Origin of the sequence: Streptomyces sp. NPDC048623 (assembly GCF_040650755.1) — a bacterium.
Taxonomy (GTDB): Bacteria; Actinomycetota; Actinomycetes; order Streptomycetales; family Streptomycetaceae; genus Streptomyces.
The window spans coordinates 287,791-333,193 of record NZ_JBEZHV010000008.1 but is presented as its reverse complement, the minus strand read 5'-3'; the positions used below and the strand labels follow the sequence as shown (position 1 = coordinate 333,193).

Annotated in this window: 34 protein-coding genes and 2 pseudogenes (1 of these 36 cut by a window edge); 14 read left to right on the top strand and 22 right to left on the bottom strand. The window is 73.6% G+C overall.

The window, feature by feature from the left end:
- Nucleotides 1–94 (top strand): annotated as a pseudogene (locus AB0C73_RS15235) (aldehyde dehydrogenase family protein); the annotation flags it as partial.
- A gap of 31 nt (nucleotides 95–125) precedes the next feature.
- Here the strand turns inward: AB0C73_RS15235 and AB0C73_RS15230 are convergent.
- A complete protein-coding gene (locus AB0C73_RS15230) occupies nucleotides 126–554 on the bottom strand; it encodes an organic hydroperoxide resistance protein (RefSeq protein WP_362529350.1) in 429 nt (142 codons plus the stop codon).
- An 87-nt stretch (nucleotides 555–641) separates the two neighbouring features.
- On the opposite strand from AB0C73_RS15230, the gene AB0C73_RS15225 reads away from it, so the two are divergent.
- From AB0C73_RS15225 to AB0C73_RS15215, 3 genes are read left to right on the top strand one after another with little or no spacing between them, the layout of a single operon-like run.
- Nucleotides 642–1,625, top strand: coding sequence for an LLM class flavin-dependent oxidoreductase (locus AB0C73_RS15225; RefSeq protein ID WP_362529349.1), 984 nt, complete (start codon nucleotides 642–644; stop codon nucleotides 1,623–1,625).
- Nucleotides 1,622–2,314, top strand: a complete 693-nt coding sequence (locus tag AB0C73_RS15220) for an alpha/beta hydrolase family protein (protein ID WP_362529346.1) — start codon at nucleotides 1,622–1,624, stop codon at nucleotides 2,312–2,314. The genes AB0C73_RS15225 and AB0C73_RS15220 overlap by 4 nt, the downstream gene beginning before the upstream one ends.
- A gap of 16 nt (nucleotides 2,315–2,330) precedes the next feature.
- Nucleotides 2,331–3,017 carry a winged helix-turn-helix transcriptional regulator gene (locus AB0C73_RS15215; RefSeq protein WP_362529344.1) on the top strand — a complete coding sequence of 229 codons (687 nt, stop codon included), beginning with the start codon at nucleotides 2,331–2,333 and terminating at the stop codon, nucleotides 3,015–3,017.
- Nucleotides 3,018–3,024: 7 nt separating this feature from the next.
- Here AB0C73_RS15215 and AB0C73_RS15210 read toward each other — a convergent pair whose 3' ends face one another.
- The 7 genes from AB0C73_RS15210 to AB0C73_RS15180 all read right to left on the bottom strand — a co-directional run bounded on the left by AB0C73_RS15210 (nucleotide 3,025) and on the right by AB0C73_RS15180 (nucleotide 11,666).
- Nucleotides 3,025–5,055 carry an acetoacetate--CoA ligase gene (locus tag AB0C73_RS15210; protein WP_362529341.1) on the bottom strand — a complete coding sequence of 677 codons (2,031 nt, stop codon included), beginning with the start codon at nucleotides 5,053–5,055 and terminating at the stop codon, nucleotides 3,025–3,027.
- A complete protein-coding gene (locus tag AB0C73_RS15205; protein ID WP_362529338.1) occupies nucleotides 5,052–5,702 on the bottom strand; it encodes an alpha/beta hydrolase in 651 nt (216 codons plus the stop codon). Before AB0C73_RS15205 ends, AB0C73_RS15210 begins: the two co-directional genes overlap by 4 nt.
- Nucleotides 5,699–7,072, bottom strand: coding sequence for an MFS transporter (locus AB0C73_RS15200; protein WP_362529336.1), 1,374 nt, complete (start codon nucleotides 7,070–7,072; stop codon nucleotides 5,699–5,701). The genes AB0C73_RS15205 and AB0C73_RS15200 overlap by 4 nt, the downstream gene beginning before the upstream one ends.
- Before the next feature lie 128 nt (nucleotides 7,073–7,200).
- Nucleotides 7,201–8,118, bottom strand: coding sequence for a TauD/TfdA family dioxygenase (locus AB0C73_RS15195; protein ID WP_362529333.1), 918 nt, complete (start codon nucleotides 8,116–8,118; stop codon nucleotides 7,201–7,203).
- Between the two features lie 61 nt (nucleotides 8,119–8,179).
- Entirely contained in the window at nucleotides 8,180–9,154 is a 975-nt protein-coding gene (locus AB0C73_RS15190) for a quinone oxidoreductase (protein WP_362529330.1), read from the bottom strand.
- A gap of 90 nt (nucleotides 9,155–9,244) precedes the next feature.
- On the bottom strand, nucleotides 9,245–10,297 hold the full coding sequence (locus AB0C73_RS15185; protein WP_362529328.1) for a 3-keto-5-aminohexanoate cleavage protein: 1,053 nt from the start codon (nucleotides 10,295–10,297) through the stop codon (nucleotides 9,245–9,247).
- A 346-nt stretch (nucleotides 10,298–10,643) separates the two neighbouring features.
- A complete protein-coding gene (locus tag AB0C73_RS15180) occupies nucleotides 10,644–11,666 on the bottom strand; it encodes an AraC family transcriptional regulator (protein ID WP_362529325.1) in 1,023 nt (340 codons plus the stop codon).
- 203 nt (nucleotides 11,667–11,869) lie between these two features.
- Here AB0C73_RS15180 and AB0C73_RS15175 point away from each other — a divergent pair, with 203 nt between their 5' ends.
- Nucleotides 11,870–13,375 (top strand): long-chain fatty acid--CoA ligase, encoded by a 1,506-nt coding sequence (locus AB0C73_RS15175; protein ID WP_362529386.1) that lies wholly within the window; start codon nucleotides 11,870–11,872, stop codon nucleotides 13,373–13,375.
- 75 nt (nucleotides 13,376–13,450) lie between these two features.
- On the opposite strand, the gene AB0C73_RS15170 is transcribed toward AB0C73_RS15175, so the two are convergent.
- The 8 genes from AB0C73_RS15170 to AB0C73_RS15135 all read right to left on the bottom strand — a co-directional run bounded on the left by AB0C73_RS15170 (nucleotide 13,451) and on the right by AB0C73_RS15135 (nucleotide 25,673).
- The gene (locus AB0C73_RS15170; protein ID WP_362529322.1) at nucleotides 13,451–16,387 is read right to left on the bottom strand and encodes an FtsX-like permease family protein; all 2,937 of its coding nucleotides are present in this window, start codon (nucleotides 16,385–16,387) and stop codon (nucleotides 13,451–13,453) included.
- Between the two features lie 2 nt (nucleotides 16,388–16,389).
- Nucleotides 16,390–17,130, bottom strand: a complete 741-nt coding sequence (locus AB0C73_RS15165) for an ABC transporter ATP-binding protein (protein ID WP_362529320.1) — start codon at nucleotides 17,128–17,130, stop codon at nucleotides 16,390–16,392.
- 211 nt (nucleotides 17,131–17,341) lie between these two features.
- On the bottom strand, nucleotides 17,342–17,680 hold the full coding sequence (locus AB0C73_RS15160; protein ID WP_362529317.1) for a P-II family nitrogen regulator: 339 nt from the start codon (nucleotides 17,678–17,680) through the stop codon (nucleotides 17,342–17,344).
- On the bottom strand, nucleotides 17,677–19,011 hold the full coding sequence (locus tag AB0C73_RS15155) for an ammonium transporter (protein ID WP_362529315.1): 1,335 nt from the start codon (nucleotides 19,009–19,011) through the stop codon (nucleotides 17,677–17,679). The genes AB0C73_RS15160 and AB0C73_RS15155 overlap by 4 nt, the downstream gene beginning before the upstream one ends.
- A 117-nt stretch (nucleotides 19,012–19,128) precedes the next feature.
- A complete protein-coding gene (locus AB0C73_RS15150) occupies nucleotides 19,129–20,715 on the bottom strand; it encodes a hypothetical protein (RefSeq protein ID WP_362529312.1) in 1,587 nt (528 codons plus the stop codon).
- 35 nt (nucleotides 20,716–20,750) lie between these two features.
- Nucleotides 20,751–22,370: a serine/threonine-protein kinase gene (locus AB0C73_RS15145; protein ID WP_362529309.1), complete on the bottom strand. Its 1,620-nt coding sequence runs from the start codon at nucleotides 22,368–22,370 to the stop codon at nucleotides 20,751–20,753.
- On the bottom strand, nucleotides 22,367–24,130 hold the full coding sequence (locus tag AB0C73_RS15140) for an FHA domain-containing protein (protein ID WP_362529306.1): 1,764 nt from the start codon (nucleotides 24,128–24,130) through the stop codon (nucleotides 22,367–22,369). Before AB0C73_RS15140 ends, AB0C73_RS15145 begins: the two co-directional genes overlap by 4 nt.
- A 13-nt stretch (nucleotides 24,131–24,143) precedes the next feature.
- Entirely contained in the window at nucleotides 24,144–25,673 is a 1,530-nt protein-coding gene (locus tag AB0C73_RS15135) for a hypothetical protein (protein WP_362529303.1), read from the bottom strand.
- A 312-nt stretch (nucleotides 25,674–25,985) separates the two neighbouring features.
- Here AB0C73_RS15135 and AB0C73_RS15130 point away from each other — a divergent pair, with 312 nt between their 5' ends.
- The 9 genes and pseudogenes from AB0C73_RS15130 (at nucleotide 25,986) to AB0C73_RS15090 (ending at nucleotide 40,907) form a co-directional block, all read left to right on the top strand.
- A complete protein-coding gene (locus AB0C73_RS15130; protein ID WP_362529301.1) occupies nucleotides 25,986–26,537 on the top strand; it encodes a flavodoxin domain-containing protein in 552 nt (183 codons plus the stop codon).
- 168 nt (nucleotides 26,538–26,705) lie between these two features.
- Nucleotides 26,706–26,972 (top strand): SHOCT domain-containing protein, encoded by a 267-nt coding sequence (locus AB0C73_RS15125; protein ID WP_362529384.1) that lies wholly within the window; start codon nucleotides 26,706–26,708, stop codon nucleotides 26,970–26,972.
- A gap of 232 nt (nucleotides 26,973–27,204) precedes the next feature.
- Nucleotides 27,205–28,923 carry an NADH-ubiquinone oxidoreductase-F iron-sulfur binding region domain-containing protein gene (locus AB0C73_RS15120; protein ID WP_362529299.1) on the top strand — a complete coding sequence of 573 codons (1,719 nt, stop codon included), beginning with the start codon at nucleotides 27,205–27,207 and terminating at the stop codon, nucleotides 28,921–28,923.
- A complete protein-coding gene (fdhF, locus tag AB0C73_RS15115; protein WP_362529297.1) occupies nucleotides 28,920–31,625 on the top strand; it encodes a formate dehydrogenase subunit alpha in 2,706 nt (901 codons plus the stop codon). Before AB0C73_RS15120 ends, fdhF begins: the two co-directional genes overlap by 4 nt.
- Nucleotides 31,626–31,840: 215 nt before the next feature.
- A pseudogene (locus AB0C73_RS15110) lies at nucleotides 31,841–32,020 on the top strand (DUF1918 domain-containing protein); the annotation flags it as partial.
- Nucleotides 32,021–32,220: 200 nt separating this feature from the next.
- Complete coding sequence (gene ppsA, locus AB0C73_RS15105; RefSeq protein ID WP_362529294.1) at nucleotides 32,221–34,638, top strand: phosphoenolpyruvate synthase; 2,418 nt, start codon at nucleotides 32,221–32,223, stop codon at nucleotides 34,636–34,638.
- A 180-nt stretch (nucleotides 34,639–34,818) separates the two neighbouring features.
- Entirely contained in the window at nucleotides 34,819–35,262 is a 444-nt protein-coding gene (locus AB0C73_RS15100; RefSeq protein WP_362529292.1) for a pyridoxamine 5'-phosphate oxidase family protein, read from the top strand.
- 195 nt (nucleotides 35,263–35,457) lie between these two features.
- Nucleotides 35,458–37,827 (top strand): isoamylase, encoded by a 2,370-nt coding sequence (locus AB0C73_RS15095; RefSeq protein WP_362529289.1) that lies wholly within the window; start codon nucleotides 35,458–35,460, stop codon nucleotides 37,825–37,827.
- Between the two features lie 188 nt (nucleotides 37,828–38,015).
- Nucleotides 38,016–40,907, top strand: coding sequence for a carbohydrate binding domain-containing protein (locus AB0C73_RS15090; protein WP_362529382.1), 2,892 nt, complete (start codon nucleotides 38,016–38,018; stop codon nucleotides 40,905–40,907).
- A 48-nt stretch (nucleotides 40,908–40,955) separates the two neighbouring features.
- On the opposite strand, the gene AB0C73_RS15085 is transcribed toward AB0C73_RS15090, so the two are convergent.
- From AB0C73_RS15085 to AB0C73_RS15060, 6 genes are all read right to left on the bottom strand, one after another.
- Nucleotides 40,956–41,204, bottom strand: coding sequence for a ferredoxin (locus tag AB0C73_RS15085; RefSeq protein ID WP_362529287.1), 249 nt, complete (start codon nucleotides 41,202–41,204; stop codon nucleotides 40,956–40,958).
- Nucleotides 41,201–42,523: an NADH-ubiquinone oxidoreductase-F iron-sulfur binding region domain-containing protein gene (locus AB0C73_RS15080; protein WP_362529285.1), complete on the bottom strand. Its 1,323-nt coding sequence runs from the start codon at nucleotides 42,521–42,523 to the stop codon at nucleotides 41,201–41,203. Before AB0C73_RS15080 ends, AB0C73_RS15085 begins: the two co-directional genes overlap by 4 nt.
- Nucleotides 42,520–43,212, bottom strand: coding sequence for a ferric reductase-like transmembrane domain-containing protein (locus tag AB0C73_RS15075; protein WP_362529282.1), 693 nt, complete (start codon nucleotides 43,210–43,212; stop codon nucleotides 42,520–42,522). Before AB0C73_RS15075 ends, AB0C73_RS15080 begins: the two co-directional genes overlap by 4 nt.
- Nucleotides 43,209–44,228: an FAD:protein FMN transferase gene (locus AB0C73_RS15070; RefSeq protein WP_362529279.1), complete on the bottom strand. Its 1,020-nt coding sequence runs from the start codon at nucleotides 44,226–44,228 to the stop codon at nucleotides 43,209–43,211. The genes AB0C73_RS15075 and AB0C73_RS15070 overlap by 4 nt, the downstream gene beginning before the upstream one ends.
- The gene (locus tag AB0C73_RS15065) at nucleotides 44,225–44,710 is read right to left on the bottom strand and encodes a hypothetical protein (protein WP_362529277.1); all 486 of its coding nucleotides are present in this window, start codon (nucleotides 44,708–44,710) and stop codon (nucleotides 44,225–44,227) included. The genes AB0C73_RS15070 and AB0C73_RS15065 overlap by 4 nt, the downstream gene beginning before the upstream one ends.
- A gap of 124 nt (nucleotides 44,711–44,834) precedes the next feature.
- Nucleotides 44,835–45,403, bottom strand: the final stretch of a protein-coding gene (locus tag AB0C73_RS15060; RefSeq protein ID WP_362529274.1) for a HAMP domain-containing sensor histidine kinase. It continues 802 nt past the right edge of the window; only the last 569 of its 1,371 coding nucleotides appear in the window; the start codon falls outside the window, past its right edge; its stop codon occupies nucleotides 44,835–44,837.

The following is a 45,403-nucleotide window of genomic DNA, read 5'->3' as shown; positions in this document are numbered from 1 at the left end:
CCCGGTCGGCGTCATCGGCGTCATCTCGCCCTTCAACTTCCCCTTCCTGCTCTCCATCAAGTCCGTGGCCCCCGCCCTCGCCCTCGGCAACGCGGGCGCCGAGTGCGGTGAGCGGGATCTCCGGGTCAGAGCCGTGTCCCGTTGACCGTCAGGGCCACGTCGATGTTGTCGCGGGTGGCGTGGGAGTACGGGCACACCTGGTGAGCCGTCCTGACCAGCGTGGCGGCCTGCTCGTCGGTCACCGAGGGCAGCGTGACGCGCAGCTCGACGCCGAGCCGGAAGCGGCCGCCGTCGGCCGGGAGGAGCGAGACCGACGCGTCGATCTCCGCGTCGTCCGCGGTGAGCCCGCCACGCCGCGCCACGAGGTCGAGCGTCGTGCCGAAGCAGGCGCCGTACCCGATCGCGAACAGCTGCTCCGGGTTGGTGCCCTCGCCGTCCCCGCCCAGCTCCTCGGGCTGCCGCAGCCCCAGCTCCAGCCGCCCGTCGGCCGTGCGTCCGCTGCCGTTCCTGCCGCCGGTGACGTGTGCGTGCGCGGTGTACAGGGCCTTGGTCATGTCGGAACTCCCTTGGTGACGTGCGTCCGGTCTTCTGGCTACTGAACTTCTTGTCTTCGAACTTGACACTTCAAAAACAGGAAGTCAATGGGCTACGGTCTGGAAGTACCGGCCGACGGAAGGGAGAGAGAGATGGACATCGGCTACTTACTGCCGACGCGGGATCAAGTGGCTTCGGGATCAGGTGAGTTGGCGTCTCTGGTCGCTCAGGCCCGGCGGGCCGAACGGTTGGGGCTCGACTCGGTGTGGGCCGGTGACAGCCCCCTGACCAGGCCGCGGGCCGACCCGCTGCTGCTGCTCGCCGCGGTGGCCGAGGCCACCGAACGGGTCGCGCTCGGCACGGCGGTGCTGCTGCCGGCGCTGCGCCATCCGATCCTCCTCGCGCACCAACTCGCCACCCTGGACCGGCTGTCGGAGGGACGTCTGATCGCCGGCATGGGCGGCGGGTTCCCGAACGCCGGCACCCGGGCCCAGTTCGAGACGCTCGGCGTCAACTTCGACCGGCGCGTCAGCCGCCTGGAGGAGACCGTGCAGGTGATGCGGCGGCTCTGGACCGGCGAGACGGTGTCCCACGACGGCGAACACATCGCCTTCAGGGACGTACGCCTGGAGCCCGCACCGGCACGTCCGGGAGGGCCGCCGGTCTGGCTGGCCGGGGGCGGCGGGCCCGCGCTGCGGCGGGTGGCCCGGCTCGCCGACGGCTGGCTGCCCTATCCGCCCGAGGTGACGACGTACGCACGGGAGCGGGAGTTCATCGAGCGGTCGGCGGCTCCTCGCCCGGTGACTCCGGCCCTCTACGCGACGCTGTGCCTCGACGAGGACCCGGAGCGGGCGCGGCGACGCCTGCGGACGAGCATCGAGCGCTACTACGGCGTGCCGCTCGACCTTGTCGCCCCGGTCCAGGCCCTGTTCGCCGGGCCCGCCCGGCAGGCCGCCGACTGGCTGGCCTCCTACGCCGCGGCCGGCGCCCGCCATCTGGTCGTCCGCCTGGCGACCGACGACCACCCCGCAGGCCTGGAGGAGTTCGCCGACCGGGTGCTGCCCCTGCTGCGTACGGAGGAACGCCGATGACCACCTTCGTTCTCGTCCACGGCGCCTGGCACGGCCCCTGGGCCTGGGACCGGGTCGTACCGCTGCTGCACGCCGCCGGGGCGCGCACCCTCACCCCCGACCTGAACGGACCCGGGGACCGCGGCCTGCACGACGACGCCGGGGCGGTCGTCGCCGCCCTCGACGCCGCCGTCGGTGAGGAGGTGGTCCTGGTCGGGCACAGTTACGCCGGGCTCGTCGTACGGGAGGCGGCCGACGCGCGGCCCCACGCCGTCGGGCACATCGTCCTGGTGGACGGCTGGGCCGGGCCCGACGGCGCCGCCCTGGTGGACCTGGCCCCCGAGGCCTTCGTGAGCGCGGTCGAGTCGGCGGCACGCACCCGCGGGGACGGCCGGCGGATCCCGGCGCCGCCCCCGGCCGCCTTCGGCATCACGGACGCCGCGGCGGCGGACCGGCTGGCGGCCCGTCTGGTTCCCCAGCCGCTGCGGACGTTCACCGAACCCACCCGCCTGAGCGGCGCCGTCGACCGCGTTCCCGGCACGGCCGTCCACTGCCGGCCGCGGACCTACCCGTTCGACCGGTTCGGCCGGGACCTCGGGTACCGGACCCGGGCGCTGGACGGCCCGCACGACGTGATGCTCGTACGGCCCGATCCGCTCGCCCGGATGCTCCTGGAAGTCGGTGAGGAGCTTCAGGAAGGGGAAGCGTGAAGCCTAGAATGAAGAAGTGGAACAGCGGACCTACAACCAGTACTGCGCGACCGCGCGCACCCTCGACCTCGTCGGCGAGCGCTGGACGCTGCTGCTGATCCGTGAACTGCTGACCGGCCCCAAGCGATTCGGCGACCTCCAGGCCGGTCTGCGCGGCCTCGGCACCGGCCTCCTCTCGGCCCGCCTGAAGCACCTGGAGGCCGAGGGGCTCGCCCACAAGATCACCCTCCCGCCGCCCGCCCGGACGCCGGCGTACGCCCTGACCGAGGCGGGCGAGGAGCTCGGCCCCGCCGTCCTGGCCCTCGCCCGCTGGGGCCTGAAGTGGGCGATGGACGAGCGCCGCGAGACCGAGACCTTCCACCCCGGCTGGGCGGTGCTCGGCCTGCGGGCCTGCTTCGACCCGGACGCCGCCGCCGGACTGCGCGCGGTGTACGAGTTCCGCGTCGGCGACGAGTTCTTCCACGCCCGGGTCGACGAAGGGACCATCGAGACGCTGCACGGACCGGCCCAGCACCCCGACGCGGTCCTCACCATCGGCCAGGACGACTTCCTCCGGCTGACCGGCCAGGACCTCACCCTCGCGGAGGCGATCGAGACCGGCGCCGCCTCGGTCTCCGGCGACGCCGAGGCCTTGACCCGGCTGCGGGGTCTGTTCCGGCTGCCCCACCGCCGGGACCGGAAGCCGGACACGGCCGCGCCCTGAGCGGCCGCTACCGGACCACTCCGGCGTGCCTGCGTGCGGCGAAGTCCGCGAACCACGGGAGCATGTCGGCGTGGGAGACGGCGCCCGGGCCGCAGACGTCGGCCGGGTGCGCGCCCTGCAGGATGCGTTTCACGGGCACCTCCAGGCGCTTTCCGGTCAGGGTGCGCGGCAGGGCGGGCACCCTGACGATCGTGTCCGGCACGTGGCGTGGGGACAGCTGCCGCCGGATCGCGCCGGCGATCCGCTCGCGCAGAGCGTCGTCGTGGTGCTCGGCGTCGCCCTCGTGGCCGCCGTCGTCGGCCACCACGAACAGCGGCATGAAGTAGCCGCCGTCGTCCTCCTCGACGCCCACGACGAGACTGTCCGCGATGCCGGGCAGCTGCTCCACCACGGCGTAGAGGTCGGCGGATCCCATCCGCACGCCCATGCGGTTGAGCGTGGCGTCGGAACGGCCGGACACGACGACCGACAGGTCCTCGTCCACGGTGGCCCAGTCGCCGTGCCGCCAGACGCCGGGATACGTGGCGAAGTAGCTGTCCCGGTAGCGGGTGCCGTCGGGGTCGGCGACGAAGCGCAGCGGCATGGAAGGGAGCGGGGCGGTCACGACCAGTTCTCCCTGCTCGCCCGTCAGGGGGCTGCCCGCCTCGTCCCAGGCCGCCAGGGCCACGCCGAGCGCGGGCCCCGGGATGCGGCCCACGCGCACGGGCAGGAGCGGGGAGGCGCCCGCGAGCACCGAGCAGATGTCGGTGCCGCCGCAGATCGACTGCAGCTGCGCGCCGGGGACGAGGTGCTCGTGGACCCAGCGCCAGGTGCTCGGTGCCAGCGACGAGCCGGTCTGCAGGACCGAGCGGACGGCACCGAGGCCGAGGTCGGCGGCCGGGCGCAGGCCCGACTTCTCCACGGCCGTCAGATAGGCCGCGCCCACGCCGACCACGGTCGCCCCGGTCCGCTCGGCGACCCGCCAGGCGCCGGCGGCGTCGGGCCAGGCGGGGCTGCCGTCGTGGAGGATCAGCGTGGCGCCGTGCAGCAGCCCGCCGACCAGGAAGTTCCACACCATCCAGCTCGTGGACGTGACGAACAGATACCGGTCGTCGGGGCGCAGGTCGACGCCGAGCCCCAGCGCCTTGAGCAGCTCCACGACGATGCCGCCGTGCCCCTGCACGATGCCCTTGGGCACACCGGTGGTTCCGGACGACCAGAGGATCCACAGGGGATGGTCGAAGGGCACGTCAGCGAAGGTCAGGGGCCCGTCGGCGGGAGGCAGTCCGGACCAGGAGTGCACCTCGACGTCCGCCCGTACGGGCCAGGCGCCGGGGTCCGCGGCGCGGAGGTGGTCGACGGTGAGGAGGTGACGTACCGTCGGCAGCCCGTCCACGAGTTCGCCGACCGTGTCGCGCTTGTCGTACTCCTTGCCGCCGTGACGATAGCCGTCCGCGGCCACCAGGACCGTCGGCTTCGCCTGGGCCAGCCGGGCAAGGACGCTGGGCGTCCCGAAGTCCGGTGCGCAGACCGTCCACACGGCCCCGACCGCGGCGGTGGCCAGCAGGGCGACCACCGCCTGGGGCAGGTTGGTGAGGTACCCGGCGACGCAGTCGCCGGGCCCGACGCCCATCCGGCGCAGCGCGGCCGCCACATCGGCGACCTGGTCGCGCAGCCGGGCCCAGGACATCTCGACGGGCTCGCCGCCCTCGTCCACGCTCACCAGGGCCGGCCGTTCGCCGGTGGCCTGGGCGAGGCACCGCTCGGCGAAGTTCAGCCGCGCGCCGGGGAACCAGCGGGCCCCCGGCATCGTGGCGTCGGCCAGGACCTCGTCGTACGTCGTGACGGCGTCGAGGCCGTAGTACTCCCACACCGCCGACCAGAAGGCCGGCAGGTCGGTGGAGCTCCACCGCCACAGCTCGGCGTAGTCGGCGAAGCGGAGCCCCCGGTCCTCCTCCAGCCACGCCATGAACAGCGCGACATTGGAGTCCTCCAGCTCACGGGGGCCGGGGGTCCACAGCAGGTCGGGGTCCTGGCTCGCCCGTGCGTCCCGGCTCACCCGCGCCGCCCTGTGGGGACGGCGGGGAGCAGGGTGCGGGGCGAGTCCAGGGTGCACAGGATCTCCTCGGCCAGGGGCCATGGGCCGTATCCGGAGGCCGGGTTGAGGTGGCCGACCTCGCCCACATCGAGGAGGGCGCTGCCCCAGCGGCGGGCCAGGTCCGCGACCGCGTCCAGTGTGGCGAGGGGGTCGTTCGCGCTGGCCACGACGATGCTGGGGAAGGGCAGGCGACGGGTGGGGACGGGGGTCCAGGCGTGGGCGTCGAGTTCGTCCTGGGTGGGGTAGCCCTCGGGGAGCGGGGTGTCGAAGTCCGGGGGCGTGGCGAGGAGCGCGCCGCGCACGTCGGCGGTGTGCCGCGCGGCCCAGTGCACGGTGGTGAGGACGCCGGCGCTGTGGGCGACGAGGAGGACCGGACCGTCCACGGACGCGAGCGTCTCGGCCAGGTTGGCGACCTGGGCGTCGAGGCTGAGCCGGTTCTCCTGGACGGGGGACAGGGTGCGCACGGTGCGTCCGGCCTCGGTGAGACGCGCGGCGAGCAGGGTCTGCCAGTGCCCGGCGACATGGTCGCGCAGGCCGGGGACGATCACCACGGTGGGTTCCGCGGCTGCGAGTTCCGCGGCCGTGGGGTCCGGGGCGGTGGGGTTCACGAGGAGACCTCCGACGTTGTCTTGGGCTCGGTGGGCTCGGTGGGCTCTGCGGACTCGCCGGGCTCTGCGGGTTCGGCCGGTGCGGCGGCCTCCGCGGGCTCGGCCGGTGCGGCGACGCAGCCCAGGCGGACCAGGTCGCGCTCGTACCAGCGGCGGCCGATCAGGAAGGCCACCGTGGCTAGGACGGCGGTCAGCGGTACGACACGCAGGGCGCCGAGCAGGCCGAGCCGGTCGGCGAGCGCGCCGGTGAGGGCGGGGCCGGGGGCCAGTCCGAGCAGGCTGTTGGCCAGGGTGAGGGTGGCGAAGGCGGTGGCGGCGACGGCGGCCGGGGTCAGGTTCGCCACCATGGCGGCAGCGGGTCCCGCCGTCCCCGCCGACAGCAGGGCGCCGACCGCGAGGACCGCCAGCTGGAGCCCACCGGTGGGAAGCCGGAAGGCAAGGCTCAGCAGGGCGAGCGAACCGAGGCTGCACGTCACGGCGACGGCCCACTTGCGGATCGGGGCGCCGGCGCTGATGCGGTCGGAGGCCATGCCGCCGACGATCATGCCGACGCCGATGATCATCGCGTAGAGGCCGGCGACACCGCCCGCCTTGGCGGGCGTCATGTCGTAGTAGCGGTCGAAGAAGCTCGGCAGCCAGGCCAGGAGCGCGCCCGCGATGAAGAGCTGCAGTCCGCTGCCGATGTAGGCGCTGACCACCGAGACGGAGGAGAACAGGCGGGGCAGATGGCCGCGCAGCGGCTCCTTGGCCGTTCGGCGGGCCGTGCCCTCGGCGTCCGTCCCCTCGGCCGTACCGCCGCCGGGCGCCAGCTTCCTCTCCTTGACGACCAGGCCGTACACCACGGCGAGGACGAGTCCGAAGATGCCCATCACGGCGAACGCCCAGCGCCAGCCCGCCGCTTCGGCCACCGCACCGCCGATGGCCACACCGAGGACGGAGCCGAAGGCGCCGCCCGCGATGAACGCGCCGGAGAGGGTGGCGCGCAGGGCGACCGGGAAGATGCTGAGGACCACGGCGATGCCCACGCTGCCGTAGGCGGCCTCACCGATGCCGACGAACAGCCGGCCCACGAACATCTGGCCGTAGCTCGCCGACACGGCGCACCCCAGGGTGGCCAGGCTCCACATCGTGGCGGCGATCAGCAGGCTGCGGATCCTGCCCCAGCGGTCGGCCATCAGCGACATGGGGAGGGTGAGCACGCCGACCATCAGGGCCACGATGCCGCTGAGCGAGCCCAACTTCGCGTCGGACAGCACCCATTCGGCCTTCAGGAGAGGAAAGACGGCGTTGAGGACCTGCCGGGACATGTAGTCGGACAGCAGCAGGCCGAAGCTCAGCGCGAAGACCGTCCAGGCATAACCTTTGGACACGGGCCAGGCGGATGCGGGCTCCGCCGGGGCCGTGGACTGCGCAGTGCTGTGAAACTCCATTGTCATCACCTCGACTGCTCGGAAAAGGTCGGAAATCCCCCGTGGAAAACCGTGGAGATGGGGGCGGCTCAGACGGGTCTGTCGCCCACGATCTCGGCGCGCTCCATCTTGCGGACGGCGGGCCAGTAGTCCTGTACGGCGTAGTGCTGGGTGGAGCGGTTGTCCCAGATGGCGACCGAGTTGGGCCGCCAGCGCCAGCGCACCTGGTACTCCGGGACCGCCGCCTGGCTGAGCAGGTAGTTCAGGAGGTGGCTCGCGCCCGGGGCGTAGTCCTGCCCGAAGCGCACGTTCTCGGGGGTGTGGTAGTTGACGAGGTGCGTGGTGAAGCTGTTGACGAAGAGGATCTTCTCGCCGGTCTCCGGGTGGGTGCGCACCACCGGGTGCTCCGCGTCGGGATACCGGTCCTTGAGCGCGTGGCGCTGCTCGATCGGCATGGCCGCGCCGAAGGTGGCCTCGATGCTGTGCTTGGCGCGCAGCCCCTCGATCCGCGTCTTGATGTGCTCCGGCAGCCGCCGGTAGGCCTCGGCCATGTTGATCCACATCGTGTCGCCGCCCACCGGCGGACACTCGACACAGCGCAGCACGGCACCCATGCCCGGGCGCTCGCGCCAGGTGCCGTCGGTGTGCAGGGCGTTCTCGTAGTGCTCCGGCTTGCTGTCCAGGTCCTTGTAGATACGGACCAGGCCCGGGGCCTCCGGGTCGCTGCCGGCGACGGGATGGTCCATCAGCGGGCCGAAGCGCTGGGCGAAGGCGACGTGCTCGGCGCGGGAGAACTCCTGGTCGCGCAGGAAGAGGACCTTGTGTTCGAGGAGGAGGTTCTTGATCTCGGCGAACAGGTCGTCGTCGTGGATCGCGTCGGCGAGGTTCACACCGTGCAGCTCCGCACCGATGGTGCAGGTCAGCGGCTCGACCTCGAAGGAGACGCGCGGTGTGTCGCGCCGGATCAGGGCAGGGGTCCACCGTGTGGACGAGAGGGTGTCGGACATGGTGCTCACTCCCTTGGTGGGACGGCGGGGTGACAGGTCGTACGAGGGGTGCTCACCGTGCTCACGGGATGAGGACGGACGACCCGGTGGTCTTCCCGGCCTCCAGGTCGCGGTGCGCCTGGACGGCGTCCTTCAGCGCGTAGCGCTGGTTGGTCTCGATCGTGATGCGGCCGGCGGCGACATGGCCGAACAGCTCGCCCGCGAGGGCCGCGCGCTCGGCCGGGTCGGCGATGTAGTCGGCCAGGGCGGGACGGGTGACGAACACCGAGCCGTGCAGGGCGAGTTGCATGGCGTCGATGGGCGGTACGGGGCCGGAGGCGGTGCCGAAGCAGACGAGGAGTCCGCGCCGGGCCAGCGAGGCGAGGGACCCCGCGAAGGTGTCCTTGCCGACGCTGTCGAAGACCACCGGGACCCCCGCGCCGCCGGTGAGTTCACGGACCCGCTCGGCCACGTTCTCCCGCCGGTAGTAGACGATCTCCTCGCAGCCGTGGGCACGGGCGATCTCCGCCTTCTCCTCGCTGGAGACCGTACCGATCACACGGATGCCGAGCAGCGCGGCCCACTGCGAGAAGATCAGGCCCACACCTCCGGCCGCCGCGTGCAGCAGCACGGTGTCGCCGGCCTTCAGCGGGTGGATCCTGCGCAGCAGATAGGCCGCCGTCAGACCGCGCATGGTCATCGCGGCCGCCGTCTCGCAGCTGATCTCGGGGGGCAGCCCGATCAGGTGCGAGGCGGGCATGACCCGCTCGGTGCTGTACGCGCCGAGCGGACTTCCGGTGTACGTCACCCGGTCGCCCTCGGTGACCTCGGTGACGCCCTCGCCGACCGCCTCCACCACGCCGGCCGCCTCGACGCCGATGCCGTCGGGCAGGCGGGCCGGATAGAGGCCGGTGCGGAAGTACGTGTCGGCGAAGTTGAGGCCGACGGCCTCGTGCCGGATGCGTACCTCGCCCGGGCCGGGGTCGCCGACGGTGACCTCCTCCCACTTCAGGACGTCGGGGCCACCGGTTTCGTGGAAGCGGACGGCGTGTGCCACAGGGAACTCCGAAGGACGTGAGCGGATGCGGTACGGGTGGGGTTCGGGCGGAGGCGCCCGGAGGCTCGGAGGCCCGGAGGCCTTCCGGTCCTAGACCTCGCGCAGCATGAAGCCGCGCTGACCCGGGCGGCGGTTGGGCACCATGCCGAGGCGGGCGAGGGTCTCGTCGGCGGAGTCGTAGTACTCGCCGAGCTTGTAGATCTTCTTGGCCTCGGGGCCGGTGGCGATGTCGCGGTGGAGCGCGTCGGCGATCTTGACCATCTGCTCGATCTGCTCGACGGTGGTCATCCGCTCGCCCTTGCGGCCCCACAGGTTGTCCTCGTTGCCGACCCGCACGTGCGCGCCCAGCGCGATGGCGATGGCGTTCATCGGCGCCACCGCGCGGAAGGAGCTCTCGACGGTGAGCGTGGCGCCGTCGGGGACGCGGCGGATGAACTCGATCAGGTCGGCGGGGTGGCGGCCGGCGAAGCCGCCGCCGATGGCGACGTAGTTGAGCGTCAGCGGGCCGGTGTAGATGCCCTTGCGGATCAGCCGCTCGACCGTCTCCAGCTGCGCGAGGTGCGCGAGCTGGAAGTGCGCCTGGATGCCGTTGGTCTGGAGGCGCTTGAGGTGCTCCAGGTAGAACTCCGGGCCCGCCTCCAGGTACATGTCGCGGTAGGCCTGGTAGTACGCCGGCTTGGCGATCGAGGTGCCCTCGATGTCGTCGTCCGTGAGGATGTCGACGATGTTCATCTGGCTGGTGTTGATCGCGATCGTGACCTGGTCCGGCCGGGGCGTGATCTCGGCCAGCATGTGGCGGGTGTCGTAGCCGAGCCACTTGGCATCGGCACCCTCCTCCTCCGGGGCGAAGGAGATCGAGCCGCCGATCTGCAGGACCATGTCCGGCACGGCCTCGCGCAGCCGGCCCACCAGCTCGTTGAACATCGACAGGCGCTTGGACCCGTGGCCGTCCAGCTCGCGCACGTGGATGTGGAGCGCGGTGGCGCCGGCGTTGTAGCAGTCGACCGCCTTCTGCACCTGCTCGTCCATGGTCACCGGGATGTCGTCGGAGTCCTCCGGCAGCCATTCCGGGCCGTAGGGCGCCGCCTGGATGACGAGCTTTTCCTGGTTCTCGGGGTGGAGCGAGTCGTCGTGGAAATGCACGGTGCTTCTCCTTGTGGTGAAAGTGATCGCGTGTCCGGGGGCAGGTGGCGCGTACGGCGGCCGGACCTGGGGACGGCGGCGGAACCGGAGGGCGCGCACCGCCGGGGGAGTGACCGGCCGCGCCCTCCGGGGACCGGCCGCCGGTGCGGTGGTGTCACCGTAGGGCTGGGCACGCGCGGCCGTTTGGCCTGGCGGGACACGTCACTTGACCATCGGGGACACGTCCAGGGCCGTACGTCCCGGCGTACGGGACGGACCGGCCCCGGCACGACGGGACCAAGGACCGGCGGGACCAAGGACCGGCGGGCCCCCGCACGGCTGGGACCGAGGACCGGCCGGCCCGGGTTCAGTCCCGGCCGGTCGCCCCCGCGCCGCCGCGGGCCTTGCGCCACTCGCGCGGGCCGCTGCCGAACTGCTCGTGGAACCAGCGGGAGAACGCGCTCAGGGAGGAGAAACCGAGCAGTTCGGACACCTCGGTCAGGGAGCGGTTGGGGTTGGCGACGAACTGCTCCGCGAGTGCCGTACGGGTGGAGTTGAGCAGCGAGGAGAAGGTCTCGCCGGTACGGGCCAGATGGCGGTGCACGGTGCGCCGGTCGACGCCGAGGCTGCGGGCGATCTGCTCGATGGAGCAGCGTCCCGTCGGCAGCAGCGCCTCGATCAGATCGCGCACCCGGTCCACCTCGGAGGCGCCCCTGGGGGCCGCGATGGGCTCGAAGTACTGCCGGGTGTACTGGCGCATCTGCGCGTCCGCCATGGCGTTGGGCGCGTCCAGGTCGTCGGCGTAGAAGACGATGCCGTTGAAGCCGCGGTCGAACTCCACGACCGGCCCGAACAGGCGCCGGTGGCCCGCCGTGTCGCGCGGGGCGCGGTGGGCGAAGCAGACCGACGCCGGGCGCCAGTGCGGACCCAGGAACTCGCGCAGGACGCGGTGGAACACGCCCACGGCCAGCTCCGTGCCCTGCCGGGTCGGCATCGGCTCGCCCGGCCTGACGTCCACCTTGAGGGTCGCCACGCCGTTGCCCTCGGAGAGCCGCGCGTGCAGCAGCTCGTTGTAGGTGTGCTGGTGGCGGATCAGCAGGCCCAGCGCGCTGCGCACGTCGGGTTCCTCGCGTACGAGCAGACTGATCGGGCCGAGATTGGAGAATCTGCGCAATTCGGCGAGAAGCAGCCCGAAGTCCTCGCGCCCCGAGGCCGCGGCCGACAGCTCCAGGAGCCTGACCACCGCCGAGCCGGAGATCCACCGGTCCTGGACGGCGAGGTCGGCGGGGTCCAGGCCCACGCCCTTCATCAGGGTGCGCGGATCCAGGCCGAGGGAACGGCTCAGCTCGACGTAGCCGTTCAGTGCTGCGGTACGGGCCAGGGGCCTCATGGGCACGCTCCAGGGACAAAGGTCCCCAGAAGTTAAGTTCGATGTCCCGTGACGTCAAGCAGGGCGCCCACGTGATTCATAGCATCCCCGTCGACGCGGGCCCGCACGGCGACCCGCGCCGCACGCGCCGGCCCGGCGCGCACGCGCGGAGGGCTGGCGCACCGCCGCGCCCCACCCGCCCCGACCTCTGGGAGACCGCCGAGATGACCAACCTCGCCACCCTGCTGGTGCACTCCGCCGCCACCCGCGCGGATCACGTCGCCGTACGCCACGACGACACGACCCTGACCTACCGGCAGCTCGACGAGGCGAGCGCCCGCCTGGCCACGCTGCTGCGCGAGAAGGGTGTCGGACCGGGCGACCGGGTCACCATGACGATGCCCAACGTGCCGCTCTTCCCGGTCGTGTACTACGGCATCCTGCGGGCCGGCGCCGTGGTCGTACCGGTGAACCCGCTCCTGAAGGCCCGCGAGGTGGCGTACGTGCTGCGCGACGCCGGGGCGCGGGCGGCACTCGTCCACCCGATGTTCGCGGACGAGGTCTCCGAGGCGGCCGCCGCGACCGGGACGACCTGCCTGGTCACGGGACCGGAGTCGTTCCACGACCTGCTGCTCTCGGTCGAGCCGGCGACCGAGGTCGCCGACACGGCGGACGACGACACGGCGCTCATCCTCTACACCTCGGGCACGACCGGCACCCCCAAGGGAGCCGAACTCACCCACCGCAACCTGCTGTCGAACGCGGCCACCACCGCCGAGACCCTGCTGCTCCTGACCTGCGACGACGTCCTGTTCGGCGGCCTTCCGCTGTTCCACGCCTTCGGCCAGACCTGCGCCCTGAACACCGCCGTCGCCGCCGGGGCCACGCTGACCCTGCTGCCGCGCTTCGACCCGGCGCGCGCCCTGGAGATCATGCGGCGGGACGGGGTCACCGTGTTCCTCGGAGTGCCCACCATGTACTCCGCGCTGCTGCACGCCGAGGGCCGGGAGGAGTACGACCTCCCCGGGCTGCGCCTCGGGGTGTCGGGCGGCGCCGCGCTGCCCGTCGAGGTGCTGCACGGCTTCGAGAAGGCCTTCGGGGCGACGGTCCTGGAGGGCTACGGCCTGTCGGAGACCTCACCGGTGGCCGCGTTCAACCACCCGGACCGCCCGCGCCGCCCCGGCTCGATCGGCACACCCGTGCGGGGGGTCGAGATGAGGCTGGTCGGCGAGGACGGCTCCGAGCCGGCGCCCGGCGAGGTCGGCGAGATCACCGTGCGCGGCGAGAACGTGATGAAGGGCTACTTCGGCAACCCGGCCGCGACCGGGGACGCCGTGCGCGACGGCTGGTTCCACACCGGCGACCTGGCCCGCGTCGACGAGGAGGGCTGCTACTTCGTCGTCGACCGCAAGAAGGACATGATCATCCGCGGCGGCTACAACGTGTACCCGCGCGAGATCGAGGAGGTGTTGTACGAGCACCCCGCGGTCGCCGAGGCCGCGGTCGTCGGCGTGCCCCATCCGCTGCACGGCGAGGAGGTCGCCGCGGTCGTCGTCCTGCGCCGCGGTGCCGAGGCGACGGACGGGGAGATCCGCGCGTACGTCAAGGAGCGCGTCGCCGCCTACAAGTACCCGCGCATCGTCACGCTCGCCGACGAGCTCCCCAAGGGCCCGACCGGCAAGATCCTCAAGCGCGAGATCACCGTCACCGTGCCGCAGAGCCACTCCTGACGCGGACCCGCTCCTGACGCGGGACTTCTGACGCGGGCCGCCGCCGGGCCGGGCCCGGCCCCGGACCCGGCCGCGTCACTCCGTGATGCGGACCGCGAGTGCCGGCCGGATCGCGGCCGCGCGGCGGGCCGGACCGACGGTGACGAGGAGGGAGGCGGCGAAGGTGGCCGCCGCCAGGACGCCGACACTGGCCCACTCGATCGGGAACCCTCCTTCGAGCCCCTCGAAGGCGGCGCTGTTCTGGTACATCAGCCAGGTGGTGAGCACCCCGAGGAGGGAGCCGAGCACGATCCCCTCGACGGCGATGAAGGCGCTCTCCCAGAGGAAGGACCGCTGCACCGTGCGCGCCCGGAAGCCGAGGGCGCGCAGGATGCCGATGGTGCGCCGGCGCTCGCGCACCGAGCGGACCATCACGACACCGAGACCGGTGATGCCCACCCCGAGACCCAGGGCGAGGAAGCCTTCCATGAGGCGGAAGAACGCGGTGCTGGAGTCGAACTGACGGCGCACGTCGGAGGCGATCGGGGTGGCGACGAGGCTCGACGACAGGTACTCGCCCTGGAGTTCGGGCGCCAGCGCGTCGGCGGACACCCCGGGGCGGGTACGGACGAGCGCGGACGCGTTCTGCGCCTGGCCGCCGAACTGCTCACGCACGGCCTGCTCGCCGGCGACGACCGGGTACACGGTGGAACTCGCCCCCGTGCCCGGGTAGAAGACCATGCCGTTGTCCAGCACACCGGCGATGATCTTCTGCTCGCTGCGCCCGGTGCGCGGGTCCGTCAGCGTGAGCGTGTCGCCGGGGTCGTAGTAGTCGCCCGAGGGACCGCCGGTGCTGCCGAAGAAGCCGTCCAGGACGACGTACCGAGGGTTGGTGGCCAGGGCCTGCCAGACCGCCGCGTCGTCGTCGAGACCGGTCAGCCGCTCACGGAAGGTGATGCCGGTGATCGCCCCGTCGGGCACCCCGACGACGGCGGTGTCCAGAGGCTGGGCACTGCGCCCGCCGGGGTCGCTGGCGCGCCCGGCGGCGTTGAGCAGCGGGGTGACGGCGGCCGTCCGGTCGGCGGTCGGTCCGCCGCGCAGCAGGTCCGGCAGCCGCCCGCCCGCCACCTGCGGGTTGTAGTCGAGACGGAGGGAGTACCCGGCGGTGGCGTCGGCGACCGCGTGGTCGACGCTGGCGCCGAGGATGCCCGAGATCTCGGTCAGCAGGACGAGGACGAACACGATCAGCGTGTACATCACCAGCGTGGCGCCCGTACGGAAACGCTTGGCCAGCGGATACGCCACGGCGAGCCGCGCCGCCAGGCCCGACTCCGAAGGGCGTTCCAGGAACCGGCGCAGCGGGCGCACCAGGACCTTCTGGTTCTCGCTGACCAGAACGACGGCGGAGAAGGCGGCCAGGGCGCCCTGGATGACGTACACGGACATCGAGGGCGTGTCGAAGATCGCGGGGCGGACCACCGGGGCGATCAGCGTCCAGGCGAGCACGGCGCCCGCGACCAGCGAGGTCGCGGCATGCCGGGGCATCACACGGAGCAGCGCCGGAATCGCGAAGGCGAGGGCGAGCGCCGGCATGAGGTACGTCGCCTCGGCCTGGCTGCCCGCGATCGCGGGGACGGCGGCGACCGCGAACAGGACCGAGAGGGCGGTGCACACGACGAGCAGCCTGCGGCGCGGGCGGGCCGCGGGTGACGAGGGAAGGTCACGGATGGCGGCGATGATGTTGAACCTGCTGATCCGCGTGCTCGTGCCGAGGATCGCCGCGAAGGCGATGAGCAGGCCCATGGCCATGCCGTTCAGGATGCTGGTCGGGGTGACCGCGAAGACGATCCGCAGACTGCTGCCGCCGACCGACCAGCCCTGGAAGATCTCGGCGGCCACCACGGCCACACCCCAGCCCACGGCCACGCCGATGCCCACCGCGGGCAGCACGGAGAGCAGCGCGTAGGACGCGCCCTCCAGGGTGAAGGAGCCGACGAGGCGCGAGCGCTTCATGCCGACGGCGCGCACCATGCCCATCTGCGCCTTCCGCTCCTCGCCCAGCATCACGAAGATGTTCACGAGCAGCAGGGCGCCGGCGATGATGCTGAAACTGCCGATCATGAGGAACAGCGCGCCGAGCGAGTCCCCGGCCGCCTTGGCCTCCCGCAGCACCGTGTGCTTCGGGGTGTCGACCTGCGCCTGGGAGGCGAGCGGGCCGAGTGCCGTGCGGATGTCCGCGGACACGGGCTCCGTCAGCGCGTCGCCGCCCTCGACCCCGCCGCGGTTGGACACGAACGTCACCGAGCGCGGCTCCGTCCCGGCGGCGCGGGCGGCCGCGTCCAGCGACCCGGGCGGCAGGAAGGCGTCACGGTTCTGCCGCCCGCCCAGCCCCACACCGGCCAGGCCCTGCTCCGGCACCACGCGCTCCACGCGGTACGTGTGCTCCGCCCCGAACAGATACAGCGTGACCGGCGCGCCCGCGCCCACATCGAGAGACCTCGCCAGCGGCTCGTTGATGACGACATGCCCGGGCTTCGGGTTCGCTCCGCCGAGCCCCGGGTCGCCACCGGCCCGGCCGAACTGCGACGCCTCCGCGAAGTCGACCTGCCAGGCCAGCACCCGAGGCTCGGCGACCGGCCGGCCGTCGGCCCGGGTGACCGCCGACGCCTGCGTGGCCTGGGCGTGCAGCACACCGTCGACGTCCGGGCTGTCCGCGAGCCCCGCCAGACGCCCGGCGGCCGCCCGCCCGGCCGGTCCGGCAGGGGTGATGACCCGCTCGTCGACGGGCCCCAGGGTGCGGTACGCCTCCTGGCGCACCGAGAAGTTCAGCGTGTCCCCGACCACCAGCGCGCCGATGATGATGGCCGTACCGAGCACCGAACCGCCGACGACAAGCGCCGCCTCGGTGCGCCTGCGGGCGAGCTGCCGGAAGGCGAGCCGACGGGACACGGGCTGCCGCAGCGCGACCCACACCAGGGCGCCGAGCGCGAGCGCCAGCGCTCCGAGCAGCGGGACGAGCAGGTTCGGATACATGATCAGCCCCGGGAGAGATCGGCGGCGGCCTCCGCACCGCCCGGTACGTTCTGCCGGACGTCGCCGACCAGCCGCCCGTCGCGCATCCGGATCAGGCGGGGGACCCGCGCCCCGATGGCGCTGTCATGGGTGACGAGGACGATCGTCTGGCCCTCGTCCCGGTTCAGCGCGCACAGCAGGTCCATGACCTGGCCGGCCATCGTGGTGTCGAGGTTGCCGGTCGGCTCGTCGGCCCACACGACGGCGGGCCGGCCGACCAGGGCGCGGGCGATGGTGACCCGCTGCTGCTCGCCGCCCGACATCTCGCTCGGCCGGTGCCCGACGCGATGGCCGAGGCCGACCCGGTCGAGCATGGCCAGGGCCCGGCTCCTGGCCTCGTGCGGACGGGTCCCGACGAGCAGCAGCGGCAGCTCGACGTTCTCCACGGCGGAGAAGACCGGGATCAGGTTGAACGCCTGGAAGACGAAGCCCATCGTGCGGGCCCGGTGCTCCGTGCGCACCGCGTCCGACATCGCGAAGAGGTCCCGGCCCTCGATCTCGACGCGCCCGGCGTCGATGTCGTCCAGGCCCGACAGGCAGTTCAGGAGCGTCGTCTTGCCGGATCCCGACGGACCCATGACACCCACCATCTCGCCCGGCCGGACGGCCAGATCCAGATCGTCGAGGGCCGTGACCGCCACGGAGCCGGTCCGGTAGATCTTGCGTACTCCGGTGGCGACGAGAAGTTCCCGGTCGGCGTTCATGCCTTCCATCCGACGCCGGGAGGCCCGCGCACGCCTACGTCCACTCGGTGCAGTCCGCCAGGGCCGAACGGCCCCATCGAGGGGCCGCGGCCGCGTGGGGGACCACGCCCGTCAGAGCATGTCAGTGCATGTCAGAGCGCGTCAGGGGCAGGTCAGGGCAGATCAGAGCAGGTCGGAGCAGGTCGGAGCTCATCAGGACGGTCGGAGCGGGTCAGAGCGCGTCCGGGCCGCGCTGCCCCGTGCGCACGCGCACCACGGTCTCGACCGGCACCACCCACACCTTGCCGTCCCCGATCCGGCCCGTGCCGGCGGCCCGGACGATGGCCTCGACGACAGGTTCCGCGTCGGCGTCCTCGACGACGACCTCGATACGGGCCTTGGGGACCAGGTCCACCCGGTACTCGGCGCCCCGGTACACCTCGGTGTGCCCGCGCTGGCGCCCGTAACCACTGGCCTCGGTGACCGTGAGCCCGTGGATGCCGAGCTCCTGGAGCGCGTTCTTCACCTCGTCGAGGCGGAACGGCTTGACGATCGCGGTGACCAGCTTCATGCGGAGGGCTTCCTGTCCTTGGCGAGCGGGGAGACGGGGGAGGTGACGGGGGACGCGGAGTGCAGCGGTCCACCCGCGTGGCCGAGCACGCCGTGATCGTAAGCGGTCTCCGCGTGCACCGTCTGGTCGAGTCCCGTCCGCTCCTCCTCGGCGGAGGCCCGCAGCCCCATCACCCGGTCCAGGACCTTGCCGATCCCGTACGTCGCGAGGAACGTGTACGCCGCCACGACCGCCACCGCGACGGCCTGCCGACCCAGCTGGCCGAGGCCCCCGCCGTAGAACAGGCCCTCCTTGCCGCCGGTCATCACCGAGGTCGCGAACAGGCCGATCAGCAGCGTGCCGACGACACCTCCGACGAAGTGCACGCCCACGACGTCGAGGGAGTCGTCGTAGCCGAAGCGGAACTTCCAGGCGACCGCGTACGAGCAGACGACGCCCGCGGCGAGCCCGACCACGGCCGCGCCGGGCATCGAGACCACCCCGCACGCCGGAGTGATCGCGACGAGCCCGGCGACCGCGCCCGACGCCGCGCCGAAGGTGGTCGGGTGGCCGTCGCGCCGCTGCTCGACGAAGAGCCAGCCGAGCAGGCCGGTGCAGCCGGCGACGAGGGTGTTGAGGAGGGACGCGGCGGCCAGGCCGTTCGCGCCGAGCGCCGAGCCGCCGTTGAAGCCGAGCCAGCCGAACCACAGCAGACCGGCGCCGAGCATCACCATCGGCAGGTTGTGCGGCCGCATCGCGTCCTTCTTGAAGCCGATGCGCGGGCCGAGCACCAGGCAGAGCGCCAGGCCGGACGCGCCCGACGCGATCTCGACGACGAGTCCGCCCGCGAAGTCGAGGGCGCCGAGCGACTGCGTGATCCAGCCGCCGGGACCCCACACCCAGTGCGCCACGGGAACGTATACGAGAAGCATCCATACCGGCACGAACACGAGCCAGCCCGCGAACTTGGTCCGGTCCGCCACCGCGCCGCTGATCAGCGCCGCCGTGATGATCGCGAAGGTCAGCTGGAAGGTACTGAAGAGGAACGTGGGCACCGTGCCGGTGAGGCTGTCCGGGCCGATGCCCGCGAGGCCGAGGTGCCCGAGGCCGCCGATCAGGCCGGCGAAGGCGTCGTCGCCGAACGCGAGCGAGTAGCCCGCGACCAGCCAGACCACCGTGACCAGGGCGATCGACACGAAGCTCATCATCAGCATGTTGAGGACGCTCTTCGTACGGACCATGCCCCCGTAGAACAGGGCCAGGCCCGGGGTCATCAGCAGCACGAGCGCGGTGGCGGCGAGCAGCCAGGCGGTGTCGCCGGTGTCGAGCCGGGGTGCGGCGGCGAGGGGCATCAAGGGTGTCTCCTCCTACGGTGTCGGGGAGAGCCTCACGGCGGCGCGTTTCGCGATGCGAACACGGACGTTTCCGTGGTGTTTCGTGTTGCGGGGAGATTGCCGGACGGGAACAACTCAGGGACAGGAGTACGTGAAACTGTCCTCCGCCTCAAGCGGTGCGGCGTCGCCGCGCAGCACCTGGAGGCGGGCGGTGCCCCGGAAGCGGCCGGGGCCGCTGACCGTCCAGCGAAGGTGGACGGTCACGCGTGCCTCGCCCCTGCGGGCCGTACGGGTCAGCTCCTCCGACTGCTCGCCCTCGCCCCGCAGCCAGCGGTACGTCACGGGCCCGCCCCGGCCGTCGGTGGTCAGGACGCCGATCACGTCGGCGGTCTGCCCGCAGTGCAACGCGGCGGTGGGGGCCTGGACGTCCGCAGCCGTGACGGTCGGCCCTGGGCCGGGGCGCAACAGCGCCAGCCAGAGCACGACGGCGGCCGCGGTCAGGACCGCGGTCGCCGCGGACCAGAGGCCGCGTCGGCGACGGCGGCGGGCCGGTGCGGGGCCGCGGGACTGCCACAGGGCGCTGAGGGCGTCCTGCTCGTCGGTGGGGACGCCGGGACCGAAGCGCAGCAGGATGTCGCTGTCCGCGGCTGCGTCCGCGTCCGCGTTCCTGTCCGCGTCCGCTGCGGGGCGTGGGCCGGGAAGGCGGTCGCGGTGGCGCTTGCCGAGGACGGTGGCCTGGGCGTCCGTGGCGTCCGTGGTGTCTGTCGATACGGTGCTCGGCCGGGCGGTCGACTCGGCGGTACGGCTTCGCCTGCCCAGGGCGGTGGGCTGCTCGTCGGAGGCATCCGCAGCCGGATTCGCAGCCGGATTCGCGGCCGGAGCCGAGGCCGGGGGCACGGACGGGGCGACGGGTGCGGTGACGGGCGGTGGATGCTCGGGCGTTCGCGGGGCGAGGCCGCGCGGCGCGAGGTCCGGCATCGCGGCCGCTGCCGCCGCGCGCAGCGCGGTGCGCCGCAGGAAGTGCGCCGGGAGCACCGCGCGTCCGGCCACCAGGGCCGCGCGGGCGGCGCCGAGGCCGTCGGACTCCGCCACACTGCCGCAGCGGACGAACAGCTCCGCCGCCGGTGACCCGGGCGGCGCCCACGCGTCGCCGAGCGACCGGGCGAGAGCGGCCCACGCGGCGATATCGGCGCGCTGGAGATCAGCCGTGGACATGCCGTCGCCCAGCGCCATGGCAAGGGCCGCTTCGGTGAGCAGGGCGGTGCCGTCCGGACCGAGGACGACGCAGTTCCCGGTGAGCGATCCGTGGGCCAGTCCGGCCGCGTGCAGGGCAAGGAGGGTCTGCGCGGTCTCGTTGAGGACACTGGCCACGCTGCCCGCGTCCGGGCCGAGGCCCGGCCCGGGAGCATCGGCGGCCAGCAGGTCCGTGAGCGTGGGAACGGGCGGGCGTCCGGTGATCAGCCACACCTCCCCGGCCTCCACCACGAGGTCGACCGTGGCCGGCGTGCCCGGCAGCCGCAGCCTGGCCACCCCGAGCACCGCCGCCTTCAGCCGCTCCCGTGCGCCCTCTCGTACGGGCAGGGTGCGGTCGATCCGCAGGGCGCCCAGGGCGGGCTCGTCGGACCGGTCCGGAAGCGGCAGCAGCGCGTGCCATGTGCCGTGACACCCGGCGCGCGACCAGTCCGACAGGGGCCGCCCCGTGACGGTGGTGGCTGTCGTCATGTCGTTCCGTTCTCTTTCCCCGGTCCCTTTCCCGCTCAGCACGGCGGCGCGTCCAGGGAAGCGGTCTGCGGTCCGTTCGCGGCCGTCGGCGTGCTCGTGAGGGCGACGACCCAGGTGCCCCGGCACGGGTGGTTCGAGAAGTCGGCCTCGAAGGTCACGGCGTAGTGGGTGGCGCCGGACAGTTGCCGGGTCCGGGAGCCGTAGGGGTTGGCGGGCGTGTCGACGTAGTAGTCCGCCGTGAGGGTCAGCGGACCGGTGCCGGTGGTGTCGACGGTGACGTCCGCGATCAGCGTGCCCGGGGCGGGCCCGCGCTGCCACGAGCCGATGACGAGCGTGACCGTGCCGGGCGTGGGCGCGGCCGGAGTGGTCGTGGCCGTCGTCGGGGTGGCGGGCCGGGTCGTCTCGGGCGAGGGTGCGCCGTCCGTGGGGGAGGCCGTCGAGGGTGCCGGGCCGGGGGTGTCGGTGGCGGACGGCGAGCCGTCGGCCGTCGGCGTGGCCGTGGTGGCACCCGGCGTGGCGGAGCCGGAGGGGACGGGCGCGACGGAGGCCGTCGGCGCCTCCCAAGGCACCGAACTGGCCGCCGTGGTCGCCGTGTCGGGCGGCCGGGTCGTCACCGCGGCGATCCCGCCCGCGACGACCGCCAGTGCGGCGGCGCCGGCCGCGGCCTTCCAGCCGCCGCGCTTCAGCCGGCCGAGCAGGGTCAGGGCGCCGGCGGATCCGTCGAGCGCCGCCGTCGTGGTGAACGGGAACAACAGGGCGAGCAGAGCGGTGAGTTCGGCGAGCCGGCGCCGTCCGCGCTGCTCCCAGCCGGCGCCGTAGCCCTCGGTGGCGGCCCGCTCCAGGTCGGCGAGGAAGGCCTCGACGGACGGCCGGTCCGCCGGGTCCTTGGCCAGCCCCTTGCGCAGCAATCCCCGTACGGAGGAGGGAACTTCGCCCAGCTCGACGGGCGCCCGCAGATGCTGGAGCCGCAGCGCGGTCACGTCGTCGGCGGCGAACGGCCGCCGCCCGGCCAGGCATTCGTAGAACACGGCCGTCGCCGCGTACACATCCGCCGCCGGTCCCGCGGGCTCGCTCCGCCACTGCTCGGGAGCCATGTAGGCGGGCGTGCCCGCGGCCTCCGTCTCACGGCCGGTGCGTGCGGCGATGCCGAAGTCGGCGAGAGTGCTCGTGCCGTCGGCGCGGACCAGCACGTTCTCCGGCTTGTAGTCCCGGTGGACCACCCCGGCCGCGTGGGCGGCGCCGAGCCCGAGCAGCGAGCCCTTGAGCAGGACGAGCGCGGGCTCGGGACCGGTCGTCGTGTGCCGGCGCAGCAACTGGCGCAGGCTGACCCCGTCCACCGCCTCCATGACGATCGCGGCACCCCGGCGCGCCTCGACGTACTCGTACAACCGCACCACGCACGGGTGCCGCAGATCGCCGAGCAGCCGGGCCTCGGCCCGGAAGCGGGCCAGGAACTCCGTGTCTCCGTACAGGCGCCGGCTCAGGTACTTGATCGCGACCGGCACGCCGGTGGCCGTGTGCCGGGCCAGGACGACCCGCCCGCCGGCACCCTCGCCGAGCGGCCGTACGGTCTCGTAGCCGGGGACACTCCACTCGTCCGGGGCCGCGTCCGGGGCCGCGTCCGGGGTGCGCGCCCCACCCGCGCCGTCCGTCATGCCGTCCCCTCCACGGCCGAGCCCACCGCCGTCGTCACGGGCGCGCCCTTGGCGGTACGGCGTCGGCGCACCCGCCGTACCAGCCACCGCACCGGCGCCGCCCACACGGGGAACGCCACCAGGGCGACCACGGCCCCCATGACGACCGTGTCCCACGGCGCGGCCACCCGCCCCTCCAGGAGATCCCCGATCCGGGAGCGCCACGCCAGCAGGGCGAGCAGCAGGAAGCCGTACGTCCCGACGCCGACCGCGAGGCCGTACGCCGCCATGCCGGCCTGGCGCGGTCCGGGCCGCCTGCCCGCGCGCAGATCCCGCCACAGACCTTTGCGGAAGTAGGCGCTCGCCTCCTCGCGCAGGCGCGGCACGCGCAGGGCGTCGGTGAGGGCCTGGTAACCGTCCAGCGGCATCAGGGGGTTGAAGTTGTAGAGGGTGTTCAGATAGAGCCCGAAGGCCAGATGGAAGAGGACGGCCGAGGCCGGTCCGGCGGGCAGGAAGGCCGCGCCCGCGGCGCACCAGCCGGCCAGCGCCGCGGTCGAGACGGGCCCGGAGAGCGCCACCACGACCCGCGAACGGCGCGAGCCGAACCACATGTCGCTGGTGTCCACGAACGCGAACGGCATCCCCATCATCAGCAGGAACCCGCCACGGCGGACCTTGCGGCCGTACGACTTCACGGCCAGCGCGTGCGTCGCCTCGTGGACGACCAGGGCCGACACGTACCCGGCGATCAGCAGGACCGGTCCCCACGCGCCCGCGCCGCCGAAGTCGAGCAGATGCTGCCGACGCTGCGCGGCGAAGAACGCGACCAGGCCGCCGACCACCGACAGCCAGACCAGGGTCACCCCGGTCCGGGTGAAGAAGCGCCAGCCGAAGGCGTCGTAGAGGCGGCCCGCGGCCCGGTCGAGGCCGGGGACGGAGATCTCCAGCTTCAGCAGCGCCCGGTACAGCGCCCGGCCCGCCCGGCGCCAGCGCCCGGCCTCCGCCTCGTCCGGCCGGCCCGGCAGGCCGCGCAGCAGGCCGGCGCCCGCGAAGGAGGCCAGCGCGGCCTCGATGCGCGGCAGCGCGAGTTCGCCGAAGCGCTCGGCGTACGCGAACAGCAGGTCCCGTACGGTGTTCTCGCCGTCGACGGCGTTCCAGAGGAAGACCTCACGCTCGTCCAGCTCCAGATACACACCGGTACGGGTGTTGTTCAGCACCCAGCGCGACGCACCGCGGTCCGTGGGCACCTGCTTGAGCGCCCAGCCGGAGCGCCGGCGCGGGCGCGCGGTGAGCGGGCCCTTCGCCTCGGGCGCCTCCTCCTGCTGCTGCACGGCGGTGGGGAGCTGGGTGAACTGCGTGCCCACGACGACGGTGCGCGAGCCGATCCGGGCGTCGCGGGGCTGCTCGAACACCAGGCGTACGTCGCCGACGGACAGCTCCGTGCCGTCGGCGAGGTGCGCCGTACCGCCGTGCAGCTCGGTACCGGCGACGGCGGTGCCGTTGAAGGAGTCCAGGTCCTCGATCCGGAACCCCGACTCCGCGCGCACGATCCGGGCGTGCCGGCGCGACACGCTGGCGTCGGAAAGGACGACGTCGTTGTCCGCGCCCCGGCCGAGCGTCGTGACCGGGCCGGTGAGCGGGACGAGCAGCGCCGGGTCGTCGAGGCCGCGGAGCTGCGGAGCGGCGTACGAGGTCGGCGTCGCGCCGCGGCGGAGCGTGCCGCAGCGCAGGCAGTACGGGAAGTCGCGCCGCACGTGGACGCGGCAGACATGGCAGAGCATGTGGTGGCTCGGCTCAGCCCGCGCCGGAACCGCTGGTGAACGTGCCCTCGTCGAAGCCTCCGCCGCCGTCCGTGGCCGGGCCGGCGTCAGGGATGTGCGTGGCGGCGGCTCCGAGGTCGGGGGCGGTCAGGCCGCCCTGGACGATGATGCCGCCCTGCACGATGAGGCCGTTCTGGACGATGATGCCGTCGCCTCCGGCGTCGTCCTCGCCGCCTTCGCCGCGCTCGTGGATGCCGCCGGGACGCCGGCCGGTGTTGTCCGGCGCACCGCCGTCGTCTCCACCGGAGCCGCCGCCTTCGCCGCCGCCACCACCGGGGCGGCGGCCGATGTTGTCCTGTGCGCCGCCGCCGTCTCCGCCGCCACCGCCCTGGCCACGGCCGCCGCCACTGTCGCCGGAGCCGCCGCCCTCGCCGCCACCACCGTGGCCGCCGCCGGTGTCACCACCGCTACCACCGTGGCCGCCGTCTTCGCCGGAGCCACCGCCCTCGCCGCCTTGACCGCCGCCGGAGCCACCGCCCTCACCGGAGCCGCCCCCTTGACCACCGCCGCCCTGACCACCGCCCGAGCCGCCGTTGTCCCCGTGGCCGCCGTCCTGACCGCCACCGCCTTGGCCGCCGCCGCTCTGGCCGGGACGGCGTTCGGTGTTCTCCTGGCTGCCGCCGCTGTCCCCACCGGAGCCACCGGAGCCACCGCTGTCCCCGCCCTCGCCGGAGCCGCCGCCCTCGCCCTCACCGCGCTCGTAGATGCCACCGTGGCCGAAGTGACCGGAACCGCCGCCGTCGAAACCGCCGTCACCGCCGGGCCCGCCGAAGCCGCCGAGACCTCCTTCGCCCCCGCCGAGCGAGCCGTGCCCGCCACCCGTGCCGCCGAAGTCCCCTCCGGATTCTCCGAATCCGCCGAAGTCGCCGAAACCCCCTTCGGAACCGCCGAGTCCGTCCCCGAAACCGCCCCCGGAGCCCAGGTCGCCGCCACCGTCCCCGAAACCGCCGGGGCCGAGGTCACCGAACGATCCGGAGTCCCCAGAGCCTCCGAACTCCCCGAACTCGCCGAACTCGCCGAAGTCACCCGCGCCGCCCGGTCCGTCCAGCCCGCCCGGTCCGTCCAGCCCGTCGAGCAGACTCCCGCCGTCGCCGAGCCCCGAGCCGTCGAGGGCACCCCCGATCAGACTGAGGGAGTCGGACGCCGCCCCGTCGAGCGCGTCCGCGGCGTCCCGGTAGCCGCCCAGGTCGGTGGCCAGGTCATCGCCGGCCGCGTCGGCTGCGGACACATCGGCTGCGGCCGCGTCGGCTCCGGACACGTCGAACTGCGCCAGCGCATGCGCCGCGTTGCCGAAGAACAGCGACGACTTGGACAACCGCGCGTCGAGGGTGGCCGGGCCTTCCCCGGCGTCCGATTCCACGTGGAGCCGACGCAGCTCGGCCACCTGCTCGGCCGTCAGGCCGAGTGTTCGTGCGACCTCGTCGACGTCGCCGTCGAGCTGGGCTCTGAAAGCCGGGTCGACGGCGAGGCGGGCCATGGCATCGCGGAAGGCGTCATCGGTCATGTGCTCTTGTCTCCGTCGGTCGGCGCGCGCAGGCTGATGCCGATCCCGGCGGAGTTCGGGACCTCCCAGGCCGGTGGTTCACCACCATTTCCGGCCATCCCCACCGAAGTCTGCGGGAACGTTATAGGGGCGCCGCTCCCACCCGCGCAAGGCCCGAAGAGGTCCGTACCGAAGGGTGCCCCAGGGGCGAGCGCCTTTCCGTGGCGAGGTGGCCGTGACGGGCGCCGCGCGAGAGGCTGGAGAGGCAGGCGCGTGCGGGGAGGGCGAGCCCCGATGACCTGCCCCGACCCGAGCCGACACAGAGGGAGTGCCATGGCTTTCGTGCGGATCCTGTACGCCACCGAGCATGGCTCCACACAGGAGATCGCCGAGCGGATCGGTGCTCGCCTCGGCGCGAGCGGTCATCACGTCGAGGTCGGGGCGCTGGGCACGGCACCGGGCACGGGTGCCGACGGACAGGAGCTCCCGCCGGCCGACGCGTTCGTGGTGGGGAGCGCGGTGCACGACGGGGCCTGGTTGCCGGTGGCGGAGTCCTTCGTCCGGGGGAGCGCCGAGCAGCTGCGCGGACAGCCGGTGTGGATGTTCAGCGTCGGGATGAGCGCCGCCCTGCCCCGGCCGTTGCGGCGGCTCGCGGAACGCGTGGTGCAGCCGGGGATCGCCGCGCTCGTCGACGCCGTCCGTCCGCGGGAGCACCGGCGCTTCTCGGGAGTGATCCGGCGCGAGCACCTCGACCGCAAGGGCGCCTTTATCTTCCGCGTGCTCGGCTGCCGTTACGGAGACCACCGGGACTGGGCGGCGATCGCGGAGTGGGCCGACGGCATCGCCAAGGAGCTCAACGTGCTGCCTACGCACGGCTCTCCGTAGCATCGCCGCACCCACCGCCGTCGCGCCCCTTCCACGGCCGACCGGCCGTCGAAAGGGGCCGGGCGGCCCTGTGCGCGGTGGCCCGGTCGGAGCACAGTGGAGGTGCCGGGCCCGGACGAGGCGGTCTCCCGCACCCGCCGGTCCCGCCGTCAGGGAGCGTGAGTGGCCATGATGTTCTGGTACGGCAACGGAATGAGCGGATGGGGCTGGTTCGCCATGGCGGCCGGGATGATCCTTTTCTGGGGCCTCCTCATCGCCGTCGTCGTGTTGATCTTCCGCACACTGGACCGGGCCACGGAACGGCACGCGGAACGGCCCGCGCGCCAGGGGCCGACGGCGCCCGAACAGATTCTCGGCGAGCGGCTCGCCCGCGGCGAGATCGACGAGGAGGAGTACCGCAGGCGCCTGGCCGCCCTGCGGGGCGGAGAGTCGTAGGGCACTGTCCGGCGGATCATGGCCGGGTCCGCGACTCCCCCGGAGCTGCGCCTGGGAGGTGCCCCCAGCACGGCACCTCGCTGCTTCCCCTCGGCCCTGGCGGGCCTGGGGAGCCCCCATGCACCGGACGCCGCGGCTTGTCCGCCCCTGATCCGCCGGACAGGCCCTTGGGGTGTCTCGCCGCCCCGACCGTCCGGATGCGGGCTGAGGCGCCCCCGGTCACCCTGGGACCATGGCCGGTCGGATGCCCGGGGAGCCGGGCGGACACCGTGACGCGCTCCGTGAGCTGACCGCACGGCACGGAGCGCGCGGCGGTCTGCTGCCGGCCGCGCTGGAGCGGACGCGGGCGCGCACCGCCCGGGCGCCCGGGGAATGGGCCCCCGAGGTCGCCGCGGCCGTCGGGCTGCCCGGCGCCGCGGGGCTCGGTCCCGCCGGCTACTTCGCCGATCTCGCCGCACCGCGCGGCGAGCGGCATGTACGGGTGTGCACCGCGACGGCGTGCTTCGCCGCCCGCGGCGGACGGCATCTGGGGGAGGCCGAGCACGCGCTCGGTGTGACCGCCGGACACGTCGACGCCGACGGCCGGACCTCCCTGCAGGCCGTGCACTGCCTCGGCTACTGCTACGCGGGCCCCGCCGCACTCGACGGCACGCTTCCCCGCGCCGGCCACGACCTGGCCGACCAGCTCGCCGGCCGCACGCCCCCGCGGGCGCCCGCCATCCCCGCCGCCGACACCACCGGAGCCCCCGTCCTCCTCGCGGGCATCCTGAACGGTGAGCCCGCATGGGGCGTCTGGCGCAGTGCGGCGGCCGCGCGGCGCCCCGAGGACGTACGCGAGGAGATCGCGGCCTCCGGGCTGCGCGGGCGCGGCGGCGCGGGGTTCCCCGTGGCCGCGAAGTGGGCGGCCGTGGCGGGAAGGCCGGGTGCGGTGGTCGTCGCCAACGGGGACGAGGGCGACCCCGGCTCGTACGCCGACCGGCTGCTGATGGAGGAGGACCCCGACCGCGTCCTCGCCGGGCTGGCGCTCGCCTGCTTCGCCTGCGGCGCACCGCGCGGGACCGTCCTTGTGCGCTCCGAGTACCCGAGGGCGATGGCCCGCCTGCGCCGGGCGGTACGGGACGCGGTGGCGGCGGGCGATCTCGCCGAGTCGGTCGAGACCGCCGGGCCGCGCCCGTACGTCGAGATCGTCGAGGGGGCGGGCTCCTATGTGGCGGGGGAGGAGACCGCGCTCATCGCCCGCCTCGAAGGCGCCCGCGGCTGCGCCCGCCCCCGGCCCCCGTACCCCACCGACCACGGCCTGTGGGACGCGCCGACGGTGGTCAACAACGTGGAGACACTGGCCGCCGTGCCCTGGATCGTCCACCACGGAGGTGCGGCGTACGCCCGGCGCGGGCTGCCGGACGAGCCGGGCACCAAACTGGTCTGCCTGTCCGAGCGGTTCGCCCGCCCGGGGGCGTACGAGATCGAACTCGGCACCTCCGTACGGGAGATCGTCACGCGGTACGGAGGCGGGCTCAAGGACGGGCGGGCATGCGTTGCCGTCCAGATCGGCGGCCCCCTCGGCGGCTTTCTCGCGGGGGACGCCCTCGACGTCCCGCTCGGCTCCCGGGCACTCGACGAGCACGGTGCCGCACTCGGTCACGCGGGCCTCGTCGCCTTCGACGCCGACACCGATCCCCGCGAACTCCTGCGGCATCTGTGGGAGTTCGCCGCCGACGAGAGCTGCGGAGCGTGCTCGCCGTGCCGGGTCGGCACCCGGCGGGGGCTCGAACTCGCCCGCGAGACCGCCGACATGGACGACGCCGCCGGTGGCGCCCCCGGGGAGGCGTACGAACGCCTGGCGCGGCTGATGGGCGAGGCGAGCCTCTGCGCCTTCGGCCGCCGCGTACCCGCCGCCGTCCGCAGCCTCGCCCGCGCCTATGGCACCGCCCTCGCGGGGTGGGACCGGTGACCGGGCCCCAGGCCGCCCGCGTCACGGTCGACGGTGTCAGCGTCGAACTGCCCGCCGGGGCGAGCCTGCTCGACGCGGCGCGGGCCGCCGGTGCCGAGCTGCCCGCCCTCTGTCACGACGACCGCCTCCGGCCCGCCGGATCCTGCCGGACCTGCCTGGTGCGGGCGGACGGGCGGACCGTCGCCGCCTGTGTCACGCCCGCCGCGCCAGACGCGACGGTCGACACGGCCGGCGAGGACATCCGGAGCCTGCGCCTGGACGCCGTCGCCCTGATCGCCGGCGCGCTCCCGCCGTACGCGCTCGCGGCGGACTCCGTCAGCGAACTGGCCGACGTCTGCCGGGCGTTGGACATCGAGCCGGACGAAGGCCGAAGCCCTGCCGCCGCGCCTTCGCGCGGGCGCGACGACACCCACCCGTACGTCCGTCTCGACCGCGACCTGTGCATCGCCTGCGGCCGCTGCGTCCGGATGTGCGCCGATGTGCAGGGCACCTTCGCCCTCACCCTCACCGGGCGCGGCGCCGACACCGTGGTCGCCCCGGGCACGGGCGGCTCCTGGGCGGAATCCGAGTGCGTGGCCTGCGGCGGCTGCGTCGACACCTGCCCCACCGGCGCGATCACCCAGCCCGGGCCCGGCCAGGGCCTCACCTCACGGCGCCCGGACCCCGGCCGGGTGCGGACCACGTGCGGCTACTGCGGCGTCGGCTGCACCCTCGACGTCGTCACCCGCGACGACCGGGTCGCCGCCGTCCTCCCCGCCCGGGACGGCGCGGTCAACCAGGGGCACGCCTGCGTCAAGGGCCGCTTCTCGTACGGCTACCTCACCTCGCCCGAACGCCTCACCGAACCCCTGGTCCGGCGCGCCGGCGTCCTGACACCCGCGACCTGGGAGGAGGCGATCGGTGTCGTCGCGGACGGACTGCGGGACGCCGTCGAGAACCACGGGCCCGACGCGGTCGCCGTGATCTCCTCCGCCCGCGCCACCAACGAGGAGAACTACCTCGTCCAGAAGTTCCTGCGGACCGTCATCGGCACCAACAACGTCGACAACTGCTCCCGCCTGTGCCACGCGCCGTCCGCCGCCGGTCTCACGGCGTCCTTCGGCAGGGCCGGCGGCACCGACTCCTTCGACGACGTGGCGACCGCCGACTGCCTCCTCGTCGTCGGGGCCAACCCCGTCGAGGCCCACCCCGTCGTGGGCGCCCGGCTCCTCGAACGCGCCCTCGACGGCGCCACCCTCCTCGTCGCCGACCCGCGCGCCGTCGGCCTCGCCCGCCACGCCGACCTCCATCTGCGCCCCCGGCCCGGCACCAACGTCGCCCTCTTCCACGGCCTCGCCCATGTCCTCGTCGCCGAAGGACTGACCGACCCCGCGTTCCTCGGCGAGCGCGCCACCGGCCTCGACGCACTCACCACCCTGCTCGACGCCTACCCGCCGTCCCGCGTCGCGGAGATCACCGGCGTCCCCGCCGCGGACATCACGGCGGCCGCCCGGCTCTACGGGACCGCCGAACGCCCGGCAATCCTGTACGGGCTCGGGGTCACCGAGCACCTGCACGGCACCGACGGCGTCCGCACCCTCGCCAACCTGCCCATCCTGCGCGGCGCCGTCGGCGGCACGGGACGGGGGTTCGGCATCAGCCCGCTGCGCGGCCAGAACAACGTCCAGGGCGCCTCCGACATGGGAGCCCTGCCCGACCTGCTGCCCGGCTACGGGCGGGTCACCGACCCGGCCGCCCGCGCCCGCGCCGAAGCGGTCTGGGGCCGTCCCGTACCGGCGACACCGGGACTGCGGATCCCCGAGATGTTCGAGGCGGCCCGCGACGGGCGGCTGCGGGCCCTGTGGATCATCGGCGAGGACGTCTGCGCCACCGACCCGGACAGCCGACGCGTCGCCGAGGCGCTCGACACCTGCCCGCTGGTCGTCGTCGACGAGCTGTTCCTGGGGGAGACCGCCCGGCACGCGGACGTCGTCCTGCCCGTGGCCTCCTGGCTGGAGAAGGACGGCACCTTCGTCAACTTCGACCGCCGGTTCCAGCGGGTCCGCGCGGCGGTGCGGCCACCGGGCGCGGCCCGTACCGACTTCGCCGTCGTCCATGCCGTGGCCGCCGCGCTCGGCGCCGGCCTCGGCTGCCCGACCCCTGCCGAGGCCCTCGCCGAGTGCGGCCGGGTGGCCCCCGACTTCGCCGGGCTCTCGTATGCCCGCCTCGACCGCGAGGGCGCCGTCCCCTGGCCCTGCCCCTCGCCCGACCGGCCCGGCGAAGCCACCCTGTACACCGAGGAGTTCGCCACCCCGGACGGCCGCGCCCACCTCTCCGCCGCCCCCTACCTCCCGCCGGGCGAAGCGCCGGACGCCGCCTATCCGCTGCTCCTCGTCACCGGACGCCGCTGGGCCCACTACAACTCCGGCAGCATGACCCGGCGCGGCGGCAACCTCCTGCTCGACACCCGGGGCCGGCTCGACCTGCATCCCGAGGACGCCGCGCGGTACGGGGTGCGGGACGGCGCCCCCGTCGTCGTCGACAGCCGCCACGGACAGGCGCGCCTTATCGCCCGGGTCGGGCCCGACCTCGCCCCCGGACAGGTCTTCTGCGCCTTCCACTTCCCCGGCGACGGCGTCAACTCCCTCACCTCGGAGCACGCCGACACGGTGACCTCGTGCCCGGAGTACAAGGTCACGGCGGTACGGCTGAGCCCCGCCTGAGCCCCGCCTGACCGTCTCCGGGACCTCCGGCCCCTGCGGCCGCCGTCCGAAGGGCGCAGAGTGGAGGGAGAGCGACCGCGCGCTGATGCCGGGAGGCGAGGGCCATGGCCGCGACCGGAACACGACACCGCCCGGACGAGCACCACGAGCACCAGGAGCACCACGGGTACGACGAGCACCACGGGTACGACGAGTACGTCGAGCACCACGCCGGCCTGTGGGCCCGGGTGGGCGACCGGCTGATCGTCGGCGGTGCCACCGTCGGAGACGAAGGGCGCGACGGCGAGATCGTCGGCCTGCACCACCCGGACGGCACCCCGCCCTACGACGTGCGCTGGTCGGACACGGGCAGGACCACCCTGGTCTTCCCCGGACCCGACGCCCGCGTCCAGCACTTCCCGCCGCACGCGCCCTCCGACGCACCCTCCGGGCCGGGCACCGCCGCGCCGCGGTCCTGAACGACCTCCCCCGCATGGGCCGAACGGTCCCCGTCCCGTACGGACCGACCGGCCCCGGCCCGACTGCCCCGCTCGGCACTCGGCGCGCCCCGCCGGGCCGCGGGACGGTGGAGCGACAGGGACCGAGGGAGGACACCATGGGGACCGTGCGCCACGTCGTACCGTTCACGGAGCTCGCCCGGCAGGACGTCGGCCGGGTCGGCGGCAAGAACGCCTCGCTCGGCGAGCTGACCACCCGGCTCACCGCCGCCGGCCTCCGCGTCCCACCCGGATTCGCCACCACGGCGGAGGCGTACGAGGACCTCCTCGGCGTCGGTGACCTGCGCGAACGCGTCGCGGCCCAGATCGACCGCCTGCACGGGGGCGCCCGGCTCGACGAGGTCGGCGCCGCCGTCCGCTCGCTCTTCCTCGCCCGGCCGCTGCCCGCGCCGCTGCGCGACGCCGTGCTCACCGCGTACGAGAAGCTCGCCGAGCAGACCGGGATCCCGGAGCCCGAGGTGGCCGTACGCAGCAGCGCCACCGCCGAGGACCTGCCGGAGGCCAGCTTCGCCGGCCAGCAGGAGACGTACCTCAACGTCCGGGGCGGCGAACAGCTCCTCGACGCCTGCCGGCGCTGCTACGCCTCGCTCTTCACCGACCGGGCCATCGACTACCGCGAGCGCATGGGCTACGACCACCTCGCCGTCGCCCTCTCCGTCGGCGTCCAGCTCATGGTCCGCTCCGACCTGGCCGGCGCCGGCGTCGCCTTCACCCTCGACCCCGAGAGCGGCTTCCCGGAGGTCGTCGTGGTCAGCGCGGCCTGGGGCCTGGGAGAGACCGTCGTCAGCGGGCAGGTCGATCCGGACGAGTACACGGTCTTCAAACCGAGCCTCAAGGACCCGGCGCTCGACCCCGTGATCGACGTACAGATCGGCGCCAAGCGCGTGAAGACCGTGTACGCCGACAACGGCCTCACCCGCACCGTCGACACCCCCGACGGCGAACGCGGCCTGCGGGTGCTCGGCGACGACGAGGTCTGCACCCTCGCCCGGTGGGCCCTGGCCGTCGAGGAGCACTACGGCTGCCCCATGGACCTCGAATGGGCCAAGGACGGGCGCACCGGCGAACTCTGGATCGTCCAGGCCCGCCCCGAGACCGTGCAGTCCCGTCGCCGCGCCACGACCCTGCGCCGCTGCCGTCTGACCGCCACCCCCGTGCCCCCGCCCCTCGTCGAGGGCATCGCCGTGGGCGAGGCGATCGGCCGCGGACCCGTCGTGGCCCTCGACGCGCCGGTCGACCTGGACCGCTTCCCGCAGGGCGGCGTCCTCGTCACTACCGTCACCGACCCCGACTGGGAACCGGTCATGAAGCGGGCGTCCGCGATCGTCACCGACCACGGCGGCCGCACCTCGCACGCCGCCATCGTCAGCCGCGAGCTCGGCGTCCCCGCCGTCGTCGGCACCGGCGACGGCACCCGGCTGCTGCGCAACGGCGCGCCCGTCACCGTCTCGTGCGCCGAGGGCGAGCGCGGCCGGATCTACGAGGGTCTGCTGCCGTACGAGGAGACCTCGACCGACCTCGCCGAACTGCCGGCCACCCGCACCCGGGTCACGCTCAACCTGGCCGACCCCTCGGCCGCCTTCCGCTGGTGGCGGCTGCCCGCCGACGGCGTCGGGCTCGCCCGGCTCGAGTTCATCGTCGCCCACCAGGTGAAGGTCCACCCCATGGCCCTGCTCCACCCGGAACGGCTCGACGCCCACGACCGGCAGGTCGTCGACCGGCTCACCGAGGGCTACCCGGAGCGCGGGCAGTACTTCGTCGACCGGCTCGCCCACGGCATCGCCCGGATCGCCGCCTCCCGCTGGCCGGCGCCCGTCATCGTGCGCACCAGCGACTTCAAGACCAACGAGTACGCCAAGCTCCTCGGCGGGCGCCCCTTCGAACCCGACGAGGCCAACCCGATGATCGGCTGGCGCGGCGCGAGCCGGTACTACAGCCCGGGCTACCGCGAGGGCTTCGCCCTCGAATGCCGGGCGCTGCGCCGGGTCCGGGACGAGATGGGGCTGACGAACGTCGTCGTCATGATCCCGTTCTGCCGCACCCTCGGCGAGGCCGACCGGGTGCTCGGCGTGATGGCGGAGGAGGGGCTCGTACGCGGCGAGAACGGGCTCCGGGTCTACGTCATGGCCGAGATACCGGCCAACATCATCCTGGCCGAGGAGTTCGCGGAACGCTTCGACGGCTTCTCCATCGGCAGCAACGACCTCACCCAGCTCACCCTGGGCGTCGACCGTGACTCCGAGGCCCTGGCCCATGTCTTCGACGAGCGGGACCCCGCCGTCGTCCGCAGCATCGCCCTGCTCGCCGCGCGCGCCCACGCCGTCGACCGCCCGGTGGGCCTGTGCGGCCAGCGGCCCAGCGACGACCCCGGATTCACCGCGCTCCTGGTCCGGGCCCGGCTCGACTCCATCTCGGTCGCGCCGGACAGCTTCGCGACGGTCAAGCAGCATGTGGCCCGCGCGGAGGCCGCCGACGCGGGGGAGGAGGGCGGCGGTGACGGTCGGGGAGCACCGTGACCCCGCCCGGGAGGACGGGCGGAACGACACAGGGCGGACGCCGATCTGGAATGGGTCTTTCGGCCCTGGGTGCGGCAGTGTCGCGAATGATGAAGTGGCCTCACGTCCTTCCCCATGCCGCCCGGTCCGAAACCCGCCGCTCGCCGGCGGTCCGCCCCAACCCATCCGGAGCCTTTCGTCATGGACACCGTCACTCGTACCCCCGCCGTCGCAGAGACCGCCGAGCTGCGCCTCGCCGAGACCGGCGACGAGGAGGCCCTGCGCCTGCTCGCCACCGCCCACCTGGGCCGGGTGAGCTTCACGCACCAGGCGCTGCCGACCATCCGCCTGGTCAACCACCTCGTCGACGAGGGCCGCATCATCCTGCGCACCCGGAGCGGGACCGCTCTGATGCAGCAGGCCCTCACCGGCGCCATCGTGGCCTACCAGGCCGACGAACTCAGCCCGCACTCGCTGGAGGGATGGAGCGTCATCCTCACCGGCGTCGTGACCGTCGTCGAGGACGCCGAGCTCATCGAGCGGTACCGGGACAGCCTCGTTCCCTGGATCGACAAGCAGGCGGACCGGTTCCTCAGCATCCGGCCCGGTGTGATCACCGGCTACCGCATCGTCGCCGCCGTCTGACGGCGCCCGACGGGACCTGACCCGCAGGGAGAGCACGCGGGGCGAGACCTTGCGCGAGGTCGGAGAGACCTTGCGCAAGGTCTTTACCGCATTCAAAGGTTGCACTACTTTTCGGCAAGATTCAGCAACCACTTTCAAGTCACCGGCGTCAGGGACGGCGCCGGGGCTTCTCCCTTGCCGCCCACAGGAGCCGTCGTGTCCTCGTCGCCCACCCCTGCCCGCACGCGCGGAAGACACCGTCTCGGGACACGCGCCGCCACCGCGGTCCTCGCCGCCGGCGCCGCCCTCGCCGCGCCGCTCACCCCCGTCGCCCTCACGACCCCCGCCGCGGCCGCGACCGGCGGCCCGCTGGGCGCCCGCTACGACGCGACCGGCGCCAACGTGGACTTCCGCGTCCACTCCTCCCGCGCCACCCGCATCGAGCTGTATCTGTACACGGCCGCGACCGGCGTCCAGGAGGCCGCCAGGATCGCCCTGACCCAGGACTCCGGAACCGGGGACTGGGCGGTGTCCGTGCCGGTCACGACGATCCGCCAGCAGTACGGCATCACCGGCCCGGTCTACTACGCCTATCGCGCCTGGGGCCCCAACTGGCCCTACGACCCGGCGTGGACCAAGGGATCGAGCGCCGGGTTCCTCACGGACGTGGACAGCGCCGGCAACCGGTTCAACCCGAACAAACTGCTCACCGACCCGTACGCCCTGGAGCTCAGCCACGACCCGCTCACTCCCGGCGCTCCCTCGAAGACCGTCTACGGCACCGGCCCCTCGTACCGCACCCTGGACAGCGGCCCCCAGGCGCCCAAGGGCGTCGTGCTGGCAGCGGACACGACGAGCACCGGCACCAAGCCCACCCGGGCGCTGAAGGACGACATCGTCTACGAGGTCCACGTCAGGGGCCTCACCAAGAGCGACCCCTCCATACCGGCGGCCTACCAGGGCACCTACAAGGGCGCCGGGCTCAAGGCCGCCGGCCTCGCGGCGCTCGGCGTGACCGCGGTGGAGTTCCTGCCCGTGCAGGAGTCGCAGAACGACGCCAACGACGTCGACCCCACCGGCACCGCGGGTGACAACTACTGGGGCTACGAGACGCTGAACTTCTTCGCCCCGGACCGCCGTTACGCGGCCGACAAGAGCGCCGGCGGGCCGACCCGCGAGTTCAAGGAGATGGTCAGGGCCTACCACGACGCCGGGATCAAGGTCTTCACCGACGTCGTCTACAACCACGCCGCCGAGGGCGGGCCGTGGAACGCCGGGGACAAGAACACCTACAGCCTGCTCAACCTGCGCGGCCTGGACAACCCCGCCTACTACTCGCTGACCAGCGACATGCAGGCGTCCTGGGACAACACCGGCGTCAACGGCAACCTCAACACGTACAACCCCGTCACACGTGCCCTGATCACCGACTCGCTCGCGCACTGGAAGGACGACCTGGGCGTCGACGGCTTCCGCTTCGACCTCGCGCCCGTGCTCGGCAACACCTGCGAGCACGGCTGCTTCCAGTACAGCCGCACCGACCCGAACACGGCGCTCAACCGCATCACCGCCCTGATGCCCCCGAGGCCCGCGGGCGGCGGGGCCGGCACCGACTGGATCGCCGAACCCTGGGCCCTGGGCAGCGGCACGTACCAGGTCGGCAACTTCCCGGCCGGCTGGTCGGAATGGAACGACAAGTACCGCGACACCGTGCGCCGCGACCAGAACGCCATGGGCAGCGAGAACGTGACCCCCAGCGACCTCGCCACCCGCTTCGCCGGCTCCTCCGACCTCTACCAGGCAAGCGGGCGCGCCCCCTGGAACTCGGTGAACTTCGTCGTCGCGCACGACGGCTTCACGCTCGCCGACCTCTACCGCTGCAACACCAAGAACAACAACCAGTCCTGGCCGTACGGCCCGTCCGACGGCGGCTCCGACTACAACATCTCCTGGGACCAGGCGGGCATCGCGGCCGACCAGCGCAAGGCGGCCCGCAACGGCCTCGCCCTGCTCATGCTCTCGGCCGGGACGCCGATGATGACCGGCGGCGACGAGTACCTGCGCTCGGTCAACTGCAACAACAACGCCTACAACCTGGACTCCTCCGCCAACTGGCTCACCACGTCGTGGACGTCGGACCAGAGCACCTTCCGCACCTACGCCCAGCGCCTGATCGCCTTCCGCAAGGCCCACCCGGCCCTGCGCCCGGCCAACTTCTACGGCGCCGCTGACGGCAACGGCAACGGCATGGGCCAGCTCGACTGGTTCACCCCGGCGGGCACCGCGCCCGACGGCGCCTACTGGGGCAACGCCAACAACCACGCCCTCGCCTGGCGCTACGACGGCACCGAACTCGGCGACCCGAACAGCGCCCTCTACGTCGGCTACAACGGCTGGTCCGGCGACGTCGACTTCACCCTCCCCTCACCCGGCGCGGGCAAGAACTGGTACCGCGTGACCGACACCTCCACCTGGGCCGAGGGCGCGAACCAGGTCGCGCAACCGGGCGCCGAGGCGCTGATCGGCGGAGCCGGCACCGTCTACCGCCTCCACGGCCGCGCCACCCTCCTCCTCGTCGCCAGGTAGGCCCCAGCACCCCCTCCCCGAACGGCCTCGTCGCCGCCCCAGAGCCGCGGGGCGGCGGCGCGGCAGGCCCGTACGTCCTCACGCCAGGAGCCGCCCTCATGCACACCCCCATCCACCGACCCCCACCCCCGAGACGTGGGAGTCCCCGGCGGCCGGCCGGTCTCGCCCTCCTCACCGCCCTGCTCGGCATGCTGGCCGCGCTGCTGCCGGCCGTGACCGCGCACGCGGCGACGACCGCGACCGTGTACTACAAGCCCTCCGCGAGCTGGACCACCGTCGACATCCACTACGCCCCGACCGGCGGCAGCTGGACGACACCCCCCGGTGTGCCCATGACCGCGGCGTGCGCCGGCTGGTTCCAGAAGACGATCGACCTGGGCACGGCCTCAGGGCTTGCCGTCACCTTCAACAACGGCTCCGGCGTCTGGGACAACAACAACGGCGCCAACTACCAGTTGAGCAGCGGCATCTCGGCGGTCGCCAACGGCGTGGTGACCACCACCGACCCGTGCGCCGCCGCCCAGCCGACCTCCGCGACCGCGTACTACTACACCCCGACGCGCAACTGGCCGGCCTACTACCTGCACTGGGCGCCCACCGGTGGCAGCTGGACCACCGTCCCCGGCACCCGGATGACGGCGGCCTGCACCGACTGGGTCAGACTGACCGTCGACCTCGGCACCGCCACCACCTGGCAGGCCACCTTCAACAACGGCTCCGGCACCTGGGACAACAACAACGGCGCCAACTACCAGCTCGGCACCGGCACGATCACCGTCAAGGACGGCGTGATCGCCCACACCGACCCCTGCGCGGCCGTCCAGCCGGACACCACCGCGCCCACCGCACCCACGGGCCTGGGCACGAGCGTCACCGACACCTCCGTGGTGCTCACCTGGAACGCGTCCACCGACGACGTGGGCGTTACCGGCTACCAGGTCACCCGCACGGGCGGCAGCGGCGGCACCGCGGTGGCCGACACCACCTCCACCGTCCTGTCCGCCGCCGGCCTGGAGGCCCGTACCGCCTACTGCTGGACCGTGAAGGCCCGGGACGCGGCGGGCAACGTCTCCGCCGCGAGCGTGCAGCAGTGCGCCACCACCGGTGACACCCCGCCCGCCGCCGACCCCGGCGCCCCGCTCGGCGGCGACCCGCGCAAGGACCCGATCTACTTCGTCCTCACCGCCCGCTTCGACGACGGCGACAGCTCCAACAACCGCGGCGGCAGCCAGCACGTGAAGTCCGGCAACGCGGCGAACGACGACCCCATGTTCCGCGGTGACTTCAAGGGCCTGATCCAGAAGCTGGACTACATCAAGGGCCTCGGCTTCTCGGCGGTGTGGATCACACCGGTGGTGCTGAACCGCTCCGACTACGACTACCACGGCTACCACGGCTGGGACTTCTACAAGGTCGACCCCCGCCTGGAGTCCGCCGGCGCGAGCTACCAGGACCTGATCAACGCCGCCCACGCCAAGGGCATGAAGATCTACCAGGACGTGGTCTACAACCACTCCTCCCGCTGGGGCGCCAAGGGCCTGTTCGTCCCCACGGTGTACGGCGTGCGCGACACCCAGTGGAGCTGGTACTACGACCAGCCGGACAGCGGCTTCGCGTACGACGGTCTGACCGTCGAGCCGGTGTCGGGGAAGTCGTACTACAACGGCGACCTGTGGTCGACCGCCGAGCCCGCCGGGAACACGTGCCCCAACTGGGGTGTTCCGACCGGTGCCAAGAGCGCCGAGGGGTACACGATCTACAACTGCCAGTGGCCCGGCCCCACGTCGAAGATGTTCCCGTCGGCGTACTACCACCAGTGCTGGCTCGGCAACTGGGAGGGCGAGGACTCGCGTTCCTGCTGGCTCCACGAGGACCTGGCCGACTTCAACACCGAGAACGCCGCCGTGCAGCAGTACCTGATCGGCGCCTACAACAGGTACATCGACATGGGCGTCGACGGCTTCCGGATCGACACCGCCGTCCACATCCCGCGCACCACCTGGAACCGGCGCTTCCTGCCCGCCATCCAGGACCGGGTCACCCAGAAGTGGGGCGCGCAGAAGGCGAGGGACTTCCTCGTCTTCGGCGAGGTCGGGGCCTTCGTCAACGACAAGTGGAACCGCGGCTCGGTCAACCACTCCGCCCAGTTCTTCACCTGGAAGGAGCGCAAGGAGTACGACGCCGACGACACCAGGGCGGCGCTCGACATGTACGCGTACGAGGAGACCCAGGGCCCGGCGAACCAGCCCACCTCGAACAACGCCTTCCTCGACGGCAACTCCTACCGCACCCCGGACCACAGCCGGTTCAGCGGCATGAACATCATCGACATGCGCATGCACATGAACTTCGGCTACGCGTCCAACGCCTTCAACAACGGCAAGGACTCCGACGACTCCACCAACGACGCCACGTACAACGTCGTCTACGTCGACAGCCACGACTACGGCCCGAACAAGTCGAGCACGCGCTACAGCGGCGGCACCGACGCCTGGGCCGAGAACATGGCGCTGATGTGGACCTTCCGCGGCATTCCCACCCTCTACTACGGATCGGAGATCGAGTTCCAGGCCGGAAAGCAGATCGACTGCGGGCCCACCTGCCCGCTGGCCACCACAGGCCGCGCCTACTACGGCGACAAGATCGCCGGCGACATCACGGCGAGCGACTTCTCGTCCGTCTCCAGCGCGACCGGCACCGTGGCCACCACCCTCCAGCAGCCCCTGGTCAAGCACCTCCAGCGGCTCAACCAGATCCGCCGGGCCATCCCCGCGCTGCAGAGCGGCCAGTACTCCACCGAGGGCGTCAGCGGTGACATGGCCTTCAAGCGCCGCTACACCGACACCACCACCGGCGTCGACAGCTACGCCCTGGTCTCCGTCGGCAACGGCGCCACCTTCACCGGCATCCTCAACGGAACCTACAAGGAGGCCGTGACCGGCCAGACCGTCACCGTCACCAACGGCACCCTCAGCGCCCCCGCCTCCGGCAAGGGCAATCTGCGGGTGTACGTCCTCGACCTGGGCGGCGCCAACGCCGCACCCGGGAAGATCGGTACGGACGGGCCGTACCTGAAGTGACCGCCTGACGGTCTGACCTTCCGACCGCCTGACCCTCGACGTCGGCCGTCACCCGCGGCCGGCGTCGAGGTGGAGGGCAAGGAGGGGACAGGCCGCGGCGGCTCGGCGGGCGTGGGCGCGCAGATGGCCGGGGACGGACCGGTCCTTCACGATGGGGTAGCCCCATTCGTCGAGCTCGATCAGCTCGGGCAGCAGTTCGCCGCACAGGCCCTGTCCGGCGCAGGCGATACGGTCGATGCGCAGGGTCTTGGCGCCGGTCGCGGGGGTCGCGCGGGTCGCGGGGGTCGCGGGGGTCATCGCCAGGTCTCCGGGGGTACGGCGGGCGGTACGGGGATCCGCGGCGGCCGGTGGGCCGCGGCACAGGCGCCCTGGGCGAGGTGGAGGCCGACGTCGTCCGCGAAGACGCGTAGGGCGGAGGCGGCCAGGCGGGCGGCGCCGTCGGGGTGGCGGCAGGCGCCCCGGTCCGGTAGCAGCCCGACCCGCCGGTGCAGCCGTCGCAGCAGGTCCGCGTCGGCCCGTCCGGCGGCCAGCGCGGCGAAGTCCTCGGCCACGGCGGGCAGTCCGAAGCGGCACGGCCCGCACTGACCGGCGCCGTCGGCGGCGAGGTACGCAAGCATGCGCGCCGTCTCGGACAGCCCGCAGGCCGCCCGGGGCAGGGCGACCAGCACGCCCGCACCGGGTGCGGCGCCCAGCGACGCCAGCGCGCGCCGGGCGAGGGGCACATGGAGGCGCTCCACGGGAAGCCAGGTGCCGCCGAACCCGCCCAACAGGAGCGCCTGCAGGGACTCCGTACGGCCTCCGGCGCGGCCCAGGACCACGTCGAGGGGTGTGCCGAACGCGGTCTCCAGGACGCCCGGCGCCGCGACCGCGCCGGAGACGGTGACGAGCAGCGTGCCGGGCTCGTCCGGCGTTCCCGCCTGCCGGAACCAGTCGGGTCCGTAGCGGGCGATCAGGGCCAGGTGGGCGAAGGTCTCGGTGTTGCTCACCAGCGTGGGGCGGCGGGCGACACCGCGTTCATGGGTACGGGGCGGGCTGCCCTGCGGGCGCGCCGGGCCGCCGTTGAGCCAGCGCACCAGAGACGTCGACTCGCTGGAGACATAGGTGTGCGGAAGAGCGTGGAGGCGCAGCCGCACCGCGTCGAGACGGGCGTGCCGCCGTTCGTCCAGGGCCGCGCGCAGCTGCCCGGACCGGACGGCGCGGGTGCGGGGCAGACACACATGGACGGTGTCGGCGCCGACCGCGGTCGCGGCCAGGACCGCGCCGTCCAGGACCAGATGGGGTGCGACGGCGAGCAGGAACGCGTCCTTGCGGCTCGCGGGTTCGCTCTCCATCGCGTTGACGACCACCACGGCCCGGCCGCCCCGTTCCGCGACCGCGCGCAGCTTGCGGGCCGTGGGGAACCCGGCACCGCCGCGCCCGGTGAGCCCGGCCGCCTCGACGGCCTCCACCACGCACATCGAGGTGCCGGTTCCGGGCGCCGGCGGGCCGTAGTGCCGCAGATGATCGGCGAGGGTGGCCGGCGCACCGGTGGCGTACAGGCCGGAGAGGAGCCGGGGCGCGTGGTGCGCCGGGGAGTAGGGCGCCGCGTCCGGCGTGGCGTCCGTCGTTCCGTTCATCGTCCGCCTCCGGTCAGGACCGTCGGCGTCACCGCGGCGCGCTGCGCCCAGCCCGGCTGGAGCGGCCCGGCGGCGAGGAACGCGGTGAGCACCACCGGTACGGCGATCGCGGCCACGGCCGCCGTCAAGCGCCCGGCGACATGTCCGGGACCGGCCTTCGCCAGCCGCCACCACACGGCACCGACCACCGCCGCGAGGCAGGCGGCGTACAGCCACAGCTGGAGGGGGAGCCGGGTGTCGGTGCCGGTCCCGGCGCTGTGGAAGAGGGCCAGGGGCCAGGCGGCGTACGCGAGCCAGTGCACGGCCTTCCAGGAACGTACCCCGAGGCGGCGCCGCAGCGCGCTGGTGACGAGGACCGCGAGCAGCAGGTCGAGCGTCGCCGTGCCGAGCCCGAGCCAGAGGGGCCGGTAGGACGCCCCGTACGGCACCACCGTCACCGCCCAGCTCAGATGCACGAACGGATCGAGCACCGCGGTCACCACATGCGCGCCGAGGAACACCAGCGTCAACAGGGCCAGGTTGCGGTGCAGCAGCCCGATCTCGAAGCGGCCGATCCGGCGGGGCGCGGCCCGTCCACCGGAGGCGATGCCGAGCACCACGGTGGCGGTGAGCAGGACCAGCGCGAGGGTGCCGCCCGCACGGCTCGCGTACCAGAGAGGGCTGCCGGTCAGCGCCAGGGTCGTCGTCATCGCGGGCCTCCGAGGTCCGGGCTCCGCGAGCCCGGAGGCGCGGGCGCGGGGGCGGGGGCGGGGGCGGGGGCGTGCGAGTCGGGTGGCCAGCCGCCGAGGCGTACGACCCTGCCGTCGAGGCCGGTGAGCCGGGCCGGCAGGGCGGTGCCGCGCAGCCAGTCCGGCGCCCGCTCGCCCAGCACGATCGCCGCCGTGCTGACGGCGTTGGCGTCCACGCAGGTGGCGGCCGCGACGGTGACCGTGCGCCACGCGGGTACGGCGGGTTCTCCGGTGGCCGGGTCGACGATGTGGTGCAGGACCCGTCCGCCGCGCCGCCAGGCGCGCACCCGGATGCCCGAGGTCGCCAGGGCCCCGCCGGTCACCGCGACGGCGGCGCCGCCTTCCGGCGCCGGCCGGGCGTGGTCGTCGGCGAGCGCGATCCGCCAGCCGCCCTCGGGAGCCGGTCCGGCGGTCGCCAGGTCGCCCCCGAGGCTCACCAGGACGCCGCAGCCGGTCGCCTCCGCGGCCAGCCGGGCGGCACGGTCGGCGACCAGCGCCTTGGCGGTGGCACCGAGGTCGAGGCGGGTGCCCGCGGGCAGGCACAGCCGGCGCGTCCGCGGGTCGAAGACGATCCGCCGCCAGCCGGGCGCCGGACGGCCCACCGGGACGGGGCGGGCGTCGTCGGGGCGTACGGACGCGAACGTACGGTCGTAGCCGAGCGCGATCACCGCGCTGCCCACGGTCGGATCCACCACGCCGCCGGTGAGCCGGGCGGCCCGCAGGGCGGCCTCCAGGGCCTCGGCGAAGTAGCCGCCGACCTCCGTCTCGGCACCCGCGGCCACGTTCACCCGCGAGAGTTCGGAATCGGGCCGGAAGCGGCTGCAGGCACGGTCGACGGCGTCCAGCTCGGCGCGCAGCTCCGCTTCGGCGGCGGGCAGGGCGTCCGGCTCGGTGACCAGGAGGGCGGCCGTCGTGCCGAGGGCCGGGAAGCCGACCTGAGCGGGGGCGGGGGTGGGTGCCGGGGTGTGCGTGGTCATGACGCCCCCGTCGTGGTCTGCGGCTGCTGCTGGGTCGGGGCGGGCGGCTGGGCCGGGGGCTGGGGAACCGGGGACTGCGGAGCCGGGGCTTGCGGGGCCGGGGACCGGGGTGCCGGTTGCGTCGCGGGAGCCGCGCGCCCTGCCTCGCCCTCCTCCTCGCCGTACTCCTCGTCGTCCCGGTCCTCGCCGTACCCGTTGTCGTCCTCGTCGTTCTCGTCGCTCTCCTGCCCGTCGTCGTCCTGCCCGGTCGTGGCGGCCGTCGGCGCCGTGGGGTTCTGCACGGGCGCGTTCGCCGGCGCGGGGGAGGCCGAACCGCCGGGCAGCAGCCGGCTGTAGGTGACGCCCAGGGCCGCCGCGCCCGCCGCGGCCGTGACCGCGATCCACCGGGTGGTGCGGCGGCTGCGGCGCAGTCCGCGGTCGCGTGCGTACGACGAAGAGGCGGGGGCGGGTGTCGGCCGGAAGTCGTCGGGCGAGGGGACCATGGCAGCGCTCCTGGAGAATCGGCGGCCCGGATCGGCTGCGTGCACCTCCAGACTGTGCTCACGGCGCCCAGGAACTCGCTCACGACTTCTTCAGAACCGGTAAAGATCTCCGCGCCGGAAGTGTCTACGCCCCGCCCTGCTCGTGCCGGCCCTCCGGCCACAGCGGAAGCTCCAGGACGACCGTGAGCCCGCCGCCGGGGGTGTCCTCCAGCCCGGCCGAACCGCCGTTGACCGTGACCAGCCGGTGCACGATGGCCAGCCCCAGGCCCGTGCCCCGGGCCTGCGGGTTGCCGAACCGGCGGAAGGCGACCGCCTTCGCCTCGTCCGTCATCCCGGGCCCGTCGTCCCGCACGAACACCCGGGCCCGCCCCCGTACTGTGCCATGGCCGAGGGTGATGCTCCCGCCGGAGTCCGCGGCCTCCACAGCGTTGGCGATCAGGTTGTCCAGGATCTGCTCCAGGTGACCCGCGCCAAGGGCGCAGGTCGGCGCCGCCCCCTCGGACACGGCGGTCAGCCGGACCCCGCGCTCCTCGGCCACCGGCGCCCACGCGGCCACCCGCTCGGCAACCACCTCGCCGACCCGTACGGCGGCCGGCCGCGGTGTCGCCTGCTCGGCGCGCGCGACCGCCAGCAGACCGTCGACCATCCGCGACAGGCGCGCGATCTCCTCCTGCGCGGCGGCCAGCTCCACCG

Bases quoted from the DNA above. Each gene is read 5' to 3' on its own strand.
- AB0C73_RS15230 (WP_362529350.1), bottom strand. From the start codon at position 554: ATGACCAAGGCCCTGTACACCGCGCACGCACACGTCACCGGCGGCAGG.
- AB0C73_RS15225 (WP_362529349.1), top strand. From the start codon at position 642: ATGGGCTACGGTCTGGAAGTACCGGCCGACGGAAGGGAGAGAGAGATG.
- AB0C73_RS15220 (WP_362529346.1), top strand. From the start codon at position 1,622: ATGACCACCTTCGTTCTCGTCCACGGCGCCTGGCACGGCCCCTGGGCC.
- AB0C73_RS15195 (WP_362529333.1), bottom strand. From the start codon at position 8,118: ATGTCCGACACCCTCTCGTCCACACGGTGGACCCCTGCCCTGATCCGG.
- AB0C73_RS15180 (WP_362529325.1), bottom strand. From the start codon at position 11,666: ATGAGGCCCCTGGCCCGTACCGCAGCACTGAACGGCTACGTCGAGCTG.
- AB0C73_RS15175 (WP_362529386.1), top strand. From the start codon at position 11,870: ATGACCAACCTCGCCACCCTGCTGGTGCACTCCGCCGCCACCCGCGCG.
- AB0C73_RS15170 (WP_362529322.1), bottom strand. From the start codon at position 16,387: ATGTATCCGAACCTGCTCGTCCCGCTGCTCGGAGCGCTGGCGCTCGCG.
- AB0C73_RS15165 (WP_362529320.1), bottom strand. From the start codon at position 17,130: ATGAACGCCGACCGGGAACTTCTCGTCGCCACCGGAGTACGCAAGATC.
- AB0C73_RS15160 (WP_362529317.1), bottom strand. From the start codon at position 17,680: ATGAAGCTGGTCACCGCGATCGTCAAGCCGTTCCGCCTCGACGAGGTG.
- AB0C73_RS15155 (WP_362529315.1), bottom strand. From the start codon at position 19,011: ATGCCCCTCGCCGCCGCACCCCGGCTCGACACCGGCGACACCGCCTGG.
- AB0C73_RS15150 (WP_362529312.1), bottom strand. From the start codon at position 20,715: ATGACGACAGCCACCACCGTCACGGGGCGGCCCCTGTCGGACTGGTCG.
- AB0C73_RS15145 (WP_362529309.1), bottom strand. From the start codon at position 22,370: ATGACGGACGGCGCGGGTGGGGCGCGCACCCCGGACGCGGCCCCGGAC.
- AB0C73_RS15140 (WP_362529306.1), bottom strand. From the start codon at position 24,130: ATGCTCTGCCATGTCTGCCGCGTCCACGTGCGGCGCGACTTCCCGTAC.
- AB0C73_RS15135 (WP_362529303.1), bottom strand. From the start codon at position 25,673: ATGACCGATGACGCCTTCCGCGATGCCATGGCCCGCCTCGCCGTCGAC.
- AB0C73_RS15130 (WP_362529301.1), top strand. From the start codon at position 25,986: ATGGCTTTCGTGCGGATCCTGTACGCCACCGAGCATGGCTCCACACAG.
- AB0C73_RS15125 (WP_362529384.1), top strand. From the start codon at position 26,706: ATGATGTTCTGGTACGGCAACGGAATGAGCGGATGGGGCTGGTTCGCC.
- AB0C73_RS15120 (WP_362529299.1), top strand. From the start codon at position 27,205: ATGGCCGGTCGGATGCCCGGGGAGCCGGGCGGACACCGTGACGCGCTC.
- ppsA (WP_362529294.1), top strand. From the start codon at position 32,221: ATGGGGACCGTGCGCCACGTCGTACCGTTCACGGAGCTCGCCCGGCAG.
- AB0C73_RS15100 (WP_362529292.1), top strand. From the start codon at position 34,819: ATGGACACCGTCACTCGTACCCCCGCCGTCGCAGAGACCGCCGAGCTG.
- AB0C73_RS15090 (WP_362529382.1), top strand. From the start codon at position 38,016: ATGCTGGCCGCGCTGCTGCCGGCCGTGACCGCGCACGCGGCGACGACC.
- AB0C73_RS15085 (WP_362529287.1), bottom strand. From the start codon at position 41,204: ATGACCCCCGCGACCCCCGCGACCCGCGCGACCCCCGCGACCGGCGCC.
- AB0C73_RS15080 (WP_362529285.1), bottom strand. From the start codon at position 42,523: ATGAACGGAACGACGGACGCCACGCCGGACGCGGCGCCCTACTCCCCG.
- AB0C73_RS15075 (WP_362529282.1), bottom strand. From the start codon at position 43,212: ATGACGACGACCCTGGCGCTGACCGGCAGCCCTCTCTGGTACGCGAGC.
- AB0C73_RS15070 (WP_362529279.1), bottom strand. From the start codon at position 44,228: ATGACCACGCACACCCCGGCACCCACCCCCGCCCCCGCTCAGGTCGGC.
- AB0C73_RS15065 (WP_362529277.1), bottom strand. From the start codon at position 44,710: ATGGTCCCCTCGCCCGACGACTTCCGGCCGACACCCGCCCCCGCCTCT.